The sequence below is a fragment of the Pseudomonas sp. PDM15 genome (assembly GCF_014851565.1).
In the GTDB taxonomy this organism is placed as follows: Bacteria; Pseudomonadota; Gammaproteobacteria; order Pseudomonadales; family Pseudomonadaceae; genus Aquipseudomonas.
In genome coordinates, this window is the sequence record NZ_JACVAA010000003.1 from 1 (window position 1) to 55413 (window position 55413).

Here is a 55413-nt window from a genome sequence, read left to right on the forward strand (position 1 = left end):
CCGAATTGCTTGACGACCATAGAGCGTTGGAACCACCTGATCCCTTCCCGAACTCAGTAGTGAAACGACGCATCGCCGATGGTAGTGTGGGGTTTCCCCATGTGAGAGTAGGTCATCGTCAAGCTCCCATCCCCAAACCCCCATCCGCGTAAGCGGGTGGGGGTTTGGCTTTTTAGGCGAAGAAGTTCCTGAGCGATGGCTGGCGTATGTGGCGAGCAGAGCTTGCTGCCGAGGCGGGAGCAGGGCCCTGCTGGATGCCTGAGTCGCACACCTTTAGGTGGTTTCTTTGCTTTTGCATCGCAGCGACGATGTGTCTCGATTGCGCGCTTAGTACCGATAATGCCGGCATCTGCTGATGCCTCAAACTGAGCCCACAAAAAAGCCACCTATCGAGGTGGCTTTTTTATTCTCCGAAGAAGCGATCAGTCGCCCCGGTACTCGCAACCACTGGTGCAGGTTTCATGTACTCGAATGCGGGACAGCTCTGGTAGCAGCGGCTTGAGTTCCAGCCAGATCCACTTGGCAAGGTTCTCGCTGGTGGGGTTTTCCAGTCCGGGGATGTCGTTCAGGTAGTTGTGATCGAGGCGCTCGTAGATAGGTTTGAAGATCGCCTTGATCTCGGCGAAGTCGCGGATCCAACCGGTATGGGGATCAACCTCACCCTCGATGTAGATGGCCGCACGGAAAGAGTGGCCATGCAGACGGCCGCATTTGTGGCCCGCTGGCACATGCGGCAGGAGATGGGCAGACTCGAAGGTGAATTCTTTGAACAGTTCCAAGGTAAACGCTCTGCTGGATAGGCCGCGAAGCGGCGTGAAGCTCGTATCGCAGTTTACCAGTTAGAGCCTTTACTGCGCCTGCCGCAAGCGAGTCAGCTCGGTGTTGAGCCAATCGGCAGAAGGCTGCAATTGACCCCGGCAGTTCACCTGATAAGGCTCGCCACTCATGCTGCTCTCGGTCGCTGCGAGGGCGATAAAGTCCTCGGGCGAGTCGACTTTGCCCTTGTCTTCCAGATAGTCGAGCTTCTTCTGCAGGTGTTTGCGCGCATCTGCAGGCTGATGCTCGCTACCGTTGCGGATAAACAGACAGCCGCTGCTTTCGACAAAAGCCAGCAGAGCCTCAACTTCTCTTTTCCCCTCTTCATTGAGAGCGGCCTGACTGCTGCCGCAGACGAGCAGCGTGGAGAGGGCGAGAGTTCTGGTAAGGGACATTTATTGCTTCCTTGCAGTATGCGATCAGAGAGGTTGCAGGCGTTCGCCGAGGCGTCCGCTGTCGGCCAGTTCGAGGAACTCGTCGCCCAAACGCTGGCTTTCGTCCATGGCCTTGCGCCAATAGCGCTCGCGACCTGCATCGTCGCCCAAGTAGCGTTTGAAGTCGCTACGATCCGGCAGCTTGCCGTGGGGAAGTCCTGTCAGGTATTCGCGCGATGGTGCCAGCAGCAACACATCCTGCAGACGTTCGCTGTCGCCGCGTCGCCAGGGAAGGCTCTTGTCGAACCAGCCGGGGACGACCCTGTCGGTGAAGTGTGGATAGAGCACCACGCCTTCACTCTGATAGGGCAGGTCGAGGTGATAGTCGAGCAGGCCGCCGTCGCGATAGGCGCCTGGCTCCAGGCCAGGAATCTCGCGGATTGCCTCCATCACCATGGGGATCGAGCCGGAGGCGAGCAGGGCGTGACGCAGATTGCCTTCGGCCAGCGTGTGGAAGTGCGAGCGGAAGTCGTTCAACGCGGCGAGCGGCGGCGCGAGGCGCGCATCGTGCAGGATCACCCGGTCGAAGTGTCGGCCCAGGCGACTGCGGCTCAGCAGATTGTTGCCGATCACCGAGGATAGTCCCAGGCCTAGCTTGCCGCGATGGTCGTGCTGCAGCAGCCCGTGGCTGCGCACCACAACGATGTTCAGGCGATACAGCGGGTTGCTCAGCACCGCGGCATCCTGGTCTTCGAACAGATCGTCGAGCAGCTGCACGCAGCTACGGGAGACCTCGGCCATGCTCACGCCTTTGGCGAAGCGCTGGCTGGTATACAGATCGCCTAGGCGCTTGATACCGGCACAAGCATCGGGCAGGCAGGCGCTGGCGAAGCGCCAGGAGCCGATTGATGCACCGATCAGGGTTCGCTCGCGCGGCGCGCGTGGCAGCCAGTCGCCGAACAGGGCCAGGTCCAGGCCTTGAATGCCCAGGCCTTTGGGGCCGCCCGCAGCGCCCGGCAAGATACCGACGTCGGCTGGCTGCAAACCCTGCTCGCGGATACGCGCAAGCGCGCGCTTGCCGGCGCGCAGGCTGAGGGCGGGGGATTTGATCTGGATAGCGGTCATGCTCGGCTCCACACTGCAAGCCAGCGATTATAGTGGCCTAGCCTGGCAGGCCAAGCGGCTTCAGGACGTGAATGACGTGGCAGTTGTGAGCTACAGCCGACATCGGGACAATTCAGCTTCAATTAAGTCGGCTTGAGTATCTTGGGCACCGTAGACACAGGCACCCCCGAGGAGAACACCATGAACAAGCTGACCAGCCTCTTTGCCATCACCGCCCTGGCCGCCACCGCCGGTATCGCTCAGGCCCGCGACCTGGGTCCGGACGAGGCGCTGAAACTGCGTGATGCCGGCACCATCCAGAGCTTCGAGAAGCTCAACGCTGCGGCCCTGGCCAAGTACCCGGGCGGCAAGGTCGAGGATACCGAACTCGAGCAGGAACATGGCCGCTACGTCTATCAGGTCGAAGTGCGCGACGCTCAAGGCGTGCAATGGGATGTGGAACTGGACGCCGCCAACGGCCAAATCCTGAAAGAGCACCGGGATGACTGATGAAATTCGTTGCACGCTATAGCGGCATAATCGCCCTGATCCTGGCGGTGCTTGCGCTCGATGTGCAGGCCCGCGACCTGGACCAAGACGAGGCCCTGAAACTGCGCCGAGAAGGCGTGATTCAGCCGTTGGAAATGCTGATGGAGCCGGCCCTGGGGCGACACCCCGGGGCCGTGTTGCTGGAGGCGGAACTGGAAGAGGAAGACGATGTGCTGGTCTACGAGGTCGAGTTGCTGACCGCCGACGGCACCGTTCGCGAACTGGAACTGGATGCCCGTGACGGTCGCGTCCTCAAGGACGAAGTGGAGGACTGATGCGTCTGTTGCTGGTGGAAGACCATGTGCCCCTGGCCGACGAGCTGGTTGCCGGCCTGAGTCGCCAGGGTTATGCGGTGGATTGGTTGGCGGATGGCCGCGACGCGGTATACCAGGGCGCCAGCGAGCCTTACGACCTGATCATTCTCGACCTCGGTCTGCCCGGCAAACCTGGGCTTGAGGTGTTGCGCGAATGGCGTGCGGGTGGCCTGGCCACACCAGTGCTGATCCTCACCGCGCGCGGCTCCTGGGCCGAGCGCATCGACGGCCTCAAGGCCGGCGCCGACGACTACCTGACCAAACCCTTTCACCCCGAGGAGCTGGCCCTGCGCATCCAGGCGTTGCTGCGCCGTGCCCACGGCCTGGCCAACCAGCCACAGCTGGAGGCGGCCGGCCTGCAGCTGGACGAGAGTCGGCAGTGTGTATGTCGAGACGGCAAAGAGGTCGAGCTGACTTCCGCCGAGTTCCGTCTGCTGCGCTATTTCATGCTGCATCCGGGGCAGATCCTCTCCAAGAGCCAGCTGGCCGAGCACCTGTACGACGGAGAGACAGAGCGTGATTCCAACGTGCTGGAAGTCCACGTCAATCGCCTGCGCGGCAAGCTCGGCCGGGAGGTGATAGAGACCCGCCGTGGCCAGGGTTACCGCTATGCCGGGGTCAGCGCTTGAGGTCGATCCAGCGCCGCCTCAGCCTGGGCCTGGCCGGTGTGCTGGTCGCCGTGGGGCTGATCCTGGCGCAGAGCAGCCTGTGGCTGTTCGACCACAGCCTGCGCCGTTACCTGCAGGAAGACCTGAAGGACGAGACGCAGAGCCTGTTGATCGCCCTGGTGCGCGGTCAGAGCGGAGTCCAGCTGGACGAGCGCCGCCTCGATCCGACGTTCCAGCGGCCGTTTTCCGGGCACTACTTCCGTATCGATTTTGCCGGCGAGACCTGGCGCTCGCGCTCCCTGTGGGATCGCGACCTGCAGCAACCTCCAGCAGAGGGGCTGCAGGACGGCTTGGGCGATGGTCCGCATGGGCAGCGTTTGCTGGTGTTCCGGGCGGACTACCAGCGTTTCGGCCAGGCCTTCTCCATCAGCGTGGCCCAGGACTACACGCCAATCCTGCAGGGCTTCCGTCGCCTGCAGTGGTTCGGTCTGGGGCTGGGTGGTGCGGCGCTGTTGCTGATCCTGCTGGCCCAGCGCTATACGGTGCGCACGGCGTTGCGCCCGCTGGAACGGGTTCGCGGACAGATCGCCCAGCTGCAGCAGGGCCAGCGCAGCGAATTGGACACCCGCGTGCCGCAGGAGCTGGAGCCGCTGGTGGGGCAGGTCAACCACCTGCTGACCCACACGGAAGACACCCTCAGGCGTTCACGCAACGCGCTGGGCAACCTCGGCCATGCCCTGAAGACCCCCCTGGCCGTGCTGGTCAGCCTCAGCGAGCGGGAGGACCTGCGTGCCCAACCGGAACTGCAAGCCACCCTGCGCGAACAACTGGCGCAGATCCAGCAGCGCCTGGAGCGCGAGCTCGGCCGCGCGCGCCTGGCGGGCGAGGCCTTGCCTGGGGCGCACTTCGACTGTGCGGCGGAGCTGCCGGGACTGTTCTCCACCTTGGGCATGATCCACAGCCACGGACTCGAACTGGACTGGCAGGCCGAACCCGGCCTGTGTCTGCCCTGGGACCGCGAGGACCTGCTGGAGTTGCTCGGCAACCTGTTGGACAACGCCTGCAAGTGGGCGGATGCCCAGGTGCGCCTGAGCCTGGCGGAAGAGGCGGACGGTTATCGCCTGTGCATCGACGACGATGGCCCGGGTATCGCGGCGGAGCGGCGCGATGAAGTCATGGGCCGTGGTACTCGCCTTGACGAGCAGGTGGCCGGCCACGGCCTGGGCCTTGGCATAGTGCGCGACATAGTCGATGCCTGGGATGGCACTCTGCGCCTGGAAGACAGCCCGCTGGGCGGGCTGCGAGTGGATATACGGCTGCCGAAGCGGCGCTGATCACATGCCGTTGGTGAACGAGGGGTTGCTCAGGTCGATACTCGCGCGCACCGGCTTGAGCGCCTCGGCGTACTTGCCGAGGATGTCCAGGGCGTAGTCGGCACGCTTGCGGATGCGCAGGTCGTCCTCGTTGGCGGCTTCGCCCTCGTTCAGCACTGCTTCCACGTGACGCACGATCAGATGCTCGGGCAGGTAGCCGATGCGGCAGTTCTTGTAGCCTGAGGCGCGCAGCTCGCTGATCGGGTAGGCGCCGCCAATCCCCGAGGAGACGCCCACCAGCAGCGCCGGCTTGTGCGCCAGCTCGGCCTTGCTGGCATAGAGGAAGAAATTCTTCACCGCCGGGCAGGCCATGCCGTTCCATTCCGGGGCGATCACCACCAGCGCGTCGGCGGCAGCCAGCTGTTGCTGGTATTCGGCCCAGGGCCCCTTGTCGTCGGCCGGCCACAGCGGCAGGGCACGCTCGCCCAGATCGATCAGGCTGCTCTGCTCGGCGCTGGTCAGATCCAGGTCGATCAGGCGTTGGCGCAGGTAGCGAGCTACCTTGGCGGATTGGCTGCCGGTGCGGCTGGAGCCGGCGATCAGGGCGATATTGAGCATCTTCGGGACCTCTTGCGAATGATGGCGCAGGCTACCGGCCGCTCTGCAACGGGGCAAGTGAGCGAACGCCAGGATGGCTGGCGGATGGCGCCAAGCAAACGCCCGGCAAGGCCCGGCGTTGTCATGTGGGGCCGCTTCAGACGCGGAACTGATCCATCAAGCCCTGCTGGTGGTTGGCCAGGCTGTTGAGGGTCTGGCTGACCCGCGCCGACTCGTCGGCCTGGCCGGACAGCGCCTCGGTGACGTCGCGGATGCTCGCCACGTTGCGGTTCACTTCCTCGGCTACCGCGCTCTGCTCCTCGGCGGCGGAGGCGATCTGCAGGTTCATGTCGTTGATCACGGTGACCGCGTCGCCGATGCGGCGTAGCGAGTTGACCGCCTGCTCGACCAGCTCGACGCTGCCCTGGGCCTGCTTGTGGCTGCTGTGCATGGAGCCGACCACGTCGCGGGTGCCGTTCTGCAGGTTCTCGATCACCTGGCGGATTTCTTCCACCGAGTCCTGGGTGCGTTTGGCCAGGTTGCGCACCTCATCGGCGACCACGGCGAAGCCGCGTCCTGCCTCGCCAGCTCGGGCGGCTTCGATGGCGGCGTTGAGGGCGAGGAGGTTGGTCTGTTCGGCGATGGCGCGGATCACCTCCAGCACCGAGCCGATCTGTTCGCTGCTGCTCGCCAGGCTTTCCACTTCCTGCATGGCGGCGTTCAGCTCGTTGGCCAGTTGCTCGATGGACAGTGTGGTGCGGTCGATCACCGCCAGGCCCTCGCGGGCGGCGGCATCGGCGCCACGGGCGGCGTCGGCTGCCTGGGAGGCGTTGTTGGCCACGTCGTGGGCGGTGGCGCTCATCTCCTGGGAGGCGGTGGCCACCTGGTCCACTTCGCGGAACTGCTGCTGCATGCCGGCACTGGTCTGGCTAGCGATGGCGGCGGACTGGTCGGCGGTGCTGCGCGCGTCCTGCACCGAGCGTTTCACGTCGGCGATGATCGGCTGCAGCTTGTCGAGGAAGCGATTGAACCAGCCGGCCAGCTCGCCCAGCTCGTCTTGCCTGGCGTAGTCCAGGCGCTTGGTCAGGTCGCCTTCGCCGCTGGCGATGTTCTTCAGCATGCTGGCCACGCCGAGGATCGGGCGCGTGACGCCGAGGGCGGTCAGCCACATCAGGGCGATGCCGATGAGGATGGCGATGAGTGCCAGCACCACGGAGAAGGTGGTGTCACTGATGCGGCGCTCGTCCAGCTGCTTCTCAAGGGCCAGCGCCGGGCCGAGCAGGGTGGCTTTGGGCACCTCCAGCAGCACGCCCCAGGACTTGGCTTCGGGAATCGGCAACAGCGGCTCGAACACCCGCAGGTCGCCCTCCAGTTCGAGGAACTGGGCCTGGCCGCCGCTCAGCATCTGCGCGATCTGGCCGCCCTGGTTGGGGAAGGCGCTGGCCAGCGGCTTGCCCAGTTGGCCGGGGTCGCGGCTATGCCCGGCCAGCAGGCCGGCGGCGCTGATGATACTGACGTGGGCCTGGCCGTCGTACAGCTCGCTGCTGGCCTTCTGGCTGAGCTGCTGCAGGTTCTCCAGGCTAATGTCCAGGCCCATCACGCCGATCACCTTGCCGTCCTGTTCCAGCGGGAAGGCGATGCTGGTCATCAATACCTGCTTGCCGTCGACATCGTCGAAGTAGGGGTCGAGCACGCAGGCGCGCATGCTGTCGCGTGGGCAGGTGTACCAGCTGTTGTAGGGCATGCCGGTGGGGCCGGTGGAGGTGTCGCCCAGCTGCGCCTCGTCCATCGCCTCGGACTCCAGGGTGCCCGGCGTGCTCTGCGACCAGTAGAGGGAGAAGCGACCCTTGTCGTTGCCGCCAACCTCGGCGATGCCGGTGAACAGTTCGTCCTTGCCGTCCAGGCCGTTGGGTTCGAACACCAGGTACAGGCCGAGCAGATTGGGGTTGGCCTCCAGCGCCGAGCGCGCCTGGCGGGTCATGTCCTCACGCAGATCGAAGGCATCGAGGAAGCGCTTCTCGGCCTGCTCCTTGAGGAACAGCACCTGGCGCGAGAAGCCCTTGCCGTACTGGTAGGCGTCCATGAAGTAGCGCTGGATGCGGATGGCCTGCAGCTCGCCGCGGGCGGCCATGCGTAAGCGGGCGGACTCCTCCAGCATCTGGCTGCTGGAGTCTTTCACCAGCACGGCGCTGTGCGTGGATTGATACAGCGAGGCTCCCACCAGCATGGTCACGATGGCCAGCAGACAGAGGCCGGCGAGTAGGGTGATTTTCCACTGGATGGACAGGCGCGACAGCATGGAGGGGGTCCTTTCAAAAGTCAGACTTGCTGGTCATCTATCGGTATTTCCGTCAATAACTTGACCGGTGCCAGCCGATTTAATGAGCCACTTGAGCTTTTTCGGTGAAGCGTCTGAATGATAGGCAAGAACTGTGCTCAGCCCTCGGCTTCCGCGGATCGCCTGCGTTTTGACAGAGCCTGACCGATCGGGCAGAGTTCGCGCCCTTTCCCGGGCGCGGCGCGTGTCGGGCAGCCTCTTTATCGTAGTTGGAGCTACTCATGAACGCAGTCGTTGCCGCAGTCGGCATCATGCTGATCCTCAGCCTGTGCCGGGTGCACGTGGTGGTCGCACTCATCGTCGGTGCCCTGGCGGGTGGGTTGCTGGGAGGCCTTGGCATCGAGGGCTCGCTGGCCGCCTTCAACAAGGGCCTGGGGGCCGGCGCCACGGTGGCTCTCTCCTATGCATTGCTCGGTGCCTTCGCCGTGGCCATTGCCAAGTCCGGCCTGGCCCATGCGCTGGCCGACAGGGCCCTGGCCCTGGTCGGGCGCCAGGAAGAGCGGGGCGGTAGTGCCCTGAAGTGGCTGATGATCGGCCTGCTGCTGGTGGTGGCGGTGTCCTCGCAGAACATCCTGCCGATCCATATTGCCTTCATTCCGCTGTTGGTTCCGCCACTGCTCTATGTGCTGACCAAGCTGCAGATCGATCGCCGCCTCATCGCCTGTGTGATCACCTTCGGCCTGATCACCCCTTACATGTTCCTGCCGGTCGGCTTCGGCAACATCTTCCTCAATGACATCCTGTTGCCCAATGTGGTCAAGGGTGGGGTCGATGTCCAAGGCGTCAACGTCACCGAGGCCATGTTGATTCCCGCCATCGGCATGTTGGTGGGCCTGCTGATTGCCGTGTTCTTCAGCTACCGCAAGCGTCGTAGCTACGACCTGGAGAAAATCGTCGACACCGAGCAGGTCAGCATCGCCTACAACCGCAAGAGCTTGCTGGTGGCTGGCGTGGCGGTTGCGGTGGCCTTTGGCATGCAGCTGTGGCTGGACTCGATGATCATCGGCGCGCTGCTCGGCTTCGTGATCTTCTCGGTGTCCGGTGTGGTGCGCTGGCGGGAGGCCGACGACCTGTTCACCGAAGGCATGAAGATGATGGCCATGATCGGCTTCATCATGATCGCGGCCCAGGGCTTCGCCGAAGTGATGAGCGCCACCGGCCAGGTCAAGAGCCTGGTGGATGCATCCGCCTCGTGGATCGGCAATAGCAAGGCCATGGGCGCGCTGCTGATGCTGCTGGTTGGCCTGCTGGTGACCATGGGCATCGGCTCGTCCTTCTCGACCGTGCCAATCATCGCTGCCATCTTCGTGCCGCTGGGCGTACAGCTGGGCTTCAGCCCGCTGGCCATCGTCAGCATCATTGGCACCGCCGGCGCCCTGGGCGACGCAGGTTCGCCGGCCTCCGATTCGACGCTCGGGCCCACCTCGGGCCTCAATGTGGACGGCCAGCACAACCACATCTGGGACACCGTGGTGCCGACCTTCCTGCACTACAACCTGCCGCTGCTGGCGTTTGGCTGGATCGCGGCGATGGTGCTGTAATAACTGCAGACAGGACTTCAGGCTGAAACGGGGTTGCCGATAACACGGCAACCCCGTTTTGCTTTTTGCGGACCCGCTCAAAAGGAAGGGAACATGCGTCTTACCCTGAAAACCAAAGTGCTGCTGCTGGCTCTGGTGCCGGTCATCCTCTTCGCCCTGGTGCTGAGTGGCGCGGCGGCGAAGATTCTTACCGATCTGGCCGAGGACGAAGTCGCCCAGACCCGCGAGCGTCTGGTGGAGGAAAACCGCCAGGAGCTGAAGAACTACATGCAGATCGCCCTCGGTTCGGTACAGAGCCTTTACGACGGCGCTACCCAGGGCGACATGGCCAGCCGCGAGCAGGCCATCGTCATCCTGTCCAAGATCAAGTACGGCAAGGACGGCTACTTCTTCGGCCACGACTCCAGCGTGGTGCGCCTGTTCCGCGGTGACAGCCCGGTGGACGTGGGCAAGAACCTGTCCGACCGCAAGGACCCCAACGGCGTCTACGTCAATCGCGAGCTGGTGCGGGTGGCGAAGGACGGCTCCAACTACGTGGAATACAGCTCGCCGCTGCCCACCGACGAGAGCGTGCTGGTACCCAAGCTAGCGTACAGCTACTACCTGCCGAAGTGGGACCTGGCGTTGGGTACGGCGGTCAACCTGGACGGCGTCGCGGCCCAGGTGGCCGAGGTCGAGGCAGCCATCGACGAGCGCGTGAACACCATCCTCACCAGCATCCTGGTGATCGCCGCGATCATGCTGCTGGTGTTCGGCGTGGCCGGCCTGGCCCTGAGCAACGCCTTCCTGCGGCCGCTGCAGCTGATCAAGGAAAACCTGGACGATATCGCCGCCGGTGAGGGTGACCTGACCCGCCGTCTGCCGGTGGCCAGTGACGATGAGCTGGGCCAGCTGGCCGGCTCGTTCAACCGCTTCGTCGAGAAGATCCACGGTCTGGTGCGGCAGATCGCCGAGATGACCACCCAACTCACCGGCCTGGTCGGCGAGGTGGCGGCCCAGGCGCAGCGCTCCGAGCAGGCCATGGAGCGCCAGCGCCACGAGACCGACCAGGTGGCCACGGCGATCAACGAGATGTCCGCCGCCGCCCATGAGGTGGCCAAGAGCGCCCAGGGCGCCGCCGAGGCCGCGCAGCAGACCGACCACGAGGGCCAGGCCGCGAAGAAGGTGGTCGACGGCAGCATTACCCGCATCCACGCCCTGGTCGGCGACATCCGCGAGAGCGGCCAGTCGCTGGATAGCCTGCAGCAGGACGTGCAGTCCATCGTCAGCGTGCTGGGGGTGATCCGCTCCATCGCCGAGCAGACCAACCTGCTCGCGCTCAACGCGGCCATCGAGGCGGCCCGTGCCGGCGAGGCCGGGCGTGGCTTCGCCGTGGTGGCCGACGAAGTACGCGCGCTGGCCAGCCGCACGCAGCAGAGCACCCAGGAAATCCAGGGCATGATCGACCGCCTGCAGCAGGGTACCCAGGCCTCGGTCACCGCCATGCGTCGTTCCAGCGATGCCGGCGAGATCACCAGCGAGCAGGCCAACCAGGCCGGCTCCTCGCTGGATGCCATCGCCGGGCTGATCGGCACCATCAACGCGATGAACGCCCAGATCGCCAGCGCCGCCGAGGAGCAGACCGCAGTGGCCGAGGAGATCAACCGCAGCGTGCACCAGATCGCCGTGGCAGTGGACAGCGTGGCGGATGAGACCCGCCATGGCGCTGCCACTGCGCGCAGCCTGTCCGGCCTGGGCGAACGCCTGGGCAGCCTGGTGCGGCAGTTCCGCATCTGAGCCAGTGCTGTGAAAGAAGGCGCTACGGCGCCTTTTTTCATGGCCGCGCCAAGGCAAAAAGGCCGCACTTTGCCGTCGCGTTGGGGGACTAAGCAGGAACAGCCCTGTCAGGCGGTCGCCCAATGCCTTCATCCCGCGTCGAACACAAAGCCTTTCTCGCCCTGCTGGTGATCGTGACCCTGGCCTTCGGCTGGATCCTCCTGCCGTTCTATGGCGCGCTGTTCTGGGCCGTGGTGCTGGCCGTGCTGTTCGCCCCGTTGCAGCGCCGCCTGGCCCTGCGCATCGGCGGTCGCGGCAACCTGTCGGCGCTGATTACCCTGTGCGTGTGCCTGCTGGTGGCGATCCTGCCGGTGATCGTCATCACCCTGATGCTGGTGAACGAGGGGGCGGCGGTGTACGAGCGTATCGAGGCTGGCGAACTGGATGTCGGCGCCTTCGTCGCCCAGGGCAAGGACATGCTGCCGCAGGCCATCCAGCGCCAGCTCGACCGCCTCGGCATGGGTAATTTCGATGGCTTGCGCGACCGCGTCGCCCGTGGTGCGCTGGAGGGCAGTCAGTTCCTCGCGACCAAGGCGTTCGCCATTGGCCAGAACACCTTCGAGTTCGTGGTCGGCTTCTTCGTCATGCTCTACCTGCTGTACTTCTTCCTGCGTGACGGTCCGGAACTGGTGCGTACCGTGCGCAGCGCCGTGCCGCTGGCCGAGGGCCTCAAGCGCCGCCTGCAGATCAAGTTCACCCGGGTGGTGCGCGCCACGGTCAAGGGCAATATTGCCGTGGCGCTGGTGCAAGGCGCGCTGGGTGGATTGATCTTCTGGGTACTGGGCATCAGCAGCCCACTGTTGTGGGGAGTGCTGATGGCCTTCCTCTCGCTGTTGCCAGCGGTGGGCTGCGGGCTGGTCTGGGGGCCGGTGGCGCTGTACCTGCTGGCGCGTGGCGAGCTGTGGCAGGGCGTGACTCTGATCCTGTTCGGCGTGCTGGTGATCGGCCTGGTGGACAACCTGCTGCGGCCGATCCTGGTGGGCAAGGACACGCGCATGCCGGACTACCTGGTGCTGATCTCCACCCTGGGGGGGCTGACCCTGTTCGGTCTCAACGGCTTCGTTATCGGCCCGCTGATCGCCGCGCTGTTCATCGCCAGCTGGGATATCTACCACAGCGGCAGCCAGGCGCCCCGCCTGCCCTGAAATTCAGAAAGAATCAGCCCGGCAGCCTGCTTGGCCTCAAGGGCTCCGTGCTTGCCCTGAATCGCAGGCAGAAAAAACCCGGCGAGCGCCGGGTTTTTCATTGCTGCTGACCTCAGTGGGCCACGGCCACCAGGCCGGCGTGCTGCACCAGCTCCAGCAGCGGCTGCGGGTAGACGCCGAGGAAGAAGGCGAGCAGGGCGACGAACAGCAGCATGACGCCGCCGGCGCGCTGGCCCCAGTTGAACGGTGCGTCGTGGCGCTTGAGGTTCGGCTCCTGCAGGAACAGGGTGACCATCACCCGCAGGTAGTAGAACACGCCGATGGCGCTGCCCAGGATCAGCGCGCCGAGCAGCCACCACTGTTGCGATTGCACGCCGGCAGCGACCACGTAGAACTTGCCGATGAAGCCGGCGGTCAGCGGAATGCCGGCCAGCGACAGCATCATCACGGTGAGCACGGCGGTCAGGTACGGACGGCGCCAGAACAGGCCACGGTACTCGTACAGGGCGTCGGCGTCACGGCCACTGTAGGGCGTGGACATCAGGGTGATCACGCCGAACGCGCCCAGGCTGGTCAGTACGTAGGTGGCCAGGTACACGCCGATGGCTTCCTCGGCCAGGCCCTTGCTGGCGATCAAGGCGATCAGCAGGTAGCCGAAGTGGGCGATCGACGAGTAACCGAGCAGACGCTTGAGGTTGCTCTGCAGCAGCGCCAGCAGGTTACCGAACAGGATCGAGGCGATGGCCAGCACGGTGAGCAGCTCGTTCAGCCAGCCACCGGCGGCAACCGGAGAGATCTGGTACAGGCGCAGCAGCACGGCGAACACCGCCACCTTGCTGGCGGTGGCCAGGAAGGCGGCGACCGGTGCCGGGGCGCCCTCGTAGACGTCCGGAGTCCACAGGTGGAAGGGTACCAGCGACAGCTTGAAGGCCAGGCCGATCAGCATCATGCCGAAGCCGGCCTGGGCGATCAGGCTCGGCAGGCCGTCGGCGGCCAGCTTGGCGCCGATGCCGGCGAAGCTCAGGCTGCCGGATTCGGCGTAGAGCAGGGCCATGCCGAACAGCAGGAAGGCCGAACCGGCAGCGGACAGCACCATGTACTTGATGCCGGCTTCCAGCGAACGCTTGTTGAAGAAGGCGTAGGCGATCATGCCGTAGGTCGGCACCGACAGCAGTTCCAGGCCGATGAACAGCCCCGCCAGGTGCTGCGCGCTGACCAGCACCAGTCCGCCAGCGGCGGACAGCAGCATCAGCAGGTACAGCTCTTCGCGGTTGCCGGGGTAGCCCAGCTTGCCCGATTCACCGCCCAGGTAGGCGTGGATCAGGGTGGTGCAGGCCAGCGTGGCGGCCAGCACCAGCGCCATGTAGTAGCAGGCGAACTTGTCCACCAGCAGCAGTGGGGTGACCTGGATCGGCGTCACGCTCACGGCCGGGATCACCGATAGCAGGGCCAGGTTGAGGCCCAGCACGGAGAGGATGAAGGTCCAGGCGTGGTTGCGCTTCCAGGCGATGGCCAGCATCACCACCACGACGGTGGCGCTGGTGATCAGCAGCGGCAGTAGCGCGATGAAGTGTTGAGTCGTCAGTTCCATAGCGCTTGATTACCGGACCGAGGCGAGTTGAGTGAGGGCACCGCTGAACCACTGCTGCACGCCGTGCATGCTGGCGGCGGAGGTGTCGAGCACCGGTTGCGGGTAGACGCCGAGCAGGATCAGCAGCACCGCCAGACCCAGCACCATGTACAGCTCGCGAGCCTTCAAGGCCTGCAGCGGAGCTTCGGACTTGGCCGGGCCGAAGTAGGCGCGGTGGATCATCGCCAGCGAGTACACCGAGCCCAGTACCAGGCCGCAGGCGGCCAGCACCACGACCCATGGCGCGGCCGGGAAGCTGCCGATCAGGATCAGGAACTCGCCGACGAAGTTGCCGGTGCCCGGCAGGCCCAGCGCGGCGGCGGCGAAGAACAGGCTCACCGCTGGCAGCCACGGCAGGCGCGCCCAGATGCCGCCCATCTCGCGCATGTCGCGGGTGTGCAAGCGCTCGTAGAGCTGGCCGCAGAGGATGAACAGGGCGGCGGCGGATAGGCCGTGGGCCATCATCTGCACCACCGCGCCCTGCAGGGCGATCTGGCTGCCGGAGTAGATGGCGATCAGCACGAAGCCCATGTGCGAGACGCTGGAGTAGGCCACCAGGCGCTTGATGTCGGTCTGGGCGAACGACAGGAAGGCACCGTAGGCGATGGCGAACACACCGAGCCACATGGCGATCGGCGCGAACTCGGCCGAGGCGTTGGGGAACAGCGGCAGGGCGAAGCGCATCAGGCCGTAGGCGGCGGTCTTCAGCAGAATGCCGGCAAGGTCCACGGAGCCGGCGGTCGGCGCCTGGGCGTGAGCATCCGGCAGCCAGGAGTGCACCGGTACTACCGGGAACTTCACGGCGAAGGCGGCGAAGAAGCCGAGCATCAGCAGGTACTCGGTACCGGCCGGCAGGTCGGTCTTCAGCAGGTCGGCGTAGTTGAAGGTCAGCACGCCGGTGGCGTTGTAGTTGATCAGCACCAGGGCGAGGATCGCCACCAGCATGATCAGGCCGCTGGCCTGGGTGAAGATGAAGAACTTGGTGGCGGCGTTGATCCGCGAATGCCCCTTGCTGCCGCTATGACCCCAGAGCGCGATGAGGAAGTACATCGGCACCAGCATCATTTCCCAGAAGAAGAAGAACAGGAACAGGTCGATGGCGAGGAACACGCCGACCACGCCGCCGAGGATCCACATCAGGTTGAGGTGGAAGAAGCCTACGCGGTTTTGGATCTCGTTCCACGAGCACAGCACGGACAGCACGCCGAGCAGGCCGGTGAGGCAGATCATCAGCACCGACAGGCCGTCGAGGCCGAGGTGGATGCTGATGCCGAGACGCTCGATCCACTGCACCTTGAACTCGGCAGCCCAGACCGGATCGGCACCGGGGGCCGGGGCCAGGCTGAAGTCGGCGGTGGCCCACAGCCACAGGCTGAGGCCGAACAGCAAGCCCATGGTCAGCAGGGCGATCCAGCGCGGCAGGGTGTTGCCGAGGCGATCGCCCTGCCAGCACAGCAGGCCGCCGATGAAGGGAATCAGGATTAGCCAGGGGAGAATCATCAGGCTGTTTTCCTTAACTCAGAAAAATGAGGACGGCGAGTACCAGCACGGCACCCCCGGCAATCGAAGTGGCGTACCAGCGCACCTGACCGGTCTGGGCGCGGGCCAGCAGACCGTTGCCACCACGGGCCAGACGCGGCACCAGGCCGATGCTCTGGTCGATCGGGTCACGGCCGAGCAGGCGGCAGATCAGCAGGTAGGGCTGCACGAAGACCTTGTCGTAGAGCCAGTCGAAGCCCCAGGCGGCGAACCACCAGGCCGACAGGAAGCGGCCCGGAGCGCTGGCGGCGACGGCGCTGACGAAGCGACGCTGACCGAGGAACAGCAGGGCGGCCAGGAGGATGCCGGCCAGGGCGATGGCGCCCGAGGCGATCTCCAGACCGTGCTTGGCCTCACCACCGGCATGGCCGATGCTCTGCGGCAGCACACCATGCAACGGCGGAGTGATCAGCGCGCCGACGAAGGTCGACAGCACGATCAGGGTGGCCAGCGGCAGGTTGTGGGCAATGCCGTGACCGGCATGGGCCTCGGTCTGCTGCTCGCCGTGGAAGGCGATGAAGATCAGGCGGAAGGTGTAGATCGAGGTCAGGAAGGCACCGGCCAGGCCTGCGTAGAGCAGCTCGCTGTGGCCGCTGGCGAAGGCTTCCCAGAGGATCTCGTCCTTGGAGTAGAAGCCGGCGGTGACCAGCGGCAGCGCTGCCAGGGCCGCGCCACCGACGATGAAGCTCGCATAGGCCAGCGGCAGCTTCTTCCACAGGCCGCCCATCTTGAAGATGTTCTGCTCGTGGTGGCAGGCGTGGATCACCGCACCGGAAGCGAGGAACAGCAGGGCCTTGAAGAAGGCGTGGGTCATCAGGTGGAAGATCGCCGCATCCCAGGCCTGTACGCCGAGGGCGAGGAACATGTAGCCGATCTGGCTCATGGTCGAGTAGGCGAGGATGCGCTTGATGTCGGTCTGTACCAGGGCGGCGAAACCGGCCAGTACCAGGGTCACGGCGCCGACGATGCCGACCAGCTCGAGAATCTCCGGGGTCAGCAGGAACAGGCCGTGGGTACGGGCGATCAGGTAGACGCCCGCGGTCACCATGGTAGCGGCGTGGATCAGCGCCGAGACCGGGGTCGGGCCCGCCATCGCGTCGGCCAGCCAGGTCTGCAGCGGCAGCTGGGCGGACTTGCCGACCGCACCGCCGAGCAGCATCAGGGTGGCGACCCACAGCCAAGTATCACCGGCCACGTACTTCTGCGGAGCCAGAACCATCAGCTCTTGGATGTTCAGGGTGCCGAGGTTGAGGAACAGCAGGAACAGGCCGATCATCAGGAACACGTCGCCGATACGGGTGACGATGAACGCCTTGAGCGCCGCGTTACCGTTGGGCACGTGCTTGTAGTAGAAGCCGATCAGCAGGTACGAGCACAGGCCCACGCCTTCCCAGCCGAAGAACAGCACCAGCAGGTTGTCGCCGAGAACCAGCAGCAACATGCTGAAGATGAACAGGTTGGTGTAGGCGAAGAAGCGCGAGTAGCCCTCTTCACCGCGCATGTACCAGCTGGCGAACAGGTGGATCAGGAAGCCGACACCGGTGACCACGCCGAGCATGGTGGCCGATAGGCCGTCCAGGTGCAGGGTGAAGCTCGGCGCGAGGCCCGCAACGTTCATCCACTGCCACAGCGTCTGGGTGTACACGCCGTTGGCCGGTTCGGCGGCGAGGAACTGGAATACGACCCAGGCGGCGCTTAGTGCGGCCAGGCCGACCGAACCGACGCCGATCAGGGCTGCGGTGTTTTCCGAGAGTCGCCCACGGGAGAAGGCCAGCAGGAACCAGCCGAGCAGCGGGAAAAGGAGGGTGAGGAATAGAAGGTTCATCCGCGCATCTCGCTGGCAGCGTCGACATCGAGGGTGTTGAAGCGGCGATACAGCTGCAGCAGGATCGCCAGGCCGATACTGGCCTCGGCGGCTGCCAGGGTGATCACCAGAATGAACATCACCTGGCCGTCGGCTTGTACCCAGCGACTGCCGGCGACGACGAAGGCGAGGGCGGTGGCGTTCATCATCACTTCCAGGCTCATCAGCACGAAGAGGATGTTACGGCGCACCATCAGGCCGATCAGGCCCAGGCTGAACAACACGGCGGCCAGGGCCAGGCCGTGCTCCAGAGGAACGGCATTCATACGGTCGGCTCCTTGGCTTCGTGGCGGCCCAGATGGTAGGCGGCGACCAGGGCAGCGAGCAGCAGCATGGAGGCCAGCTCAACTACCAGCAGGTAGGGGCCGAACAGGCTGATGCCGACAGCCTTGGCGTCTACGGTCTCGAGACCGATGGCGGCGCCGCTGGGGCTGGCGAACAGGGCATACAACAGCTGGCCCAGCAGCAGCAGGGAGAGAATGGCGGGTCCGGTCCAGATGCCGGGTTTCAGCCACTGTTTCTCCTGCTCGGCGGCAGCCGGGCCGAGGTTGAGCATCATCACCACGAAGACGAACAGGACCATGATGGCGCCGGCGTAGACGATGATCTCCAGGGCGCCGGCGAACGGCGCGCCGAGGGCGAAGAAGGTCGAGGCCACGGCCAGCAGCGAGACGATCAGGTTGAGCAGGGCATGCACCGGGTTGGTCCCGGTAATGACCATCACTGTAGAAGCCACGGCAACGCCCGCGGCGAGGTAGAAAGCAAATTCCATCATCCCCTCCTTAGGGCAGCAGGCCTTTGACGTTGATCGGCTCGGCCTCGTTCTGCGCGGCACCTTTCGGCTTGCCGGCGATGGCCATGCCGGCGACGCGGTAGAAGTTGTAGTCCGGGTTCTTGCCCGGACCGCTGATCAGCAGGTCTTCCTTCTCGTAGACCAGATCCTGGCGCTTGTACTCGCCCATCTCGAAATCCGGCGTCAGCTGGATCGCGGTGGTCGGACAGGCTTCCTCGCACAGGCCGCAGAAGATGCAGCGCGAGAAGTTGATGCGGAAGAACTCCGGATACCAGCGACCGTCTTCGGTCTCGGCCTTCTGCAGCGAGATGCAGCCGACCGGGCAGGCCACGGCGCACAGGTTGCAGGCTACGCAGCGTTCCTCGCCATCGGGGTCGCGGGTCAGCACGATGCGGCCGCGGTAGCGCGGCGGCAGGTACACCGGCTCTTCCGGGTATTGCAGGGTGTCACGCTTGCGGAAGCCATGGCCGAAGACCATGACCAGGCTGCGCAGCTGGGTCCAGGTGCCGTGCACCACATCCCATATGTACTTGAGCATTGCGTGTTTCTCCTTACTGGGCCGAGGCCAGCACGAGCGCGCCGGTCACCAGCAGGTTGATCAGAGTCAGCGGCAGGCAGAACTTCCAGCTGAACGCCATGACCTGGTCATACCGCGGGCGCGGAATCGACGCGCGCAGCAGGATGAAGATCATGATGAAGAAGCAGGTCTTGGCCGCGAACCAGATGAAGGGGATCTGCGGCAGGATGCCGAACGGGCCGTGCCAGCCACCGAAGAACAGGGTCACCAGCAGCGCCGAGATGGTCACGATGCCGATGTACTCGCCGACGAAGAACATGCCCCATTTCATGCCGGCATATTCGATGTGGTAACCGTCGGCCAGCTCCTGCTCCGCTTCCGGCTGGTCGAACGGGTGACGGTGAGTCACGGCGACGCCGGCGATGAAGAAGGTACAGAAGCCGAAGAACTGCGGAATGATGAACCACAGATTTTCGGCCTGGTAGTCGACGATGTCGCGCATGTTGAACGAGCCGACCTGCGCCACCACGCCCATCAGTGCCAGGGCCAGGAACACCTCGTAGGAGATAGTCTGGGCCGAGGCACGCAGGCTGCCGAGCAGGGCGAACTTGTTGTTGCTCGACCAGCCGGCGAACAGCACGGCGTACACCGACAGACCGGCCATGGCGAAGAAGAACAGGATGCCGATGTTCAGGTCCGCCACGCCCCAGGTTGGGGTGACCGGGATGATGGCGAAGGCCATCAGCATGGCGGCGAAGGCGATCATCGGTGCCAGCATGAAGATGAACTTGTCGGCGAACGGCGGCGTCCAGTCTTCCTTGAAGAACATCTTCAGCATGTCCGCAGCGATCTGGAACATGCCGAACGGGCCGACGCGGTTCGGACCGTAACGGTCCTGCCACCAGCCCAGCAGACGGCGTTCGACGAAGCTCAGCAGCGCGCCGCAGACCACCACCACCAGCAGGATGACGATGGCCTTGAGGACGGCGATGAAGACGTCGAGCAGTTCGGGCGTCAGCCAGCTCATTGCGCGGCCTCCTGCAGTCCGGTTGCAGTGGCGCCGGCGATGGCCGCCGGGATGCCGGCGAAGCCGGCCGGCAGGCCGACCAGGCCCAGGGCCAGGTCTTCGCTGACTTTCACCGGCAGGCGCAGAGTCTGGCCGGCGACGGTCAGGCTGAGCAGCGCGCCGTCGTTGACGCCCAGGCGATCGGCCTCGGCCTTGGCCAGGGCGACGTAGGCGGGCTGGATGCGCTCCTGCACCGGCGCGGCGCGTGAGGAGTTTTCCTCGCTGCCGAACAGGTGGTGGAACGGCACGACCTGCCAGGTGCCCTGGGCCGGGGCGAAGGCGCCCGGCACGGCGAACCAGGCCAGGGTCTTGCCCTGGGACTCGAACAGACGCACACCCGGATCACCGGCGCGCAGATGGCCACCGACTTCATCCTGGAACTTGTTCCAGGCCTGTGGCGAGTTCCACCCCGGCGACCAGGCGAACGGAATCTGCTGACGGTCTTCCTTGCTGCCCGAGTAGCCTTCCATGGAGAAGGCGAAGGCGGAGTCCTGGTCCTGCGGCTGACGCGGCTCGTGCACGCTGATGTTGGCGCGCATGGCAGTACGGCCGCTGTAACGCAGCGGTTCGCGCGCCAGCTTGAGGCCCTTGATGCGGAACGAGGCGTTTGGCGCTGCGTCCCTGACCGCGGCCAGCACGGAACTGCTGGCGGCCACGGCTTCGGTGACCTGGTCCAGCTGGGTCCAGTCCACGGCCTTGCCCTGCAGGGTGCTGTGCAGCGCGTGCATCCAGCGCCAGCCTTCGCGGACCAGGATGTTGCTGTCGTAGTAGCTCGGCTCGAACACCTGGAAGAAGCGCTGGGCGCGACCTTCCTGGCTGACCAGGGTGCCATCGCCTTCGGCGAAGCTGGCGGCAGACAGCACCAGGTTGGCCTTGGCGGTAGTGGCGGTCTGCTGGTGGTCGGCGACGATCACTGCCTTGGCGGCGGCCAGCGCAGCATCAACCTTGGCGGTGTCGGCGCGGCGGTACAGATCGTTCTCCAGCACCACCACGGCGTCGGCCTGGCCAGAGGTCAGGGCCTCAAGCGCGGCGTCTACCGATTTCCCACCGAACTCTTCACCCAGAAGCAGCGCCAGGCCCATGCTGTTGGCTTCCGGCACCACCAGGCTGATGGAGGCGTTCTTCTCGCGGTTCTTCAGGGCCTGGGCGATGTTCGCCGCGGCCTCGACGATGCTCTTCTCGCCCAGCGAGGCGCCACTGACGATCAGCGGACGCTTACCGGCCAGCAGGGCATCGGCGATCAGTTGCACCAGTTCGACGGCCTCGTCGTCCAGGCCGGTGACGGCCGGGGCGCTCGGGTCGATGGCGTGGGCCACGGCGAAGCCAATGCGCGCCAGGTCGGCGGGCGCGGCATGCACGCAGGCTTCGGCGACGTCGTCCAGGCGGGTGGCGTCGACGCTGGCAATGAACAGCGGATGGAGGGCGTCCTGGGCGACGTTCTGCACGGCGGCCATGTGCCAGTCCTGGATCTTCATCGAGGCGGCGATTTCGGTGGCCTTGCCCTTGACCGACTGGCGCAGGGCCAGGGCGACGCGCGCGGCGGTCTGGGTTAGGTCTTCACCGAGGACGAACACAGCGTCGTGATCTTCGATCTCGCGCAGCGACGGCACCGGCAGCGGGCCGTTCTGCAGCACGTCGCGGATCAGGCGGATGTTTTCCAGCTCGACGGCGGCGATGCCGCTGTAGAAGTTGGCTTCGCCGACCAGCTCGCGCAGGGCGTAGTTGCCTTCCAGGCTGGCGCGCGGCGAACCGATGCCGATCACGCGCTTGCCCTTGAGCAGCTCGGCGGCCTTGTCCAGCGCGGCGTCGATGCCGAGCTTCTGGCTACCCAGCAGCGGTTGGCGCGGCCGGTCTTCGCGGTTGGTGTAGCCGTAGCCGAAGCGGCCACGGTCGCACAGGAAGTAGTGGTTCACCGAGCCGTTGAAGCGGTTCTCGATGCGGCGGATCTCGCCGTAGCGCTCACCGGGGCTGATGTTGCAGCCGCTGGAGCAGCCATGGCAGATGCTCGGGGCGAACTGCATGTCCCACTTGCGGTTGTAGCGCTCGGAGTGGGTCTTGTCGGTGAACACACCGGTCGGGCAGACCTCGGTGAGGTTGCCGGAGAACTCGCTCTCCAGCACGCCGTCTTCGACGCGGCCGAAGTACACGTTGTCGTGCGCGCCGTAGACGCCCAGGTCGGTGCCGCCGGCGTAGTCCTTGTAGTAGCGCACGCAGCGGTAGCAGGCGATGCAGCGGTTCATCTCGTGGGAGATGAACGGGCCGAGCTGCTGGTTCTGGTGGGTGCGCTTGGTGAAGCGGTACCGGCGCTGGTTGTGGCCGGTCATCACCGTCATGTCCTGCAGGTGGCAGTGACCGCCTTCCTCGCACACCGGGCAGTCGTGCGGGTGGTTGGTCATCAGCCACTCGACGACGCTGGCGCGGAACGCCTTGGACTCTTCGTCGTCGATGCTGATCCAGGTGTTGTCGGTCGCCGGCGTCATGCAGGACATGACGATGCGGCCGCGCTTGTCGTTCTCATCGGTGTACTGCTTCACCGCGCATTGGCGGCAGGCGCCGACGCTACCGAGCGCCGGGTGCCAGCAGAAGTAGGGGATGTCGAGCCCGAGGGAGAGACAGGCCTGCAGCAGGTTGTCCGCCCCATCGACTTCGAAATCTTTGCCGTCTACGTGGATAGTGGCCATGGTTCAGGTTTCTTCTTTACCCGCCAAAGCGGGCTTGGCTAATGGAATCACGGTTGCATCGCGGCCTTGGCCGCGACGCCAATGCTTCAGGCCGGCGCGAACTGCGCGGCGGCCGGCGCCGGAATGGCCGAGCTGGATACGCCAGCCTCGAACTCCGGACGGAAATACTTGATCGCACTACCCAGCGGTTCGACGGCGCCCGGTGCATGGGCGCAGAAGGTCTTGCCGGGGCCGAGGAAGTTGACCAGACCGAGCAGGGTATCGATGTCCTGCTGGGTGCCTTGTTTGCGTTCCAGGGCACGGAGGATCTTCACGCTCCACGGCAGACCGTCACGGCAGGGGGTACACCAGCCGCACGACTCGCGGGCGAAGAACTCTTCCATGTTGCGCAGCAGCGAGACCATGTTGACCGAGTCATCCACCGCCAGGGCCAGGCCGGTACCCATACGGGTGCCGACCTTGGCGATGCCGCCGGCGAACATGGCCGCGTCCAGGTGCTCGGGCAGCAGGAAGCCGGTACCGGCGCCGCCGGGCTGCCAGCATTTCAGCTTGTAGCCGTCACGCATGCCGCCGGCGTAGTCCTCGAACAGCTCGCGGGCCGGTATGCCGAACGGCAGTTCCCACAGGCCGGGGTTCTTCACCTTGCCGGAGAAGCCCATGAGCTTGGTGCCCATGTCTTCGCTGCCCGGGCGGGCCAGGGTCTTGTACCAGTCCACGCCGTTGGCGACGATCGCCGGCACGTTGCACAGGGTCTCGACGTTGTTCACGCAGGTCGGCTTGCCCCACACGCCGACAGCGGCGGGGAAGGGCGGCTTGGAACGCGGGTTGGCGCGGCGACCTTCCAGGGAGTTGATCAGCGCGGTTTCTTCACCGCAGATGTAGCGACCGGCACCGGTGTGGACGAACAGCTCGAAATCGAAGCCGCTGCCGAGGATGTTCTTGCCCAGCAGGCCGGCGGCCTTGGCCTCGGCGATGGCGCGATTCAGGTTGGCGGCCGCGTCGACGTACTCGCCGCGCAGAAAGATGTAGCCGCGGTAGGCCTTGAGCGCGCGCGCGGAGATCAGCATGCCTTCCACCAGCAGGTGCGGCAGCTGCTCCATGAGCATGCGATCCTTCCAGGTGTTCGGCTCCATTTCGTCCGCGTTGCACAGCAGGTAGCGGATGTTCATGGATTCGTCGGCCGGCATCAGGCCCCACTTCACGCCGGTGGGGAAGCCCGCACCGCCGCGGCCTTTGAGGCCGGAGTCCTTGACCGTCTGCACGATGTCGGCCTGAGCCATTTCGCCCAAGGCCTTGCGTGCGGCGGCGTAGCCGTTCTTCGCCTGGTATTCCTCCAGCCATACCGGCTGGGCGTCGTCACGCAGGCGCCAGGTCAGCGGATGGGTCTCTTCGCTGCGGGCGATGCTGTTGATCGGGCCTACGGAAGTCAGCGTTTTCATGCGTAGGACTCCAGCAGCTGGGCGATACCGTTGGCGTCGAGGTTGCCGTAGGTGTCGTCGTCGATCATCACGGCCGGGGCCTTGTCGCAGTTACCCAGGCAGCACACCGGCAGCAGGGTGAAGCGGCCGTCGGCGGTGGTCTGGCCGGGGACGATGCCGAGCTTGTCCTTGAGGCTGCCGAGCAGATTCTCGTGGCCGCCGATGAAGCAGGTCATGCTGTCGCACACGCGGATCACGTGGCGGCCTACCGGCACGCGGAAGATCTGGCTGTAGAAGGTGGCCACGCCCTCGACGTCGCTTGCGGGGATGCCAAGGATGTCGGCGATGGCGTAGATGGCACCGTCCGGCACCCAGCCACGCTGCTTCTGCACGATCTTCAGGGCTTCGATGGACGCCGCGCGCGGGTCCTCGTAGTGGTGCATTTCGTGTTCGATGGCGTCGTACTCGGCCTGGCTGAGTTCGAAGCGGTCGGTTTGGATCATGCTTTGCGAAGAAACAGTAGTCTGGCTCATGTGATTAACGGTCCACGTCGGCCATAACGAAGTCGATGCTACCCAGGTAGGCGATCAGGTCCGCGATCATGCTGCCGCGGATCACCGAAGGGATCTGCTGCAGGTGCGGGAAGCTGGGCGTCCGGATGCGCGTGCGGTAGCTCATGGTGCTGCCGTCGCTCGTCAGGTAATAGCTGTTGATGCCCTTGGTCGCCTCGATCATCTGGAAGCTCTCGTTGGCCGGCATGACCGGGCCCCACGAGACTTGCAGGAAGTGGGTGATCAGGGTCTCGATGTGCTGCAGGGTGCGCTCTTTCGGCGGCGGCGTGGTCAGCGGGTGATCCGCCTTGTACGGGCCTTCCGGCATGTTGCGCAGGCACTGGTCGATGATGCAGATGCTCTGGCGCATCTCCTCGACACGGACCATGCAGCGGTCGTAGGCGTCGCCGTTGTGGGCCAGCGGCACTTCGAATTCGAAGTTCTCGTAGCCGGAGTACGGGCGCGCCTTGCGCAGGTCGAAGTCCAGGCCGGTGGAGCGCAGGCCGGCGCCGGTGACGCCCCATTCCAGCGCTTCCTTGGTGTTGTACTGGGCGACGCCGATGGTACGGCCCTTGAGGATGCTGTTCTGCAGGGCGGCCTTGGTGTACTCGTCGAGGCGCTTGGGCAGCCAGTCGACGAATTCCTTGACCAGCTTGTCCCAGCCGCGCGGCAGATCGTGGGCGACGCCGCCGATGCGGTACCAGGCCGGGTGCAGGCGGAAGCCGGTGATGGCCTCGATCACCTTGTAGGCGCGCTGGCGGTCGGTGAAGGTGAAGAACACCGGGGTCATGGCGCCGACGTCCTGGATATAGGTACCCAGGAACAGCAGGTGGCTGGTGATACGGAAGAACTCGGCCAGCATCACGCGGATGAAGTCGACGCGGTCCGGGACCTTGATCCCGGCCAGCTTCTCGACCGACAGCACGTAGGGCAGGTTGTTCATCACCCCGCCGAGATAGTCGATACGGTCGGTGTAGGGGATGAAGCTGTGCCAAGACTGACGCTCGGCCATCTTCTCGGCGCCACGGTGGTGGTAACCGATGTCCGGAACGCAGTCGATGATCTCTTCACCGTCCAGCTGCAGAATGATGCGGAATGCACCGTGGGCGGACGGGTGGTTCGGGCCGAGGTTGAGGAACATGTAGTCCTCGTGCTCGCCGTGGCGCTTCATGCCCCAGTCTTCCGGCTTGAAGCGCGCGGCTTCTTCTTCCAGCTGCTGTTTGGCCAGGGTCAGGCTGAAGGGATCGAATTCGGTGGCGCGCGCCGGATAGTCCTTGCGCAGCGGGTGACCTTCCCAGGTCGGCGGCATCATGATGCGGGTCAGGTGCGGGTGGCCCTGGAAGGTGATGCCGTACAGATCCCAGACCTCACGCTCGTACCAGTTGGCGTTGGGCCAAATACCGGTGACGGTGGGGACGTTGAGATCGCCTTCCTTGAGGGCGACCTTGATCATGATGTCGCTGTTACGCTCGACCGACATCAGGTGATAGAACACGGTGAAGTCGGCGCCCGGCAGGCCGCGGCGCTGGGTGCGCAGACGCTCGTCGATGCCATGCAGGTCGTACAGCATGACGTAGGGGCGCGGCAGGTTGCGCAGGAAGGTCAGCACGTTGATCAAGCGATCACGGGCGACCCAAAGCACCGGCATGCCGGTACGGGTGCTCTGGACGGTGAAGGTCTCGGCACCAAAACGGGAATTCAGCTCGATGACCACATCTTGGTCATCGGCCTTGTACGGTGGAACGGACAGAATGCTGTCTGCAGTCATGGTCTCGGTCGCTATCGGCGGTGTACGGCGTCAGTGAGCAGGCGAAAGGGCCGGCTCACACTTCGTCGGGGCTGCGCAGGTTGGTCACAGCGATGCGCTGCTCGCGGCGCTGCTCCTTTTGCGAAGGCATTTCGGCACGGTAGATGCCTTGGTCGCCGACGACCCAGGACAGCGGACGACGCTCCTGACCGATGGATTCCTGCAGCAGCATCAGGCCTTGCAGGAATGCCTCGGGCCGGGGCGGGCAGCCGGGAATGTAGACGTCCACCGGGAGGAACTTGTCGACACCCTGAACGACCGAGTAGATGTCGTACATGCCGCCGGAATTCGCACAGGCGCCCATGGAGATCACCCACTTGGGCTCCAGCATCTGCTCGTACAGGCGCTGGATGACCGGGGCCATCTTGATGAAGCAGGTGCCGGCGATGACCATGAAGTCGGCCTGGCGCGGGGACGCACGAATCACTTCCGCACCGAAGCGAGCGATATCGTGGGGCGCAGTGAAGGCCGTGGTCATTTCCACGTAGCAGCAGGACAAACCGAAGTTGTACGGCCACAGGGAGTTCTTGCGACCCCAGTTCACCGCACCGTTAAGAACATCTTCGAGCTTGCCCATGAAGATGTTCTTGTGGACTTCATCCTCCAGCAGTGGATCGGCTACGGTCTCCCGCTCGCCGATCGGGTACTGCTCGTTGGGAGCGTCCGGATCGATCCGAGTAAGTTTGTATTGCATCGCCAAAGCCTCATTGTTTTAGCTTCGCCTGCCGATTGCGACGGCCTTCGGGCGCCCAGTCGAGCGCGCCTATACGCCAAAGATAGACAAGACCAGCCAACAGAATTGCTATGAAAACTGTAGCTTCGATCAGGCCGGCCCAGCCGCTTTCGCGTACCGAGACTGCCCAAGCGAAGAGAAAGAGGGCTTCAACGTCGAAGATCACGAAGAGCATCGCGACCAGATAGAACTTCGCTGATAGGCGCAGGCGCGCACTACCGACCGGCAGCATGCCCGACTCGAACGGATCGTTCTTGCTACGCCCCCAGGCCTTGCTTCCGAGCAAGCTGGACAGGCCGAGCATGAAGGCGATGAGTCCGAAGACTCCGAGCAGGAATACAGCAAAAGCCCAGTTATGGGACATGGTCGTTACCGCATCAGGCATGCCGGGGCTCCTTGGGTAAAGGGGCGGCTTTTTAATAATGGTAGAGCAACCTGATGGTGGTTGCCCTGCAGAGTAGTGGCGGCAATTTTATGCGCGCATGGCGCGTTAAGTAAATTTTTCCGAATAAAAAAATGAACGGCCGTTCCGTTCTGTTTGTTCGTCTATTGGCGTCACGCCCCGTGTGACGGGGCCTGCGCGAGGCTCTACGGCTTTGGTCTTATGGTATTTCGATATTCGGATGACGCTTTTTCGAAAGAGTCTGTCGGGAATTGTTTACATCTGCGGGCTTAATTGATGCGTGAATGGAGCGCAGCGTTGTTATTTTGCCGGCAGAACTTCTATTTTCGTTGGCTGATATAGCTCGGCGAGCTGCGCCGAGTGTCTACGGCGAAGATCAATGCGCCGCCGCGCAACGCGGCAACGGCCTGGTCGCGATCGGCTTCGGCCAGCACTAGGCAGCCATGGCTGCGGCCGGCCACGCCGTGGCGCCGGACGAAATCCTCCTCCATGTAATCGCGAGCGTGCAGCACGATGGCGCGACGCTCGGCGTTGGCATTGCTATCGCTCAGGCCCAGCAGGCGCATGGATAGCCCATGACCGGGCTCTTCGCTGACATACAGGGTGCTGGTGCGAAACACGCCGAGCGAGCTGGCGTGGCTACCTTCGGCATCGGAAAAGGAGTCGGCATAGCCGTCGTGGTCGGGATCGGAGCCGCGCCCGTGGGCCACCCGGTAGCTGTCTACCAGGCGCAGGCTGTCTCGTTCGAACAGCAGGAAGCGCGGCTGACTGGAGTGGCGGGCGTAGTCGATCACGGCGAAGTGCTGGTGCCGGTCGTCCTTCAACTGTTCGAGGATGCCACTGGCCGTGGTAGCGGGGAGCAGGTGCTGCAGATCGTTGGCGGCTGCGCCGCTGCTGCAGAGGGCGAGCAGGCAGATTGTCAGAAGGTTGCGCATGACCGCTTCATCGAGGGGGTGCCGTCTTGGTACGCCAGCGGAGGCATCTTTGGCAAGGCGGAAACGACGAAGCCCCGGCACTACTGCCGGGGCTTCGTCTGATAACACCTTGCGGCTAGGCCGCAGGGCCGGTTCCTGTTAGTGGAACTGGTTCATGGTGTTGTCTTTACCGCTGGCCTTCAGAGCAGCTTCGCCAGCGAAGTACTCCTTGTGGTTGTCGCCGATGTCGGAGCCAGCCATGTTCTGGTGCTTGACGCAGGCGATACCCTGACGCAGTTCCTGACGCTGAACACCTTTCACGTAGGCCAGCATGCCCTGGTCGGCGAAGTAGCCTTTGGCCAGGTTGTCGGTGGACAGCGCGGCGGTGTGGTAGGTCGGCAGGGTGATCAGGTGGTGGAAGATGCCGGCCTGAGCCGAACCGTCGCGCTGGAAGGTACGGATCTTCTCGTCGGCAACCTGGGCCAGCTCGGTCTCGTCGTACTCGACGCTCATCAGCTTGGCGCGGTCGTAGGCGGAGACGTCTTTACCTTCGGCAACGAAAGCGTCGAACACCTGCTGACGGAAGTTCAGGGTCCAGTTGAAGGACGGGCTGTTGTTGTACACCAGCTTGGCGTTCGGGATGACCTGACGGATGCGGTCAACCATGCCCTTGATCTGGCCAACGTGCGGCTTCTCGGTTTCGATCCACAGCATGTCGGCGCCGTTCTGCAGCGAGGTGATGCAGTCGAGTACGCAGCGGTCTTCGCCGGTGCCGGCGCGGAACTGGAACAGGTTGGACGGCAGACGCTTCGGACGCAGCAGCTTGCCTTCGCGGTTCAGAACCACGTCGCCGTTGTTCAGGTCGGCGGCGGAGACTTCTTCGCAATCCAGGAAGGAGTTGTACTGGTCGCCCAGGTCGCCCGGAGCGTTGGTAACGGCGATCTGCTTGGTCAGGCCGGCACCCAGGGAGTCGGTACGAGCAACGATCACGCCGTTGTCGATGCCCAGTTCCAGGAATGCGTAGCGAACGGCAGCGATCTTGGCGAGGAAGTCGGCGTGCGGAACGGTCACTTTGCCGTCCTGGTGGCCGCACTGCTTCTCGTCGGAAACCTGGTTCTCGATCTGGATGCAGCAAGCGCCTGCTTCGATCATGCGCTTGGCCAGCAGGTAGGTGGCTTCCGGGTTACCGAAGCCAGCGTCGATGTCGGCGATGATCGGTACGATGTGGGTTTCGTAGTTGTCGATCTGAGCTTGCAGCTCGGCTTCCTTGGCCTTGTCGCCAGCGGCGCGGGCGGCGTCAACGGCGGTGAACAGCAGGTCCAGTTCGCGGCTGTCGGCCTGGCGCAGGAAGGTGTACAGCTCTTCGATCAGGTCGGAGACGGCGGTCTTCTCATGCATCGACTGGTCCGGCAGCGGGCCGAAGTCGGAGCGCAGGGCAGCAACCATCCAGCCGGACAGGTAGAGGTAGCGCTTGTTGGTGGTCTTCAGGTGCTTCTTGATGGCGATCAGCTTCTGCTGACCGATAAAGCCATGCCAGCAGCCCAGGGACTGGGTGTACTTGGACGAGTCGGCGTCGTACTCGGCCATGTCTTTGCGCATGATGTCAGCGGTGTACTGGGCGATTTCCAGGCCGGTTTTGAAGCGGTTCTGAGCGCGCATGCGAGCGACGGATTCGGGGTTGATCGCGCTCCAGCTGCTGCCTGCGGCTTCTTTCAGAGCGGCAACGGCTTTGATGTCGTTTTGATAAGCTGACATGGTCAATCCTTCAAAGTATGAGTTTGGTTGAGCACCGACTTCCCACCCAAAACCAACGTGCAAACAAAGCTTGCAGTGTTGCGGGCGACACAGGACGTACTTCGAGATATTGACGGGGACGAGAGTGTTGCGGAGAGGAGGAGAGGACGAAACGAGACAGGTCGGGAGCAGATTCGCGGCTTGCCGGCTCGTGGAAACCGTTGGGCGATGCGGGTCTGGTCAAACGATCTGGCTAATAACGCTAAGGCTTCCCCGTCCCTCAGGACAACTTACGTTCCAGTCGCAACCTCGTCGAAACGCCTTGTGGGCTGTTAGAACACGGACCGACCCGAATGGTGTTACGGGATCGATCTGGAGGCTCTGCAACAGAGCCCCTGGCTAGCGGGAGCGGGGCAATGATGCGCTTTCAAACGGGCGTTCGTCAATCGCTTTGTAGTGCTTTTTCTGAGCAACTACATATTGGCGGTGGCCTCAGTCGAGGGCTTCGACTTTGATGCGCATGCTCATGTCGTTGGCGCCGCGGGTGGATTGCTGGCGCAGGAAGCCCGAATCATCGCCCTCGCTCGACTGGCTGACGCCGCCCAGAGGAATCCACTCGCCGAGGCGACCGCTGACCCGGGTATCGGTGCTCTGCACGTCGATCACGCCAGGCTGGTAACGATTCACCCGGTCGTTGTTGCTGCTGATGCTGACATGCACCACGTCGCCGGTGAGGCTGGCGGTGACGTAGAAGCCCTGGGTGACATTGCGGTACTCGGTGTTCTGGTAGACCTGGCCGTAGGGGCCGACGCTGGTGTTGGTCAGTGGCACGCTCTGGCCGACCTGGATCAGCGCCGGATAGCCTTCGGTCGCCTGCACCTGCTGAGTGCCGCCGCTGCGGCTGTCGGTAGAACGGCGGATCACGCGCACCTGGTCGCGGCCGTGCACCTCACCGCGTCCGGCTATCACTTCGGCGTCACCGGCGCTGACACTGCCATCGACGCGATAGCCATCGCGGTCCTGAAAGCTGCTCTCGTTGGTGTCGACGCTGATCAGCAGGCGCCGCGGCGCGGTATCCAGTTGCTGCAGCAGGTCGCGCACCTCCTGGATCTTCTCCGGCGAGGCGTTGATCACCAGCTGGTTGCCGTAGGGACTGACTTTGCCCTGGCCATCGAGCGCCGATTGCACCACCGGCAGTACGTCCTCGGCGGTGCGGTAGTTGAGCTGGATCAGCTCGGTGGCGGCCTGCAGCGGCAGGCTGAGGCCAAGCGACAGGGCGAGCAGGCAGGCACGCAGGGTCATAGCAGGAAACTCCGCAGGTCGGGGTCGAGAACGCTGATGTCCCAGGCCTGGTCGAACTGCGCCTGACGCTGGCGCACGCGGCCGGGATCGTTGTACAGGGCATAGCCGGCATATTGCTCCGGCAGCTCGCGCAGCAGCAGGCCGCGGTCGTCGGCCAGCAGGTAGGCGCTTTCGTCGCTGGGATGGTCCGGGTTGATCTTGCGGATATGCAGGTTGCTGGTGATGCGTTGGGCCAGGTTGAGCAGGCGATGGCCCTGCTTGACCGGTTTGCCGGCGTCGCGCACCAGGATGCGCAGACGGTTCTTCGGGCTGGCCAGGAGGAATCGGGTGCAGGCCTCCTGCACGCTGCTGTGGCTGTAGAGCCAGGACTCCAGGTCCGGGCTGTAGATGCACAGGCTATGACGAGCCTGCTGCAGCAGGGCCAGGGCGTGAGACTGAGCCTGTTCTGGGCGGCTGAAGCGCTGCAGGTCAGTCTGCTGGCCGAGCTGGTAGGGCGCCGGCTCGCGCGGCTCGGCGGTTGCTGCCGGGAAGCTGTCCGGGTTGTGCACGACAAAACGCCCCGGCGACTGGAAATCGATGGCCGGCAGGTCCGGTTCGTTCGCGTCGAGCGGGGCGTCTTCTTCGTGCATGAGCTCTGTCCTAGTCGCTGTGGCGCACCATCAGTACGTGGGGGATGCCGGCCTCGAGATATTCGCCGCCTTCGACCTGAAAGCCCAGGCGTTCGTAGAACGCGGTGGCGTGTACCTGGGCGCTGAGCTTCTGCTCGCGCTGGCCGCGCTCCTCGGCGGCCTCGATGGCGGCGCGCATCAGTGCGTCGCCAACCTTCAGGCCGCGCCAGTCCTTGAGCACCGAAACCCGGCCGATCTGGCCGTCCGCCAGCAGGCGAGCGGTGCCAATCGGATAGTCGCCTTCGCAGGCGAGGAAGTGCACGGCCTCGATGTCCTCGTCATCCCACTCGAGTTCTGCCGGCACGGCCTGTTCCGCGACGAACACCGCTTCGCGAATGCGCCGCAGATCGGCATTGTCCTTCTGCCAGTGGGCGAGGCGGACGTGTATCTCACTCATCAGCAAACTCCAAACTTCCTTGCTGGACCAGTTCTTTCACCAGTGTACGCCCGTCGTCGTCGGCCAACCAAGGCGCCAGGTTGTCGCTGTGCAGCGCCTCGGCGGCGCAGACCAGGCGCAGCAGCTCCTTGAGGTGGGCCGGCAGCAGGCGGCTCTGACCGCTGGCGAACAGCACCAGGCCGACATCTACCTCGCTCCAGGCCAGGCGTGCGCTGGGGTTGCGCACCAGCACGGCGCCGTCTTCGAGGGCGGCGAGGAAGTCTTCTTCTTCGATTTCCGGGCCGGCGACCAGCTCGGGGTAGCGCGGCTCGGTCATGAACTGGCCGAACCAGGTGAGCAGCAGGCGCTCGTCGCTCATGTGCTCGGTCAGCAGCTTCTTCAGGCGGTCGAGGGCGTCCTGCTGGATCTGGTGCGGATCGCTGATCGGCGCCATACCGGCGTCGCTGTAGCGCTCTTCGTCCGGCAGGAACTGGGCGAGGAAGTCGGTGAAGTGGGTCAGCACCTCGGCGGCACTCGGCGCGCGGAAGCCGACCGAGTAGGTCATGCAGTCGTCTTCGGCGATGCCGTAGTGGGCCAGGCGCGGTGGCAGGTAGAGCATGTCGCCCGGTTCCAGCACCCATTCGTCGGTCTGCTCGAAGTCGGCCAGGATGCGCAGGTCGGCGTGTTGCAGCAGCTTGCTGTCGGCGTCGCACATCTGGCCGATCTTCCAGCGGCGCTGGCCTTCGGCCTGCAGCAGGAATACGTCGTAGTTGTCGAAGTGCGGGCCGACGCTGCCGCCGGGTGCGGCGAAGCTGATCATCAGGTCGTCGATACGCCAGCTGGGCAGGAAGCCGAAGTCCTTGAGCACCTCGGCCACTTCCGGCACGAATTGGTCGACGGCCTGCACCAGCAGGGTCCAGTCGCGCTCCGGCAGCTGGCTGAAGGCGTCCTCGGCGAACGGGCCGCGGCGCAGTTCCCACGGGTGTGCGCCGTGCTCCAGCACCAGGCGCGATTCGACTTCTTCCTCGAGCGCCAAGCCCGCCAGCTCGTCACCGGTGATCGGGCTCTCGAAGCCGGGGATCGCCTGGCGAATCAGTAGGGGCTTCTGTTGCCAGTAGTCACGCAGAAACTCGCGAGGAGTGAGGCCGCCCAGCAGCTGCAGAGGAGTATCAGGATTCATGGCTAAGCCTTTGAAAGAGATGAAATGGCTAAAATAAAAACGCCCGGCTCAGCCGGGCGTCGATAAGGCTGGTGCCGCTCAGACGCGCTTGGCCTGCGCGATAGCGTTGCCGATGTAGCCCGCCGGGGTCAGCTGCTTGAGCTCCTCCTTGGCGGCGGCCGGCATGTCCAGGCCATTGATGAAGGACAGCAGGGCCTCCGGGCTGATGCCCTTGCCGCGGGTCAGCTCCTTGAGCTTCTCGTAGGGGTTCTCGATGGCGTAGCGGCGCATCACGGTCTGGATCGGCTCGGCGAGGACTTCCCAGCAGGCGTCCAGATCGGCGGCGATGCGTTGCTCGTTCAGCTCCAGCTTGCCGATGCCCTTGAGGCTGGCTTCGTAGGCGATGACGCTGTGGGCGAAGCCGACGCCCAGGTTGCGCAGCACAGTGGAGTCGGTCAGGTCGCGCTGCCAGCGGGAGATGGGCAGCTTACTGGCCAGGTGCTGGAAGATCGCGTTGGCGATGCCCAGGTTGCCTTCGGAGTTCTCGAAGTCGATCGGGTTGACCTTGTGCGGCATGGTCGAGGAGCCGATCTCGCCGGCCACGGTCTTCTGCTTGAAATAGCCGAGGGAGATGTAGCCCCAGACGTCGCGGTCGAAGTCGATGAGGATGGTGTTGAAGCGGGCGATGGCGTCGAACAGCTCGGCGATGTAGTCGTGCGGCTCGATCTGCGTGGTGTAGGGGTTGAACTGCAGGCCCAGGTCCCCTTCGATGAACTGCTTGGCGTTGGCCTCCCAGTCGATCTGCGGGTAGGCGGACAGGTGGGCGTTGTAGTTGCCCACGGCGCCATTGATCTTGCCCAGCAGCGGCACGGCAGCTACCTGGGCGATCTGGCGCTCCAGGCGGTAGACGACGTTGGCCAGTTCCTTGCCGAGGGTGGTCGGCGAGGCGGGTTGGCCGTGGGTGCGCGACAGCATCGGCACGCCGGCGAACTTCACCGCCAGCTCGCGGATGGCGCCGGCGATCTGCTTCATCAGCGGCAGCAGCACGGTGTCACGGCCTTCGCGCAGCATCAGGGCGTGGGACAGGTTGTTGATGTCCTCGCTGGTGCAGGCGAAGTGGATGAATTCGCTCACTGCGGCCAGTTCCGGCAGCTTGGCGGCCTGCTCCTTGAGCAAGTATTCCACGGCTTTGACGTCGTGGTTGGTGGTGCGCTCGATCTCTTTCACGCGCTCGGCGTGTTCGACGGCGAAGTTCTCGGCCAGCTCGTTGAGCAGGGCGTTGGCTTCGGCGGAGAAGGGCGCCACTTCGGCGACGCCTTCATGGGCGGCCAGGCGTTGCAGCCAGCGGACTTCGACCATCACGCGGAAACGGATCAGACCGTATTCGCTGAAGATCGGGCGCAGGGAGCTGGTTTTGCCGGCGTAGCGGCCATCGACGGGGGAAACCGCGGTGAGCGAGGAGAGCTGCATGGAGGCGTTCTCGGACAGGTCGGTCAACGAAAAGGGCGCACATCATACATGAAGTCGCCCGGACTGGTCCGTCCGGTTAGCGGACGGCGGGTCGGCGAGCGATGGACAGCAGGCTGGCGCCGAAGATCAGCGCCGCGCCGATCAGTGATGTGAGGTCCGGCATCTCGCCCCAGCGCAGCCAGGCGACGATGCCGGCAAAGACGATGGCCAGGTAGGCGAAGGGGCCGATGAGGCCGGGGGGCGCCAGGCCATAGGCCTTGGACATAACGATCTGGCTGACGGTGGCGAGCAGGCCGATCACCAGCAGCAGACCGAGCTGATGTGAATCCAGTGGCTGCCAGGCCCAGGTTAGCGGCACCGCGGAAATCAGCGCGCTGAACAGCGAGAAGTAGAAGACGATGCGAAAGGCCGGCTCGGTATCGCTCATCTCGCGAATGGAGACGAAGGCGAAGGCGGCCAGGATGCTGGCGGCCATGCCGACCAGGGCCTGGCTGTCGAGCAGCGCTTCGCTGGGCTTGGCCACCAGCAGCACGCCGACCAGGCCGATGGCGGTGGTCAGCAGCATGCGCTTGGTCAGCGGTTCCTTGAGCAGCCACCAGGCGAGTACGGGTGTGAACACCGGGGCCGAGTAGGTGAAGAGCATGGCGTCGGCCAGCGGCAGGTGGGCGATGGCGTAGAAGAAGCAGTACATCGCCGCCAGGCCGTAGGTGGTGCGCCACATATGCGACCTGATGCGCCCGGTCTTCAGCGGGCCGGTGCCCTTGAGCAGTACCAGCGGCAGGAAGAACAGCACGCCGACCAGGTTGCGAAAGAACACTACCGATTCGTTGTTGACCCCGCTGGACACCTCGCGGATGCCCACACCCATCAGCGAGAACAGCAGGGCGGAGAGCGCCAGGAGCAGGGCGCCCTGGACCGGCTTCACGCTGCGGCTGGGGATGTCCACGGCTCAGCTCTGCAGCAGCGGGTAGAGTTCCTTGAGCAGCTTGCCGCGGCTGAACACCAGCTGCCAGCGATGGCCGCCGAGCTGGCGCCACAGGCGCGCCGAACGAATGCCAGTGAGCAGCAGGGCACGTACCTTGGAGGCTACGGCCGGTTGCTGCAGAAAGCGCATGTCGCCATGCACCTGGATGCGCTGGCGGAAGGTGCTGATGGTGTCCTGGTACAGCCCGCCGCAGGCGGCCACCACGTTGTCGTGGGTCAGGCCGAAGTGCTCGACCTGATTCTGGATCTGATCGAGGCGGCTGCCGACGGTCTGCAGCATGTCGTCACGCTTGGCCAGTTGACGCTCGAGGCCGAGCAGGGCCAGGGCATAGCGCAGTGGCTCGCGCTGCAGGCTGGCCGGGTTGCGCTCCAGGGCGCTGACCAGGGCCTTGTAGCCCTCGCGCAGATTGAGGTCGTCGCCGCCGTAGACTTCCAGCGTACTCTTCGGATCGCGCACCAGCAGGCTGCCGAGCAGGCAGCCAAGCTGAGCATCGCTGACCTGGCCGGTGCGGGCCAGCTTGTCCACCAGGCTGGCGGCCTGGAACACAGCGGAGAGGGCGAGCAGTTGTTCCTGAGTGGGGCTCATGCCAGGCCGGCTCCCTCGAACCAGGGTTCGGCTGTCTCGATCACGCCGCCGCCCAGACAGATTTCACCGTCGTAGAACACCACGGACTGACCAGGAGTGACGGCGCGTTGCGGCTCGTCGAACACGGCGCGGTAGCCGTTCTCGGTCTTCTCCAGGGTGCAGGCCTGATCGGCCTGGCGATAGCGCACCTTGGCGGTCAGGCGGCGTGGGATGTGCAGCTCGACCGGGTTGACCCAGTAGATATCGGAGGCGAGCAGCGCGCGGGAGAACAGCCAGGGGTGATCGTTGCCCTGGCCGACCACCAGCACGTTGCGCGTCAGGTCCTTGGCCAGCACATACCAGGGATCGTCGCCGGCGTTCTTCAGGCCGCCGATACCCAGGCCCTGGCGTTGGCCGATGGTGTGGTACATCAGGCCGACATGGCGGCCGATCACCTCGCCCTCGGTGGTCTCGATGTCACCCGGCTGAGCCGGCAGGTACTGCTTGAGGAAGTCGCTGAAACGGCGTTCGCCGATGAAGCAGATGCCGGTGGAGTCCTTCTTCTTGGCGGTCGCCAGCTCGTACTTCTCGGCAATGGCGCGCACCTGCGGCTTTTCCAGTTCACCGACCGGGAACAGGGTGCGACCGATCTGCTCGCCGCCAACGGCGTGCAGGAAGTAGCTCTGGTCCTTGTTCGGGTCGAGGCCCTTGAGCAGCTCGCTACGACCGTCGACATCGCGGCGGCGTACGTAGTGGCCGGTGGCGATCAGGTCGGCGCCGAGGCTCAGTGCGTAGTCGAGGAAGGCTTTGAACTTGATCTCGCGGTTGCACAGGATGTCCGGGTTCGGCGTGCGTCCGGCCTTGTATTCGGCGAGGAAGTGCTCGAACACGTTGTCCCAGTATTCCGCCGCGAAGTTGGCGGTGTGCAGCTTGATGCCGATGCGGTCGCACACGGCCTGGGCGTCGGCCAGGTCATCCATGGCGGTGCAGTATTCGGTGCCGTCGTCCTCTTCCCAGTTCTTCATGAACAGACCTTCCACCTGGTAGCCCTGCTCGAGTAGCAGGAGGGCGGAAACGGATGAGTCGACGCCGCCGGACATGCCGACGATCACTCGGGTATTGGCTGGTTCGCGCATGGGAATTCGAAGAAGGCTGACTGCAGAGAGTGAGCGATTCTATCAGGAGCGGGCGGTGCGCGGCGAATCAGGCCGGGCCGCGATAGGCCGGGTCGCGGATCAGACTCAGGGAGTGGCGTTCGCCGGCCAGGTAGTCGTCGATGCAGCGCAGCACCAGCTCGCTGCGCCAGCGTTCGGGCTGTGCGGCCAACTCGTCGCGGGTCAGCCATTGCGGGCCGATGATGCCTTCGTCCAGCGGCGAATCCGGCAGGTGGCGCAGCGGCTTGGCGGCGAAGCACACGCGCTGGTAGGTCACGCCATTGCTCGGCGCGGTGTACAGGTAAATGCCGGTGACGGCGGTCAGCTCAACCTGCCAGCCGGTTTCTTCCAGCGTTTCGCGCAGGGCTGCCTCGATCAGACTTTCGTCGGCTTCCAGATGGCCGGCAGGCTGGTTAAATACCGCCTGGCCGCCGCTCAGCTCCTCGACCAGCAGGAAACGGCCCTGATCCTCGACGATGGTGGCGACTGTGACATGGGGGGTAAAGCGCATTGCGGAAACCTCTGCGAAGCGGCTGACTAACTGTCGGCTGAGACCGGAGTCAAAGCATTCTGGAGCCGAGCTGCTAGGATTGAAAACGTCCTCGCGGGACATTCTGTAGCGCATCTGTAGTTTGACTACACGGACGGCGCCGAGCCAGGATCCAAGCAGTCTAGGCTGTCACCAGGCTGTCAGTAAATGTCGAAAAGTGCGTGACTTTCTGTAGAAAAACTACAAGAATGCGGCACCTTTCCGAGACCCAAAGTATCGTCCGTCGCACCACCCGTTCGACGGATTGTCAGACCACGAAAACAAACGGAGTCCAGCATGGGATACCAGAAGATCCAGGTGCCTGCGAACGGCGACAAAATCACCGTCAACGCCGACATGTCCCTGAACGTGCCGAACAACCCGATCATCCCCTTCATCGAAGGTGATGGCATCGGTGTCGACATCAGCCCGGTGATGATCAAGGTCGTCGACGCTGCCGTCCAGAAAGCCTACGGCGGCGAGCGCAAGATCGCCTGGATGGAGGTCTACGCCGGCGAGAAAGCCACCCAAGTCTACGATCAGGACACCTGGCTGCCGAAAGAAACTCTGGAAGCCGTGCGCGACTACGTCGTGTCCATCAAGGGCCCCCTGACCACTCCGGTTGGCGGCGGTATCCGTTCGCTGAACGTTGCCCTGCGTCAGGAGCTCGACCTGTACGTCTGCCTGCGCCCGGTGCGCTGGTTCGAAGGCGTGCCGAGCCCGGTCAAGAAGCCAGGCGACGTCGACATGACCATCTTCCGTGAGAACTCGGAAGACATTTACGCCGGTATTGAGTGGAAGGCCGGTTCGCCAGAAGCGACCAAGGTCATCAAGTTCCTGAAAGAAGAAATGGGCGTCACCAAGATCCGTTTCGACCAAGACTGCGGTATCGGCGTCAAGCCGGTGTCCAAAGAAGGCACCAAGCGTCTGGTGCGCAAGGCTCTGCAGTACATCGTCGACAACGACCGTGACTCGCTGACCATCGTGCACAAAGGCAACATCATGAAGTTCACCGAAGGTGCCTTCAAAGATTGGGGCTACGAAGTTGCGCGTGACGAGTTCGGTGCCGAGCTGCTGGATGGCGGCCCGTGGATGCAGTTCAAGAACCCGAACACCGGCAAGAACGTCGTGGTGAAAGACGCCATCGCCGACGCCATGCTGCAGCAGATCCTGCTGCGTCCGGCCGAGTACGACGTGATCGCCACCCTGAACCTGAACGGTGACTACCTGTCCGACGCCCTGGCGGCTGAAGTGGGCGGTATCGGTATCGCTCCGGGCGCCAACCTGTCCGACAGCGTGGCCATGTTCGAAGCTACTCACGGCACCGCGCCGAAGTACGCTGGTCAGGACAAGGTCAACCCGGGTTCGGTCATCCTCTCTGCCGAGATGATGCTGCGCCACATGGGCTGGCTGGAAGCTGCCGACCTGATCATCAAGGGCACCAACGGCGCCATCGCCGCGAAGACCGTGACTTACGACTTCGAGCGTCTGATGGATGGCGCCAAGCTGCTGTCCTGCTCCGAGTTCGGCGACGCTCTCATCGCCCACATGTAAGCGACGAGTGGTAAACAAAAAGGCCGGTCATTGACCGGCCTTTTTTATTTAAGCTCTCTTTATCAGGCTTCTACCGAAGTGCTTTGCGGCGAGCTAATGGTCGCCGGGGATTCACTGGTTGCCAGAATCGGGCCGATATTGACTGCATGCAGGCCCTTGGGACCTTGCACAATATCGAACTTGACCGCTTGGCCGGCCTTGAGAGTCTTGTAGCCGTCCATCTGGATAGCCGAGTAATGGGCGAACAGGTCCTCATCTCGGCCGTCGGCCACGATGAATCCGTAGCCCTTGGCGTTGTTGAACCACTTGACCTTACCGCTGAGCATGCTGACATCCCTCTGCAAAGGACTCCATCACTGGAGTATCATCCACTTCAGCTCCACGTCCGACTTCGGCCGTAAAGGGCGCTAGCCGCGGAACCCCGATACCCGAGAAGGGTATTCACTGTTTGTAACACCGTTTTGCCTTTAGTCAAGGTGCTAGGGCGGCCGGCTGAGAAACCGATCAAACTCCGTCTAGCATCAACCTCCGACCGGTCACGAGACCATTAGTTCAGCATGCATTCACGCAGCCAGTTTCGACTAACATTCAATCAAGATCGTCCGAGTGAGCACGAGGACGATTCGACCGGCCTGGCAGTGCAGGAAGCGAAGCCGGCACTGCAAGCACCGCCTCTGTATAAGGTGCTGATGTTCAACGACGATTACACTCCGATGGATTTTGTGGTCGAAGTACTAGAGCTGTTCTTTGGTATGAACCGGGAGCTGGCCACCAAGGTCATGCTTACTGTGCATACGGAAGGAAAGGCAATCTGCGGGGTGTTTACTCGCGATATCGCAGAGACCAAGGCGATGCAGGTCAACCAGTACGCCAAGGAAAGCCAGCATCCGCTACTCTGTGAGATAGAAAAGGACGGTTGAGCCGTCCCGCTTGGGCAAGAGGTGAAGCTATGTTGAATCGAGAGCTGGAAGTCACCCTCAATCTGGCCTTCAAGGAGGCACGTGCCAAGCGCCATGAGTTCATGACGGTCGAGCACCTGCTTCTCGCCTTGCTGGATAATGAGGCTGCAGCAACCGTACTGCGCGCCTGTGGCGCCAACCTGGACAAGCTCCGGCATGATCTGCAGGAGTTCATCGACTCCACCACCCCACTGATTCCGCAGCACGACGAAGAGCGTGAGACCCAGCCCACTCTGGGCTTCCAGCGTGTGCTGCAGCGTGCCGTGTTCCACGTGCAGAGCTCCGGCAAGCGTGAAGTCACCGGCGCCAACGTGCTGGTCGCGATCTTCAGCGAGCAGGAAAGCCAGGCGGTGTTCCTGCTCAAGCAGCAGAGCGTCGCCCGTATCGATGTGGTCAACTACATCGCCCATGGTATCTCCAAGGTGCCGGGCCATGCCGACCATCACGAGAGCGAGCAGGAGATGCAGGACGAGGAGGGCGGCGAGTCCGCAGCCTCGGGCAATCCGCTGGATGCCTATGCCAGCAACCTCAACGAGCTGTCGCGCCTGGGTCGTATCGATCCGCTGGTAGGGCGTGAGCATGAGGTCGAGCGTGTGGCACAGATCCTCGCGCGCCGACGCAAGAACAACCCGCTGCTGGTCGGTGAGGCCGGGGTCGGCAAGACCGCCATCGCCGAAGGCCTGGCCAAGCGCATCGTCGATGGCCAGGTGCCTGATCTGCTGTCCGAGAGCGTGGTTTACTCCCTCGATCTCGGCGCGCTGCTGGCCGGCACCAAGTACCGCGGCGACTTCGAGAAGCGTTTCAAGGCGCTGCTCAACGAGCTGCGCAAGCGCCCGCACGCCATCCTGTTCATCGACGAGATCCACACCATCATCGGTGCCGGTGCGGCTTCGGGTGGCGTGATGGATGCCTCCAACCTGCTCAAGCCGTTGCTGTCGTCCGGCGAGATCCGCTGCATCGGCTCCACCACCTTCCAGGAATTCCGCGGCATCTTCGAGAAGGATCGGGCTCTGGCTCGACGCTTCCAGAAGGTCGATGTCACCGAGCCGTCGGTCGAGGATACCGTGGGCATCCTCAAGGGGCTCAAAGCGCGCTTCGAGCAGCACCACCACATCGAGTACAGCGACGAGGCCCTGCGTGCCGCGGCCGAGCTGGCAGCGCGCTACATCAATGACCGGCACATGCCGGACAAGGCCATCGACGTGATCGACGAGGCGGGTGCCTACCAGCGTCTGCAGCCGGAAGAGAAGCGCGCCAAGCGCATCGAGGTGGCCCAGGTCGAGGACATCGTCGCGAAGATCGCGCGGATTCCGCCGAAGCATGTCAGCAGCTCGGACAAGGAGCTGCTGCGCAACCTGGAGCGCGACCTCAAGCTGACCGTGTTCGGCCAGGATGCGGCGATCGACTCGCTGTCCACCGCCATCAAGCTGTCTCGTGCCGGCCTCAAGGCGCCGGACAAGCCAGTGGGGTCCTTCCTGTTCGCCGGCCCCACCGGTGTAGGCAAGACCGAGGCCGCTCGCCAGTTGGCCAAGGCCATGGGCATCGAGCTGGTGCGCTTCGATATGTCCGAGTACATGGAGCGTCACACTGTGTCGCGCCTGATCGGTGCTCCGCCCGGTTACGTCGGTTTCGATCAGGGTGGTCTGCTGACCGAGGCCATCACCAAGCAGCCGCATTGCGTGCTGCTGCTGGACGAGATCGAGAAGGCGCACCCGGAAGTCTTCAACCTGCTGTTGCAGGTGATGGACCACGGCACGTTGACCGACAACAACGGGCGCAAGGCGGACTTCCGCAACGTGATCCTGATCATGACCACCAACGCCGGGGCGGAAACCGCGGCGCGTGCATCGATCGGCTTCACCCTGCAGGACCACTCGTCCGATGCCATGGAAGTGATCAAGAAGAGCTTCACGCCGGAGTTCCGCAACCGCCTGGACACCATCATCCAGTTCGGTCGCCTGACCCACGAAGTGATCAAGAGCATCGTCGACAAGTTCCTCACCGAACTGCAGGCGCAGCTGGAGGACAAGCGGGTGCAGCTGGTGGTCAGCGACGCGGCGCGTGGCTGGCTGGCGGAAGGTGGCTACGACGTGCAGATGGGCGCACGCCCGATGGCGCGGCTGATTCAGGACAAGATCAAGCGGCCGTTGGCCGAGGAGATCCTGTTCGGCGAGCTGGCCGAGCATGGCGGCGTGGTGCATATCGACCTGGAAGGTGGCGAGTTGCACTTCGAGTTCGAGACCACGGCCGAGCCGGCCTGATATTCGTAGGCAAACGAAAACGCCCGGCGATGCCGGGCGTTTTTGTATTCGTACTTATCTGGCGGAATCCGCTAGTGCGAAATCAGCGGGCGCGGTAGGTGATGCGGCCTTTGCTCAGGTCATACGGCGTCAGTTCGACACGGACCTTGTCGCCAGTCAGAATGCGGATGTAGTTCTTGCGCATCTTGCCGGAGATGTGCGCGGTAACGACGTGCCCGTTTTCCAACTCCACACGGAACATGGTGTTGGGCAGGGTGTCGACGACAGTACCTTCCAATTCGAAGCTGTCTTCTTTCGACATGCAGTAAAGCCCTCGGTATCCAAAGATTGGCCCGGTGCAATGGCGCCCAGGCAAAAGCGGCGTGCATTGTGCCCGAAAAGGGTAAGGGCCGCCAAGTGGCTGGAGAGTCGGGAAATGGCCGTGGTCGTTGCGCTCAGGTCAGTACGACCCAGCGCTGGTTGACGAACAGCTCGATGGGGCGGTACTGGGTCTTGTAGCTCATCTTCCGGCAATTCTTGATCCAGTAGCCGAGATAGACCGCCTGCAGCCCCAAACGTGCAGCTTCGCCGATCTGCCAGAGAATCGCGAAACGGCCGAGGCTGCGGCGTTCCTCGGCAGGGTCGTAGAAGGTGTAGACCGCCGACAGCCCGTTGGGCAGTACGTCGGTTACGGCCACCGCGACTAGTGTTTCCGCCAGGCGGAATTCATAGAAGCGAGCAAATGGCAGGTCGCGAACCAGGAAGGTGCTGAACTGGTCGCGGCTGGGCGGATACATGTCGCCGTCGGCGTGGCGCTGCTCGATATAGCGCACGTAGAGGGCGTAGTACTCTTCGCTGAAGGCCGGGCGCACGGCGCGGACCTGGACGTCGGCGTTGCGCTTGAGGATGCGTTTCTGCTGGCGGCTAGGGATGAACTGGTCGGCGGGGATACGCGCCGGCACGCAGGCGGTGCAGCGTTGGCAGTGCGGGCGGTAGAGATGATCACCGCTGCGGCGGAAACCCATCTCCGACAGCTCGGCATAGACCTGCACATCCATGGGCTGACTGGGATCGAGGAACAGGGTAGTGGCCTGTTCTTCGGGCAGGTAGCTGCATGGATGTGGCTGAGTGGCGTAGAACTTGAGGCGAGCCAGCTCGGTCATGGTCAACCCTCGGGAAACCCCTGGGATAAGTGTATGTCAGCCTACTGACTGCTACCACAGGCCCGCTTCACGGCTGCCAGTCGGCGGTGCTGGGCTGGTCCAGGTAATGCTGCAGGTAGTAGGCGAATTCCTCGCGTGCGATGGCGCGCGCGCCGAAGCTGTGCAGGTGCTGGGTCGGCATCTGGCAGTCGATCAGGGCGAAGCTCCAGTCGCGCAGCTTGCCGACCAGAGTGGCGAAGCCGACCTTGGAGGCGTTGTCGGCGCGGCTGAACATCGACTCACCGAAGAACAGGCGGCCCATGGCAAGGCCGTAGAGTCCGCCAATCAGCAGCTCGCCGTCCCACACTTCCACCGAGTGGGCAAAACCGCGGTTGTGCAGCTCCAGGTAGGCGGCGCGCATCGAATCGGTAATCCAGGTGCCGTCGGCATAACCGCGTGGGCCGGCGCAGCCCTGGATAACGGCGGCAAAGTCCTGATCGAAGGTCACGCGATAGCGCTGCTGGCGGATCAGCTTGGCCAGGCTGCGTGACAGGTGGAATTCGTCGGGGATCAGCACGGTGCGCGGATCGGGCGACCACCAGAGCAGTGGCTGGCCCTCCGAGAACCAGGGGAAGCAGCCGTGCCGGTAGGCGGCGATCAGGCGTTGCGCGGATAGATCGCCACCGGCGGCGAGCAGGCCATTGGGCTCGCGCAGGGCCTTGCCCAGCGGCGGAAAGTCCAGCGAGTCGCGCTGTAGCCAGGTCAGCATACGCAGGAGGAGGGCAGGGCGGGCGTCAGGCGCCCGCCCATGGGCTCAGGCGTCTAGGTATTTCTCGGCGTCCAGCGCGGCCATGCAGCCGGCGCCTGCCGAGGTGATGGCCTGGCGGTAGACGTGGTCGGCCACGTCCCCAGCGGCGAATACGCCTTCGATGCTGGTGGCGGTGGCATTACCTTCGCTACCGCCCTGGATCAGCAGATAGCCGTCACGCATTTCCAGCTGGCCCTGGAACAGCTCGGTGTTGGGCTTGTGGCCGATGGCGATGAACACGCCGGCCAGCTGCAATTCCTTGGTGCTGCCGTCGGCGGTGCTCTTCAGGCGTACGCCGGTGACGCCGGTGTTGTCGCCCAGCACTTCGTCCAGGGTGTGGTTCCAGTGCAGGCGCACGTTGCCGTTGGCGGCTTTCTCGAACAGCTTGTCCTGCAGGATCTTCTCCGAGCGCAGCTTGTCGCGGCGGTGGATCAGGTGGACTTCCTTGGCGATGTTCGACAGGTATAGCGCTTCCTCGACGGCGGTGTTGCCGCCGCCGATCACGCAGACCACTTGATTGCGGTAGAAGAAGCCGTCGCAGGTGGCGCAGGCGGACACACCCTTGCCGGCGAAGGCTTCCTCGGACGGCAGGCCGAGGTACTGGGCACTGGCGCCGGTGGCGATGATCAGGGCGTCACAGGTGTAGGTGCCGCTGTCGCCCTTGAGGGTGAAGGGCTTGCTCTGCAACTCGGCGGTGTGGATGTGGTCGTAGACGATCTCGGTGTCAAAGCGCTCGGCGTGTTCCTGCATGCGCTGCATCAGTGCCGGGCCGGTCAGGCCGTGAACGTCACCTGGCCAGTTGTCGACTTCGGTGGTGGTGGTGAGCTGGCCGCCGGGCTGAATTCCGGTGATCACGACAGGCTTGAGGTTGGCGCGGGCGGCGTAGACGGCAGCGGTGTAGCCGGCCGGGCCGGAGCCCAGGATGATCAGGCGTGAATGCTTGACTTCGCTCATAAAAAGACCCCATAAGCCTTTGTCACAAAAGAGAATGCATGCTCCAATTGAGCCGCACGTAAGAGATAGCCGGGTATGCTACACCGAAGCAGGATAAGCCGGCAAAACGGCCCAGCGGCCTGGCACGATACCTGTAAATTTGTACAATGGTCGCCACTTTGCGTGTTCCACCGATCGTCAGTCGCGCCCCGAGCGCAGGAATGACAGCGTTTTGAAGAATTCCAGCACAGCAGCTCAGGCCCCGGTCTGGCGCCAGCAATTGCAGTACCGCCTCAAGGAAGGTGCCCTGATCGCGCTCGGCGCGCTCTGCCTGATCCTGTGGATGGCGTTGCTGACCTATGACCAGAACGATCCGGGCTGGAGCCATACCAGCAGCACCCAGCAGGTGCAGAACGCCGCCGGGCGTGCCGGTGCCTGGTTCGCCGACGTCCTGTTCATGGCCCTGGGCTATTTCGCCTACCTGTTCCCGCTGCTGCTGGCGGTAAAAACCTGGCAGGTGTTCCGCAATCGCAACCAGCCCTGGCAATGGAGCGGCTGGCTGTTCTCCTGGCGCCTGATCGGCCTGGTATTCCTGGTGCTGGCCGGTGCCGGCCTGGCGCACATTCAGTTCCAGTCTGCCCCCGGTTTGCCCGCCTCGGCGGGCGGCGCGCTGGGCGAGAGCCTCGGCCAACTGGCCAAGGATGCGCTCAACGTGCAGGGCAGCACGCTGATGTTCCTGGCCCTGTTCCTGTTTGGCCTGACCGTGTTTGCCGATCTGTCGTGGTTCAAGCTGATGGACCTGACCGGCAAGATCACCCTCGACCTGATTGAGCTGGTGAACAGCCTGATCACCCGCTGGTGGGAAGCCCGTTTGCAACGCAAGCAGCTTGTGGCTCAGCTGCGCGAGGTGGATGCTCGCGTCGCCGAGGTGGCCGCGCCCGTGGTGTCGGATCGTCGCGAGCAGGCCAAGGTCAAGGAGCGCCTGATCGAGCGCGAGGAAACCCTGGCCAAGCACATGGTCGAGCGCGAGACCCGCGTCGCTCCCGTTATCGCGCCGCCGCCACCGCCTAAGGCCGCCGAGCCGAGCAAGCGCGTGCTGAAAGAGAAACAGGTTTCCCTGTTCGAGGATTCCGCTGTAGCCGGTACCCTGCCGCCGATTTCCATCCTCGATGTGGCGGAGAAGAAACAGAAGAGCTTCTCGCCCGAGTCGCTGGAGGCCATGTCGCGCCTGCTGGAGATCAAGCTGAAGGAGTTCGGTGTCGAGGTGGTGGTGGAGTCCGTGCACCCGGGCCCGGTGATCACCCGCTTCGAGATCCAGCCGGGTATCGGCGTCAAGGTCAGCCGCATCTCCAACCTGGCCAAGGATCTGGCGCGTTCGCTGGCGGTGATCAGCGTGCGCGTGGTCGAGGTCATTCCGGGCAAGACCACCGTCGGCATCGAGATTCCCAACGAAGACCGCCAGATCGTGCGTTTCTCCGAGGTACTGTCCTCGCCTGAATACGACGACGCCAAGTCGCCCGTTACCCTGGCCCTGGGTCACGATATCGGCGGCAAGCCGGTGATCACTGACCTGGCCAAGATGCCGCACCTGCTGGTGGCCGGTACCACCGGCTCCGGTAAGTCGGTGGGCGTCAACGCCATGATCCTGTCGATCCTGTTCAAATCCGGCCCGGAAGACGCGCGGATGATCATGATCGACCCGAAGATGCTCGAGCTGTCGATCTACGAGGGCATCCCGCACCTGCTGTGCCCGGTAGTGACCGACATGAAGGAGGCCGCCAACGCCCTGCGCTGGTCGGTGGCCGAGATGGAGCGCCGTTACAAGCTGATGGCGGCCATGGGTGTGCGCAACCTGGCCGGCTTCAACCGCAAGGTGAAGGACGCCGAGGAAGCCGGCACGCCGTTGTCCGACCCGCTGTACAAGCGCCAGTCGATGGAGGACGAGGCGCCGCTGCTGAAGACCCTGCCGACCATTGTGGTGGTCGTCGACGAATTCGCCGACATGATGATGATCGTCGGCAAGAAGGTCGAAGAGCTGATCGCGCGTATCGCGCAGAAGGCGCGTGCCGCCGGTATCCACCTGATCCTCGCTACCCAGCGTCCGTCGGTGGACGTGATCACCGGCCTGATCAAGGCCAACATCCCGACCCGTATGGCCTTCCAGGTTTCCAGCAAGATCGATTCGCGGACCATCCTCGACCAGGGTGGCGCCGAACAGCTGCTGGGCCACGGTGACATGCTCTACCTGCCGCCGGGCACCGGCCTGCCGATTCGCGTACACGGCGCCTTCGTCTCCGACGATGAAGTGCACCGCGTGGTCGAGGCCTGGAAACAGCGCGGCGCGCCGGATTACATAGAAGACATCCTGGCCGGCGTCGAAGAGGCCGGCAGCGGCTTCGAAGGTGGCGGCAGCGGCGAAGGCGGCGAGGGAAGCGAGGAAGACCCGCTGTACGACGAGGCCGTCAACTTCGTCTTGGAGAGCCGCCGCGCCTCGATTTCCGCCGTGCAGCGCAAGCTGAAGATCGGCTACAACCGCGCCGCGCGCATGATCGAGGCCATGGAAATGGCCGGCGTCGTGACCGCGATGAACACCAACGGCTCGCGCGAAGTCATAGCGCCGGGGCCGTCCCGAGACTGACCAAGAGGATTTCCATGCGCCTGATCCGCATGCTGCTGCTGGCCGCCCTGGCTTGCAGCCCCGTTTTTGCCCATGCCGACGACGAGGCCGCGGTGAAGCGCCTGACCGGCCTGCTCGACCGCGCCCAGACTCTAACCGGGCGCTTCTCCCAGCTGACCCTCGACGGCAGCGGCACCCAGCTGCAGGAAACCTCCGGCCAGCTGGCGCTGCAGCGTCCAGGCCTGTTCCGCTGGCACACCGATGCGCCGCAGGAGCAATTGCTGGTGTCCAACGGCCAGAAAGTCTGGCTGTACGATCCGGACCTGATGCAGGTGACCATCCAGACCCTCGACCAGCGCCTGACCCACACCCCGGCGCTGCTGCTGTCCGGTGACGTGTCGAAGATCCGCGAGAATTTCGAGATCACCTTCAAGGAAGGTGGTGACGTGGTCGACTTCATCCTCAAGCCCAAGGCCAAGGACACGCTGTTCGACAACCTGCGTCTGTCCTTCCGCAAGGGCATGATCAACGACATGCAGCTGATCGACAGCATCGGCCAGCGCACCAACATCCTGTTCCTCGGCGTGAAGATGAACGAGAAGCTGGACGCCGCGCAGTTCGACTTCCAGGTGCCGGAAGGCGCCGACGTCATCCAGGAATAACGAGGCCGCCGCACACCGTGGATCTGTTTCGCTCCGCCCCTGTCGCCCAGCCCCTGGCGGCGCGCCTGCGCGCCACCAGTCTGGACGAGTACGCCGGGCAGGAGCATGTGCTGGGCCCCGGCAAGCCGCTGCGTGAGGCGCTGGAGCAGGGCGCGCTGCACTCGATGATCTTCTGGGGCCCGCCAGGGGTCGGCAAGACCACCTTGGCCAAGCTGCTGGCCCAGGTCTCCGATGCGCACTTCGAGACGATTTCTGCCGTGCTGTCCGGGGTGAAGGAAATCCGCCAGTCGGTGGAAGTGGCCAAGCAGCAGGCTGCTCAGTACGGCCGGCGCACCATCCTCTTCGTCGACGAGGTGCACCGCTTCAACAAGAGCCAGCAGGATGCCTTCCTGCCCTATGTGGAAGACGGCACGCTGATCTTTATCGGCGCCACTACAGAAAACCCCTCGTTCGAGCTGAATAACGCGCTGCTCTCGCGGGCCCGCGTCTATGTGCTGAAGAGCCTGGACGAAGCGGCCATGCGCAAGCTGGTGCAGCGCGCCCTGAGCGAAGAGAAGGGCCTGGGCAAGCAGAATCTGAGCCTGCCGGAAGAAAGCTTCCAGGTTCTCCTGGCCGCCGCCGACGGCGACGGCCGCCGCCTGCTCAACCTGCTGGAGAACGCCGCCGACCTGATGGAAGACGGCGGTGAGATCGGCATCGAGCTGCTGCAGAACCTGCTGGGCGACAGCCGCCGGCGTTTCGACAAGGGCGGCGAGGCCTTCTATGACCAGATATCCGCGCTGCACAAGTCGGTGCGCGGCTCCAATCCCGACGGCGCGCTGTACTGGTACGCGCGCATGCTCGATGGTGGTTGCGATCCGCTGTACCTGGCCCGGCGTGTGGTGCGCATGGCCAGCGAGGACATCGGCAACGCCGACCCGCGTGCCCTGACCTTGTGCCTCAATGCCTGGGACGTGCAGGAACGCCTCGGCAGTCCCGAGGGTGAGCTGGCGGTGGCCCAGGCCATCGTCTATCTCGCCTGCGCGCCGAAGAGCAATGCGGTGTACACGGGCTTCAAGGCGGCTATGCGCGAGGCCGCCGAGCACGGTTCGCTGGAGGTGCCGCTGCACCTGCGCAACGCGCCGACCAAGCTGATGAAGGAGTTGGGCTATGGCGAGGAATACCGCTACGCCCACGACGAGCCGGACGCCTATGCCGCCGGTGAGGACTATTTCCCCGAGGAACTGGAGCCGCGCCGCTACTACGAGCCGGTGCCACGCGGCCTCGAACTGAAGATTCGCGACAAGCTGGCCCACCTGGCCAGCCTGGATGCAGCCAGCCCACGGCGGAGACGCAAGCCATGATCGGCGTGGTGTTCGCCGTCGCTCTGGGCGGTATGATCGGTACCCTCGTGCGCTATGCGACCGGCAATTGGGTCACCAGCCACTTTCCCCAGCATTTCTACAGCGCTACCCTGGCGGTCAATCTGGTTGGCTGTCTGATGATCGGCTATCTGTACGGGCTGTTCCTCATGCGCCCGGAAGTGCCGGACGCGCTACGCGCCGGGTTGATGGTCGGCTTCCTCGGCGGTCTGACCACTTTTTCATCCTTTTCCCTCGACACGCTGCGCCTGCTGGAAAACGGCCAGGCACCGGTAGCCATCGGCTATGCGGCTATCAGCGTGTTGGGCGGCCTGCTTGCTACCTGGGCCGGCCTGACATTAACCAAGCTCTGAACGAGAACCTCCCATGCTCGACTCCAAACTGGTCCGTACCCAACTGCAGGACATCGCGGATCGCCTGGCAACCCGTGGCTTCCAACTGGACGTGGCGCGCTTCGACGCGCTCGAGTCCCAGCGCAAGTCGGTGCAGATGCGCACCGAACAGCTGCAGGCCGAGCGTAACGCCCGCTCCAAGTCCATCGGCCAGGCCAAGGCCCGTGGCGAGGACATCGCGCCGCTGCTGGCGGAAGTCGACAAGATGGGCAGCGACTTGGAAGAGGGCAAGCGCGAGCTGGACGGCATCCAGAGCGAGCTGGACAACCTGCTGCTGAACATCCCCAACCTGCCGCATGAGTCCGTACCGGTGGGCGCCGACGAAGACGGCAACGTCGAAGTGGCACGCTGGGGCACCCCGCGAAGCTTCGATTTCGAGATCAAGGACCACGTCGCCCTCGGCGAACAGCACGGCTGGCTGGACTTCGAGACCGCCGCCAAGCTTTCCGGCGCGCGTTTCGCCCTGCTGCGCGGCCCCATCGCCCGCATGCACCGTGCCCTGGCCCAGTTCATGATCAACCTGCACACCGGCGAGCACGGCTACGAGGAGGCCTACACCCCGTACCTGGTGCAGGCCCCGGCCCTGCAGGGCACCGGCCAGCTGCCGAAGTTCGAGGAAGACCTGTTCAAGATCAGCCGCGAAGGCGAGGCGGACTTCTACCTGATCCCGACCGCCGAGGTGTCGCTGACCAACATCGTCTCCGGCGAAATCCTCGACGCCAAGCAGCTGCCGCTGAAGTTCGTCGCCCACACCCCGTGTTTCCGCAGCGAGGCGGGCGCCTCCGGTCGCGATACCCGCGGCATGATCCGCCAGCACCAGTTCGATAAGGTCGAGATGGTGCAGATCGTCGATCCGGCCACCTCCTTCGAGGCTCTGGAAGGCATGACCGCCAACGCCGAACGCGTGCTGCAGCTGCTCGAGTTGCCTTACCGCAAGCTGGCCCTGTGCACCGGCGACATGGGCTTCTCCGCGGTGAAGACCTACGACCTGGAAGTCTGGGTGCCGAGCCAGGACAAATACCGCGAGATTTCCTCCTGCTCCAACTGCGGCGACTTCCAGGCCCGCCGTATGCAGGCGCGTTTCCGCAACCCGGAAACCGGCAAGCCGGAGCTGGTGCATACCCTCAACGGCTCCGGCCTGGCGGTGGGCCGTACCCTAGTGGCGGTGTTGGAGAACTATCAGCAGGCCGACGGCAGCATCCGCGTGCCGGACGTACTCAAGCCCTATATGGGCGGCATCGAAGTTATCGGCTAGGTCGATAGCGAATGCACAATAGCGGGGTGGCGATGGCCACCCCGTTTTTTTACCTCCGGTGAGAGTGAGTCATGGATTTCCTTCCGCTGTTCCACAAGCTTCAGGGGCGTGTCGTGCTGGTCGTCGGTGGTGGCGAGGTGGCGCTGCGCAAGGCGCGCCTGCTCAGCGATGCAGGTGCGCAGCTGCGCGTGGTTGCGCCGGAGATTCGTGGCGACCTGCGCGAGCTGGCGGGTGAAGGGGCGACCTCCCTGCGTGGCTACGAGTCCGCGGACCTGCAGGGCGTGGCCCTGGTGATCGCCGCTACCGACGACGAGCCGCTCAATGCGCGCATCTCCGCCGAGGCTCAGGCCCTAGGCATTCCGGTCAACGTGGTGGACGCCCCGGCCCTGTGCAGCGTGATCTTCCCGGCCATCGTTGATCGCTCGCCGCTGATCGTCGCCGTCACCAGCGGCGGCGACGCGCCGGTGCTGGCGCGACTGATCCGCGCCAAGATCGAGACCTGGATTCCCGCCACCTATGGGCAATTGGCGGGGCTGGCCAAGCGTTTCCGTGACCGGGTCAAGCAGCTGTTCCCCGATGTGCAGCAGCGCCGGGTATTCTGGGAAGACGTGTTCCAGGGACAGATTGCCGAGAGCGTGTTCGCCGGCAAGCTGGGCGAGGCCGAGCGCCTGCTCGACGCCAAGGTCGCGGGCGCTGCGCCGCGTGCGTTGGGCGAGGTGTATCTGGTCGGCGCCGGTCCGGGCGACCCCGACCTGCTGACCTTTCGCGCCCTGCGCCTGATGCAGCAGGCCGATGTGGTGCTCTACGACCGTCTGGTGGCACCGGCCATCATCGAGCTGTGCCGCCGCGATGCCGAGCGTATCTACGTCGGCAAACGCCGCTCCAAGCATGCGGTGCCGCAGGAGGAGATCAACCAGCTGCTGGTGGACCTGGCCAAGCAGGGCAAGCGCGTGCTGCGCCTGAAGGGCGGTGATCCGTTCATCTTCGGCCGGGGTGGCGAGGAGATCGAGCAGCTGGCGGCCGAGGGCATCCAGTTCCAGGTGGTGCCGGGCATTACCGCGGCTTCCGGTTGCGCGGCCTACGCCGGCATCCCGCTGACCCACCGTGATCATGCTCAGTCCGTGCGCTTCGTAACCGGTCACCTCAAAGACGGCAGCACAGATCTGCCGTGGGGCGATCTGGTGGCACCGGGGCAGACCCTGGTGTTCTACATGGGCCTGGTCGGCCTGCCGAGCATCTGCCAGGAGCTGATCGCCCACGGCCGCGCCGCCGACACGCCGGCGGCGCTGGTGCAGCAGGGCACCACGCAGAACCAGCGGGTGTTCACCGGCACCCTGGCCGACCTGCCCCAGCTGGTGGCCGAGCACGAGGTGCATGCCCCGACTCTGGTGATAGTTGGCGAAGTGGTCACCCTGCGCGAGAAGCTGGCCTGGTTCGACAAGGCCCAGTAAGTCTTCAGCGCCTCATCCTTTGCGGGCGATGCCGCGCCCGCTCAGATGCTCGCGCCCATGAGGGCCGTCGAAGCTCTGCTGCGGGCCCAGTGGCACGATGCCGGTCGGGTTGATGGTGCGGTGGCTGGCGTAGTAGTGGTGCTTGATGTGCTGGAAGTCCACGGTCTGCGCCACGCCCGGAAACTGGTACAGCTCGCGTAGCCAGCCGCTGAGGTTCGGGTAGTCCGCCAGGCGCCGCAGGTTGCACTTGAAGTGGCCGTGGTACGCCGCGTCGAAGCGGATCAGCGTGGTGAACAGGCGGATGTCGGCTTCGGTCAGGTGCTCGCCGGTCAGGTAGCGGCGCTCACCCAGTAGCTGCTCAAGGCGATCCAGTTCGTCGAACAGCGTGCCAAAAGCCTCCTCGTAGGCTTCCTGGGTGGTGGCGAAGCCGGCGCGGTACACGCCGTTGTTTATCGCCGGGTAGATGCGTGCGTTGAGTTCGTCGATCTCGCCGCGCAGCACCTCGGGGTAGAGGTCCAGGTCATTGCCGGCGATGTCGTCGAAGGCCGAGTTGAACATGCGGATGATCTCCGCCGACTCGTTGCTGACGATGCGCTGTTGTTGCTTGTCCCACAGCATCGGCACGGTCACCCGGCCGGTGTAGTGCGCATCGTCCAGGGTGTAGCGCTGGTGCAGATACTGCAGGCCGTCCAGGGCGTCGCCGCTGGAGCCGGTGGCAGGATCGAAGGTCCAGCCCTGTTCACGCATCAGCCAGCTGACCACCGAGACGTCGATCAGCTCGCTCAGTCCCTTGAGCTGGCGATAGATCAGCGTGCGATGGGCCCAAGGGCAGGCCAGCGATACAAACAGGTGATAGCGGCCGGCCTCGGCGCGGAAGCCGCCTTCGCCGCTAGGGCCGGGCTTGCCATCGTGGGTGATCCAGTTGCGCCGTTGTGCGTTCTCGCGCTGGAAACGGCCGTCCTTGCCGTTCTCGTACCACTGGTCATGCCATTGACCTGCAATGAGCTGTCCCATGACTGGCTCCCTCATGAATGAATAGGGGGACAGTCTATTGATTTGCGCTCGATGAATAAGTGCAAAAATAAGGCTTAAATTATCGGTCAATCCGATAGTTGGCGTGCATCCCAGCGCTTGCGGGCCTCGGCGAAGGCAGTCTGGCGATCATGACCCAGCGCGTGGAGCGCCAATGCCATGGTGCTGTGCACCGCCAGCTCGCCGTAGCTGTCCTCCCGCTCGCCGCGCCAGAAGGCCAGCAGCTGCTGCGGGTCCAGGCTCTCTGGCTTGACGTGGCGCTGAGCGGAAAGGGCGGGCCATTCCTCGTCCCAGCTCTCGCCGTTCTCGGTGCCGTACAGGTGGCAGATGCCGTCCGGGTTGACCTCGATCTCTCCGCCTTCGCCCTTGACCACAATGGCGTGGTCGCCGAGCAGCTGGCTGGCCTCGCGGTGCACCGCCTGGTAGCCGGGGTGGAAGATGCTCTGCAGGCCGACGCGTGCGCCCAGTGGGTTGAGGATGCGCGCCAGTGAGTGGATCGGCGAGCGCAAGCCCAGGGTGTTGCGTAGGTCGATCATCCGCTGCAGCTGCGGCGCCCAGGCGCCCAGGGGGGTGAAGGCCAGGTTGTGGCGGTCCAGCGTCTCGCCGACTTCGCTCCAGTTGCTGCACAGCGGAATC

At 64.3% G+C, this 55413-nt stretch carries 52 protein-coding genes, 1 rRNA gene and 2 pseudogenes (1 of these 55 only partly in view); 18 read left to right on the forward strand and 37 right to left on the reverse strand.

The window, feature by feature from the left end; all coding sequences use genetic code 11:
- The first annotated feature begins 8 nt into the window (after window positions 1-8).
- Window positions 9-124 (forward strand): 5S ribosomal RNA (gene rrf, locus IB232_RS07950).
- A 298-nt stretch (window positions 125-422) separates the two neighbouring features.
- Here rrf and queD read toward each other — a convergent pair.
- The 3 genes from queD to IB232_RS07965 form a co-directional block, all read right to left on the reverse strand.
- A complete protein-coding gene (gene queD, locus IB232_RS07955; protein ID WP_081963315.1) occupies window positions 423-779 on the reverse strand; it encodes a 6-carboxytetrahydropterin synthase QueD in 357 nt (118 codons plus the stop codon).
- 69 nt (window positions 780-848) lie between these two features.
- Window positions 849-1211: a DUF5329 domain-containing protein gene (locus IB232_RS07960; RefSeq protein WP_192397995.1), complete on the reverse strand. Its 363-nt coding sequence runs from the start codon at window positions 1209-1211 to the stop codon at window positions 849-851.
- 24 nt (window positions 1212-1235) lie between these two features.
- Window positions 1236-2315: a patatin-like phospholipase family protein gene (locus tag IB232_RS07965; RefSeq protein ID WP_192397996.1), complete on the reverse strand. Its 1080-nt coding sequence runs from the start codon at window positions 2313-2315 to the stop codon at window positions 1236-1238.
- Window positions 2316-2495: 180 nt separating this feature from the next.
- Between IB232_RS07965 and IB232_RS07970 the strand changes: the two genes are divergently transcribed.
- The 4 genes from IB232_RS07970 to IB232_RS07985 are packed head-to-tail and all read left to right on the forward strand — an operon-like array spanning window position 2496 to window position 5099.
- On the forward strand, window positions 2496-2804 hold the full coding sequence (locus tag IB232_RS07970; RefSeq protein ID WP_192397997.1) for a PepSY domain-containing protein: 309 nt from the start codon (window positions 2496-2498) through the stop codon (window positions 2802-2804).
- Window positions 2804-3118 (forward strand): PepSY domain-containing protein, encoded by a 315-nt coding sequence (locus IB232_RS07975; protein WP_192397998.1) that lies wholly within the window; start codon window positions 2804-2806, stop codon window positions 3116-3118. Before IB232_RS07970 ends, IB232_RS07975 begins: the two co-directional genes overlap by 1 nt.
- Entirely contained in the window at window positions 3118-3786 is a 669-nt protein-coding gene (locus IB232_RS07980; RefSeq protein WP_192397999.1) for a response regulator transcription factor, read from the forward strand. Before IB232_RS07975 ends, IB232_RS07980 begins: the two co-directional genes overlap by 1 nt.
- Window positions 3783-5099: a sensor histidine kinase gene (locus IB232_RS07985; protein ID WP_192398000.1), complete on the forward strand. Its 1317-nt coding sequence runs from the start codon at window positions 3783-3785 to the stop codon at window positions 5097-5099. The genes IB232_RS07980 and IB232_RS07985 overlap by 4 nt, the downstream gene beginning before the upstream one ends.
- On the opposite strand, the gene IB232_RS07990 is transcribed toward IB232_RS07985, so the two are convergent.
- The 3 genes and pseudogenes from IB232_RS07990 to IB232_RS23900 all read right to left on the reverse strand — a co-directional run.
- Window positions 5100-5696 carry an NADPH-dependent FMN reductase gene (locus IB232_RS07990; protein ID WP_192398001.1) on the reverse strand — a complete coding sequence of 199 codons (597 nt, stop codon included), beginning with the start codon at window positions 5694-5696 and terminating at the stop codon, window positions 5100-5102.
- 136 nt (window positions 5697-5832) lie between these two features.
- Window positions 5833-6588, reverse strand: a complete 756-nt coding sequence (locus IB232_RS23895) for a methyl-accepting chemotaxis protein (protein WP_412547724.1) — start codon at window positions 6586-6588, stop codon at window positions 5833-5835.
- A 102-nt stretch (window positions 6589-6690) separates the two neighbouring features.
- A pseudogene (locus tag IB232_RS23900) lies at window positions 6691-7974 on the reverse strand (HAMP domain-containing protein); the annotation flags it as partial.
- Between the two features lie 260 nt (window positions 7975-8234).
- Between IB232_RS23900 and IB232_RS08000 the strand changes: the two are divergent.
- From IB232_RS08000 to IB232_RS08010, 4 genes and pseudogenes are all read left to right on the forward strand, one after another.
- Window positions 8235-9554, forward strand: coding sequence for a Na+/H+ antiporter family protein (locus IB232_RS08000; RefSeq protein ID WP_192398003.1), 1320 nt, complete (start codon window positions 8235-8237; stop codon window positions 9552-9554).
- 93 nt (window positions 9555-9647) lie between these two features.
- Window positions 9648-10472: pseudogene (locus IB232_RS23905) on the forward strand (cache domain-containing protein); the annotation flags it as partial.
- 102 nt (window positions 10473-10574) lie between these two features.
- Window positions 10575-11330 carry a methyl-accepting chemotaxis protein gene (locus tag IB232_RS23910; RefSeq protein WP_412547725.1) on the forward strand — a complete coding sequence of 252 codons (756 nt, stop codon included), beginning with the start codon at window positions 10575-10577 and terminating at the stop codon, window positions 11328-11330.
- A gap of 122 nt (window positions 11331-11452) precedes the next feature.
- A complete protein-coding gene (locus tag IB232_RS08010; protein WP_192398005.1) occupies window positions 11453-12514 on the forward strand; it encodes an AI-2E family transporter in 1062 nt (353 codons plus the stop codon).
- 112 nt (window positions 12515-12626) lie between these two features.
- Here the strand turns inward: IB232_RS08010 and nuoN are convergent, their stop codons facing one another.
- The 24 genes from nuoN to IB232_RS08130 all read right to left on the reverse strand — a co-directional run bounded on the left by nuoN (window position 12627) and on the right by IB232_RS08130 (window position 38353).
- Window positions 12627-14105 carry an NADH-quinone oxidoreductase subunit NuoN gene (nuoN, locus tag IB232_RS08015; RefSeq protein WP_192398006.1) on the reverse strand — a complete coding sequence of 493 codons (1479 nt, stop codon included), beginning with the start codon at window positions 14103-14105 and terminating at the stop codon, window positions 12627-12629.
- A gap of 9 nt (window positions 14106-14114) precedes the next feature.
- Entirely contained in the window at window positions 14115-15644 is a 1530-nt protein-coding gene (gene nuoM / locus IB232_RS08020) for an NADH-quinone oxidoreductase subunit M (protein WP_192398007.1), read from the reverse strand.
- 13 nt (window positions 15645-15657) lie between these two features.
- Window positions 15658-17508 carry an NADH-quinone oxidoreductase subunit L gene (gene nuoL, locus IB232_RS08025; RefSeq protein WP_192398008.1) on the reverse strand — a complete coding sequence of 617 codons (1851 nt, stop codon included), beginning with the start codon at window positions 17506-17508 and terminating at the stop codon, window positions 15658-15660.
- Entirely contained in the window at window positions 17505-17813 is a 309-nt protein-coding gene (gene nuoK / locus IB232_RS08030; protein WP_043311287.1) for an NADH-quinone oxidoreductase subunit NuoK, read from the reverse strand. The genes nuoL and nuoK overlap by 4 nt, the downstream gene beginning before the upstream one ends.
- Window positions 17810-18319, reverse strand: coding sequence for an NADH-quinone oxidoreductase subunit J (gene nuoJ, locus IB232_RS08035; RefSeq protein WP_043311288.1), 510 nt, complete (start codon window positions 18317-18319; stop codon window positions 17810-17812). The genes nuoK and nuoJ overlap by 4 nt, the downstream gene beginning before the upstream one ends.
- Before the next feature lie 10 nt (window positions 18320-18329).
- Window positions 18330-18878: an NADH-quinone oxidoreductase subunit NuoI gene (gene nuoI / locus IB232_RS08040; RefSeq protein WP_192398009.1), complete on the reverse strand. Its 549-nt coding sequence runs from the start codon at window positions 18876-18878 to the stop codon at window positions 18330-18332.
- Between the two features lie 13 nt (window positions 18879-18891).
- On the reverse strand, window positions 18892-19884 hold the full coding sequence (gene nuoH, locus IB232_RS08045) for an NADH-quinone oxidoreductase subunit NuoH (protein ID WP_192398010.1): 993 nt from the start codon (window positions 19882-19884) through the stop codon (window positions 18892-18894).
- Window positions 19881-22604 carry an NADH-quinone oxidoreductase subunit NuoG gene (gene nuoG, locus IB232_RS08050; protein WP_192398011.1) on the reverse strand — a complete coding sequence of 908 codons (2724 nt, stop codon included), beginning with the start codon at window positions 22602-22604 and terminating at the stop codon, window positions 19881-19883. The genes nuoH and nuoG overlap by 4 nt, the downstream gene beginning before the upstream one ends.
- An 86-nt stretch (window positions 22605-22690) precedes the next feature.
- Window positions 22691-24043 (reverse strand): NADH-quinone oxidoreductase subunit NuoF, encoded by a 1353-nt coding sequence (nuoF, locus tag IB232_RS08055; RefSeq protein ID WP_192398012.1) that lies wholly within the window; start codon window positions 24041-24043, stop codon window positions 22691-22693.
- Window positions 24040-24555 (reverse strand): NADH-quinone oxidoreductase subunit NuoE, encoded by a 516-nt coding sequence (nuoE, locus tag IB232_RS08060; RefSeq protein ID WP_192398013.1) that lies wholly within the window; start codon window positions 24553-24555, stop codon window positions 24040-24042. The genes nuoF and nuoE overlap by 4 nt, the downstream gene beginning before the upstream one ends.
- A 4-nt stretch (window positions 24556-24559) precedes the next feature.
- Window positions 24560-26341 carry an NADH-quinone oxidoreductase subunit C/D gene (gene nuoC, locus IB232_RS08065; protein WP_192398014.1) on the reverse strand — a complete coding sequence of 594 codons (1782 nt, stop codon included), beginning with the start codon at window positions 26339-26341 and terminating at the stop codon, window positions 24560-24562.
- 55 nt (window positions 26342-26396) lie between these two features.
- The gene (locus IB232_RS08070) at window positions 26397-27074 is read right to left on the reverse strand and encodes a NuoB/complex I 20 kDa subunit family protein (protein WP_137973365.1); all 678 of its coding nucleotides are present in this window, start codon (window positions 27072-27074) and stop codon (window positions 26397-26399) included.
- 10 nt (window positions 27075-27084) lie between these two features.
- Window positions 27085-27498 (reverse strand): NADH-quinone oxidoreductase subunit A, encoded by a 414-nt coding sequence (locus IB232_RS08075; protein WP_021700254.1) that lies wholly within the window; start codon window positions 27496-27498, stop codon window positions 27085-27087.
- A 338-nt stretch (window positions 27499-27836) separates the two neighbouring features.
- The gene (locus IB232_RS08080; protein WP_192398015.1) at window positions 27837-28451 is read right to left on the reverse strand and encodes a murein L,D-transpeptidase catalytic domain-containing protein; all 615 of its coding nucleotides are present in this window, start codon (window positions 28449-28451) and stop codon (window positions 27837-27839) included.
- Window positions 28452-28589: 138 nt separating this feature from the next.
- A complete protein-coding gene (locus IB232_RS08085; RefSeq protein WP_192398016.1) occupies window positions 28590-30185 on the reverse strand; it encodes an isocitrate lyase in 1596 nt (531 codons plus the stop codon).
- A 471-nt stretch (window positions 30186-30656) separates the two neighbouring features.
- Entirely contained in the window at window positions 30657-31466 is an 810-nt protein-coding gene (locus IB232_RS08090) for a secretin N-terminal domain-containing protein (RefSeq protein WP_192398017.1), read from the reverse strand.
- Entirely contained in the window at window positions 31463-32095 is a 633-nt protein-coding gene (locus IB232_RS08095) for a histone acetyltransferase HPA2 (protein WP_192398018.1), read from the reverse strand. Before IB232_RS08095 ends, IB232_RS08090 begins: the two co-directional genes overlap by 4 nt.
- A gap of 10 nt (window positions 32096-32105) precedes the next feature.
- Window positions 32106-32531, reverse strand: coding sequence for a GNAT family N-acetyltransferase (locus IB232_RS08100; protein WP_192398019.1), 426 nt, complete (start codon window positions 32529-32531; stop codon window positions 32106-32108).
- The gene (locus tag IB232_RS08105; protein WP_137973359.1) at window positions 32524-33690 is read right to left on the reverse strand and encodes a cupin domain-containing protein; all 1167 of its coding nucleotides are present in this window, start codon (window positions 33688-33690) and stop codon (window positions 32524-32526) included. Before IB232_RS08105 ends, IB232_RS08100 begins: the two co-directional genes overlap by 8 nt.
- 78 nt (window positions 33691-33768) lie before the next feature.
- The gene (gene purB / locus IB232_RS08110; protein WP_192398020.1) at window positions 33769-35139 is read right to left on the reverse strand and encodes an adenylosuccinate lyase; all 1371 of its coding nucleotides are present in this window, start codon (window positions 35137-35139) and stop codon (window positions 33769-33771) included.
- A 76-nt stretch (window positions 35140-35215) separates the two neighbouring features.
- Entirely contained in the window at window positions 35216-36085 is an 870-nt protein-coding gene (locus tag IB232_RS08115; protein WP_192398021.1) for a DMT family transporter, read from the reverse strand.
- Window positions 36086-36088: 3 nt separating this feature from the next.
- On the reverse strand, window positions 36089-36709 hold the full coding sequence (hflD, locus tag IB232_RS08120) for a high frequency lysogenization protein HflD (RefSeq protein ID WP_192398022.1): 621 nt from the start codon (window positions 36707-36709) through the stop codon (window positions 36089-36091).
- Window positions 36706-37824: a tRNA 2-thiouridine(34) synthase MnmA gene (mnmA, locus tag IB232_RS08125; RefSeq protein WP_192398023.1), complete on the reverse strand. Its 1119-nt coding sequence runs from the start codon at window positions 37822-37824 to the stop codon at window positions 36706-36708. The genes hflD and mnmA overlap by 4 nt, the downstream gene beginning before the upstream one ends.
- 67 nt (window positions 37825-37891) lie before the next feature.
- Window positions 37892-38353 (reverse strand): NUDIX hydrolase, encoded by a 462-nt coding sequence (locus IB232_RS08130; RefSeq protein WP_192398024.1) that lies wholly within the window; start codon window positions 38351-38353, stop codon window positions 37892-37894.
- A gap of 315 nt (window positions 38354-38668) precedes the next feature.
- On the opposite strand from IB232_RS08130, the gene icd reads away from it, so the two are divergent.
- Window positions 38669-39925: an NADP-dependent isocitrate dehydrogenase gene (gene icd, locus IB232_RS08135; RefSeq protein ID WP_192398025.1), complete on the forward strand. Its 1257-nt coding sequence runs from the start codon at window positions 38669-38671 to the stop codon at window positions 39923-39925.
- Between the two features lie 62 nt (window positions 39926-39987).
- Here the strand turns inward: icd and cspD are convergent, their stop codons facing one another.
- Window positions 39988-40251, reverse strand: a complete 264-nt coding sequence (gene cspD / locus IB232_RS08140) for a cold shock domain-containing protein CspD (protein WP_192398026.1) — start codon at window positions 40249-40251, stop codon at window positions 39988-39990.
- Window positions 40252-40482: 231 nt separating this feature from the next.
- Here cspD and clpS point away from each other — a divergent pair, with 231 nt between their 5' ends.
- Window positions 40483-40845, forward strand: a complete 363-nt coding sequence (gene clpS, locus IB232_RS08145) for an ATP-dependent Clp protease adapter ClpS (RefSeq protein WP_192398027.1) — start codon at window positions 40483-40485, stop codon at window positions 40843-40845.
- Window positions 40846-40874: 29 nt separating this feature from the next.
- Window positions 40875-43145, forward strand: a complete 2271-nt coding sequence (clpA, locus tag IB232_RS08150; protein ID WP_192398028.1) for an ATP-dependent Clp protease ATP-binding subunit ClpA — start codon at window positions 40875-40877, stop codon at window positions 43143-43145.
- An 82-nt stretch (window positions 43146-43227) separates the two neighbouring features.
- Here clpA and infA read toward each other — a convergent pair whose 3' ends face one another.
- The 4 genes from infA to trxB form a co-directional block, all read right to left on the reverse strand.
- Window positions 43228-43446, reverse strand: a complete 219-nt coding sequence (gene infA / locus IB232_RS08155) for a translation initiation factor IF-1 (protein ID WP_137973350.1) — start codon at window positions 43444-43446, stop codon at window positions 43228-43230.
- A gap of 133 nt (window positions 43447-43579) precedes the next feature.
- Window positions 43580-44287, reverse strand: a complete 708-nt coding sequence (locus IB232_RS08160; RefSeq protein WP_192398029.1) for an arginyltransferase — start codon at window positions 44285-44287, stop codon at window positions 43580-43582.
- Between the two features lie 67 nt (window positions 44288-44354).
- Window positions 44355-45035 (reverse strand): leucyl/phenylalanyl-tRNA--protein transferase, encoded by a 681-nt coding sequence (gene aat / locus IB232_RS08165; protein ID WP_192398030.1) that lies wholly within the window; start codon window positions 45033-45035, stop codon window positions 44355-44357.
- A 45-nt stretch (window positions 45036-45080) separates the two neighbouring features.
- Complete coding sequence (trxB, locus tag IB232_RS08170; protein ID WP_192398031.1) at window positions 45081-46028, reverse strand: thioredoxin-disulfide reductase; 948 nt, start codon at window positions 46026-46028, stop codon at window positions 45081-45083.
- 211 nt (window positions 46029-46239) lie between these two features.
- Between trxB and ftsK the strand changes: the two genes are divergently transcribed.
- The 6 genes from ftsK (at window position 46240) to cysG (ending at window position 53745) form a co-directional block, all read left to right on the forward strand.
- Entirely contained in the window at window positions 46240-48645 is a 2406-nt protein-coding gene (gene ftsK, locus IB232_RS08175; RefSeq protein ID WP_192398032.1) for a DNA translocase FtsK, read from the forward strand.
- Between the two features lie 14 nt (window positions 48646-48659).
- Window positions 48660-49286 carry an outer membrane lipoprotein chaperone LolA gene (lolA, locus tag IB232_RS08180; RefSeq protein WP_137973346.1) on the forward strand — a complete coding sequence of 209 codons (627 nt, stop codon included), beginning with the start codon at window positions 48660-48662 and terminating at the stop codon, window positions 49284-49286.
- A 17-nt stretch (window positions 49287-49303) separates the two neighbouring features.
- Window positions 49304-50629: a replication-associated recombination protein A gene (locus IB232_RS08185; protein ID WP_192398033.1), complete on the forward strand. Its 1326-nt coding sequence runs from the start codon at window positions 49304-49306 to the stop codon at window positions 50627-50629.
- Window positions 50626-51000, forward strand: a complete 375-nt coding sequence (gene crcB / locus IB232_RS08190) for a fluoride efflux transporter CrcB (protein WP_192398034.1) — start codon at window positions 50626-50628, stop codon at window positions 50998-51000. Before IB232_RS08185 ends, crcB begins: the two co-directional genes overlap by 4 nt.
- Window positions 51001-51013: 13 nt before the next feature.
- Window positions 51014-52294 (forward strand): serine--tRNA ligase, encoded by a 1281-nt coding sequence (gene serS, locus IB232_RS08195; RefSeq protein WP_192398035.1) that lies wholly within the window; start codon window positions 51014-51016, stop codon window positions 52292-52294.
- A gap of 71 nt (window positions 52295-52365) precedes the next feature.
- Window positions 52366-53745: a siroheme synthase CysG gene (cysG, locus tag IB232_RS08200; protein ID WP_192398036.1), complete on the forward strand. Its 1380-nt coding sequence runs from the start codon at window positions 52366-52368 to the stop codon at window positions 53743-53745.
- A 12-nt stretch (window positions 53746-53757) separates the two neighbouring features.
- Here the strand turns inward: cysG and IB232_RS08205 are convergent, their stop codons facing one another.
- Both IB232_RS08205 and IB232_RS08210 read right to left on the reverse strand, forming a co-directional pair.
- Window positions 53758-54759, reverse strand: coding sequence for a glutathione S-transferase family protein (locus IB232_RS08205; protein WP_192398037.1), 1002 nt, complete (start codon window positions 54757-54759; stop codon window positions 53758-53760).
- A gap of 86 nt (window positions 54760-54845) precedes the next feature.
- Window positions 54846-55413, reverse strand: partial view of a glycosyl transferase family protein gene (locus IB232_RS08210; RefSeq protein ID WP_192398038.1) — the 3' portion only. It continues 416 nt past the right edge of the window; only the last 568 of its 984 coding nucleotides appear in the window; its start codon lies beyond the right edge, outside the window; the stop codon is at window positions 54846-54848.

Bases quoted from the DNA above. Each gene is read 5' to 3' on its own strand.
- nuoC (WP_192398014.1), bottom strand. From the start codon at position 26,341: ATGACTGCAGACAGCATTCTGTCCGTTCCACCGTACAAGGCCGATGAC.
- IB232_RS08090 (WP_192398017.1), bottom strand. From the start codon at position 31,466: ATGACCCTGCGTGCCTGCCTGCTCGCCCTGTCGCTTGGCCTCAGCCTG.
- IB232_RS08075 (WP_021700254.1), bottom strand. From the start codon at position 27,498: ATGCCTGATGCGGTAACGACCATGTCCCATAACTGGGCTTTTGCTGTA.
- IB232_RS07960 (WP_192397995.1), bottom strand. From the start codon at position 1,211: ATGTCCCTTACCAGAACTCTCGCCCTCTCCACGCTGCTCGTCTGCGGC.
- nuoI (WP_192398009.1), bottom strand. From the start codon at position 18,878: ATGCTCAAGTACATATGGGATGTGGTGCACGGCACCTGGACCCAGCTG.
- IB232_RS08095 (WP_192398018.1), bottom strand. From the start codon at position 32,095: ATGCACGAAGAAGACGCCCCGCTCGACGCGAACGAACCGGACCTGCCG.
- IB232_RS23895 (WP_412547724.1), bottom strand. From the start codon at position 6,588: ATGCAGCAGCAGTTCCGCGAAGTGGACCAGGTGGCCACCGCCTCCCAG.
- IB232_RS07970 (WP_192397997.1), top strand. From the start codon at position 2,496: ATGAACAAGCTGACCAGCCTCTTTGCCATCACCGCCCTGGCCGCCACC.
- clpS (WP_192398027.1), top strand. From the start codon at position 40,483: ATGCATTCACGCAGCCAGTTTCGACTAACATTCAATCAAGATCGTCCG.
- IB232_RS23910 (WP_412547725.1), top strand. From the start codon at position 10,575: ATGGAGCGCCAGCGCCACGAGACCGACCAGGTGGCCACGGCGATCAAC.
- nuoM (WP_192398007.1), bottom strand. From the start codon at position 15,644: ATGATTCTCCCCTGGCTAATCCTGATTCCCTTCATCGGCGGCCTGCTG.
- IB232_RS08130 (WP_192398024.1), bottom strand. From the start codon at position 38,353: ATGCGCTTTACCCCCCATGTCACAGTCGCCACCATCGTCGAGGATCAG.
- mnmA (WP_192398023.1), bottom strand. From the start codon at position 37,824: ATGCGCGAACCAGCCAATACCCGAGTGATCGTCGGCATGTCCGGCGGC.
- IB232_RS07980 (WP_192397999.1), top strand. From the start codon at position 3,118: ATGCGTCTGTTGCTGGTGGAAGACCATGTGCCCCTGGCCGACGAGCTG.
- icd (WP_192398025.1), top strand. From the start codon at position 38,669: ATGGGATACCAGAAGATCCAGGTGCCTGCGAACGGCGACAAAATCACC.
- IB232_RS08205 (WP_192398037.1), bottom strand. From the start codon at position 54,759: ATGGGACAGCTCATTGCAGGTCAATGGCATGACCAGTGGTACGAGAAC.
- trxB (WP_192398031.1), bottom strand. From the start codon at position 46,028: ATGAGCGAAGTCAAGCATTCACGCCTGATCATCCTGGGCTCCGGCCCG.
- nuoJ (WP_043311288.1), bottom strand. From the start codon at position 18,319: ATGGAATTTGCTTTCTACCTCGCCGCGGGCGTTGCCGTGGCTTCTACA.
- lolA (WP_137973346.1), top strand. From the start codon at position 48,660: ATGCGCCTGATCCGCATGCTGCTGCTGGCCGCCCTGGCTTGCAGCCCC.
- IB232_RS08160 (WP_192398029.1), bottom strand. From the start codon at position 44,287: ATGACCGAGCTGGCTCGCCTCAAGTTCTACGCCACTCAGCCACATCCA.
- IB232_RS08100 (WP_192398019.1), bottom strand. From the start codon at position 32,531: ATGAGTGAGATACACGTCCGCCTCGCCCACTGGCAGAAGGACAATGCC.
- purB (WP_192398020.1), bottom strand. From the start codon at position 35,139: ATGCAGCTCTCCTCGCTCACCGCGGTTTCCCCCGTCGATGGCCGCTAC.
- IB232_RS08105 (WP_137973359.1), bottom strand. From the start codon at position 33,690: ATGAATCCTGATACTCCTCTGCAGCTGCTGGGCGGCCTCACTCCTCGC.
- IB232_RS07965 (WP_192397996.1), bottom strand. From the start codon at position 2,315: ATGACCGCTATCCAGATCAAATCCCCCGCCCTCAGCCTGCGCGCCGGC.
- aat (WP_192398030.1), bottom strand. From the start codon at position 45,035: ATGCTGACCTGGCTACAGCGCGACTCGCTGGACTTTCCGCCGCTGGGC.
- IB232_RS08070 (WP_137973365.1), bottom strand. From the start codon at position 27,074: ATGCAATACAAACTTACTCGGATCGATCCGGACGCTCCCAACGAGCAG.
- cspD (WP_192398026.1), bottom strand. From the start codon at position 40,251: ATGCTCAGCGGTAAGGTCAAGTGGTTCAACAACGCCAAGGGCTACGGA.
- nuoF (WP_192398012.1), bottom strand. From the start codon at position 24,043: ATGAAAACGCTGACTTCCGTAGGCCCGATCAACAGCATCGCCCGCAGC.
- IB232_RS07975 (WP_192397998.1), top strand. From the start codon at position 2,804: ATGAAATTCGTTGCACGCTATAGCGGCATAATCGCCCTGATCCTGGCG.
- crcB (WP_192398034.1), top strand. From the start codon at position 50,626: ATGATCGGCGTGGTGTTCGCCGTCGCTCTGGGCGGTATGATCGGTACC.
- nuoN (WP_192398006.1), bottom strand. From the start codon at position 14,105: ATGGAACTGACGACTCAACACTTCATCGCGCTACTGCCGCTGCTGATC.
- clpA (WP_192398028.1), top strand. From the start codon at position 40,875: ATGTTGAATCGAGAGCTGGAAGTCACCCTCAATCTGGCCTTCAAGGAG.
- IB232_RS08080 (WP_192398015.1), bottom strand. From the start codon at position 28,451: ATGCGCAACCTTCTGACAATCTGCCTGCTCGCCCTCTGCAGCAGCGGC.
- nuoK (WP_043311287.1), bottom strand. From the start codon at position 17,813: ATGAATGCCGTTCCTCTGGAGCACGGCCTGGCCCTGGCCGCCGTGTTG.
- nuoE (WP_192398013.1), bottom strand. From the start codon at position 24,555: ATGAGCCAGACTACTGTTTCTTCGCAAAGCATGATCCAAACCGACCGC.
- serS (WP_192398035.1), top strand. From the start codon at position 51,014: ATGCTCGACTCCAAACTGGTCCGTACCCAACTGCAGGACATCGCGGAT.
- nuoL (WP_192398008.1), bottom strand. From the start codon at position 17,508: ATGAACCTTCTATTCCTCACCCTCCTTTTCCCGCTGCTCGGCTGGTTC.
- nuoH (WP_192398010.1), bottom strand. From the start codon at position 19,884: ATGAGCTGGCTGACGCCCGAACTGCTCGACGTCTTCATCGCCGTCCTC.
- infA (WP_137973350.1), bottom strand. From the start codon at position 43,446: ATGTCGAAAGAAGACAGCTTCGAATTGGAAGGTACTGTCGTCGACACC.
- hflD (WP_192398022.1), bottom strand. From the start codon at position 36,709: ATGAGCCCCACTCAGGAACAACTGCTCGCCCTCTCCGCTGTGTTCCAG.
- IB232_RS08085 (WP_192398016.1), bottom strand. From the start codon at position 30,185: ATGTCAGCTTATCAAAACGACATCAAAGCCGTTGCCGCTCTGAAAGAA.
- cysG (WP_192398036.1), top strand. From the start codon at position 52,366: ATGGATTTCCTTCCGCTGTTCCACAAGCTTCAGGGGCGTGTCGTGCTG.
- IB232_RS07990 (WP_192398001.1), bottom strand. From the start codon at position 5,696: ATGCTCAATATCGCCCTGATCGCCGGCTCCAGCCGCACCGGCAGCCAA.
- IB232_RS08000 (WP_192398003.1), top strand. From the start codon at position 8,235: ATGAACGCAGTCGTTGCCGCAGTCGGCATCATGCTGATCCTCAGCCTG.
- nuoG (WP_192398011.1), bottom strand. From the start codon at position 22,604: ATGGCCACTATCCACGTAGACGGCAAAGATTTCGAAGTCGATGGGGCG.
- IB232_RS08010 (WP_192398005.1), top strand. From the start codon at position 11,453: ATGCCTTCATCCCGCGTCGAACACAAAGCCTTTCTCGCCCTGCTGGTG.